Annotated in this window: 57 protein-coding genes (1 of these 57 cut by a window edge); 14 read left to right on the plus strand and 43 right to left on the minus strand. The window is 43.7% G+C overall.

The features are described 5' to 3' along the window. Window positions 1–23 precede the first annotated feature (23 nt). Window positions 24–1,280 carry a diaminopimelate decarboxylase gene (locus KP625_RS07945; RefSeq protein ID WP_370641338.1) on the plus strand — a complete coding sequence of 419 codons (1,257 nt, stop codon included), beginning with the start codon at window positions 24–26 and terminating at the stop codon, window positions 1,278–1,280. A gap of 68 nt (window positions 1,281–1,348) precedes the next feature. Here KP625_RS07945 and KP625_RS07950 read toward each other — a convergent pair whose 3' ends face one another. From KP625_RS07950 to KP625_RS08055, 22 genes are all read right to left on the minus strand, one after another. Further along, complete coding sequence (locus tag KP625_RS07950; protein WP_238297130.1) at window positions 1,349–3,895, minus strand: hypothetical protein; 2,547 nt, start codon at window positions 3,893–3,895, stop codon at window positions 1,349–1,351. Between the two features lies 1 nt (window position 3,896). Further along, window positions 3,897–4,250, minus strand: a complete 354-nt coding sequence (locus KP625_RS07955) for a hypothetical protein (RefSeq protein WP_238297131.1) — start codon at window positions 4,248–4,250, stop codon at window positions 3,897–3,899. A gap of 127 nt (window positions 4,251–4,377) precedes the next feature. Then, window positions 4,378–5,460, minus strand: a complete 1,083-nt coding sequence (locus KP625_RS07960; RefSeq protein WP_238297132.1) for a 6-phosphofructokinase — start codon at window positions 5,458–5,460, stop codon at window positions 4,378–4,380. An 89-nt stretch (window positions 5,461–5,549) separates the two neighbouring features. Beyond that, window positions 5,550–6,149 carry a recombination mediator RecR gene (recR, locus tag KP625_RS07965; protein WP_177969666.1) on the minus strand — a complete coding sequence of 200 codons (600 nt, stop codon included), beginning with the start codon at window positions 6,147–6,149 and terminating at the stop codon, window positions 5,550–5,552. After that, complete coding sequence (locus KP625_RS07970; RefSeq protein WP_021984746.1) at window positions 6,149–6,499, minus strand: YbaB/EbfC family nucleoid-associated protein; 351 nt, start codon at window positions 6,497–6,499, stop codon at window positions 6,149–6,151. The genes recR and KP625_RS07970 overlap by 1 nt, the downstream gene beginning before the upstream one ends. 14 nt (window positions 6,500–6,513) lie before the next feature. Next, a complete protein-coding gene (gene dnaX, locus KP625_RS07975; protein WP_238297133.1) occupies window positions 6,514–8,154 on the minus strand; it encodes a DNA polymerase III subunit gamma/tau in 1,641 nt (546 codons plus the stop codon). 15 nt (window positions 8,155–8,169) lie between these two features. Continuing rightward, complete coding sequence (locus KP625_RS07980) at window positions 8,170–9,174, minus strand: SCP2 sterol-binding domain-containing protein (protein ID WP_177969665.1); 1,005 nt, start codon at window positions 9,172–9,174, stop codon at window positions 8,170–8,172. Between the two features lie 178 nt (window positions 9,175–9,352). Then, window positions 9,353–9,592 carry a hypothetical protein gene (locus KP625_RS07985; protein WP_238297134.1) on the minus strand — a complete coding sequence of 80 codons (240 nt, stop codon included), beginning with the start codon at window positions 9,590–9,592 and terminating at the stop codon, window positions 9,353–9,355. Window positions 9,593–9,671: 79 nt separating this feature from the next. After that, on the minus strand, window positions 9,672–10,922 hold the full coding sequence (locus KP625_RS07990; protein WP_238297135.1) for a DUF6382 domain-containing protein: 1,251 nt from the start codon (window positions 10,920–10,922) through the stop codon (window positions 9,672–9,674). Further along, window positions 10,900–11,238, minus strand: coding sequence for a hypothetical protein (locus tag KP625_RS07995; RefSeq protein WP_238297136.1), 339 nt, complete (start codon window positions 11,236–11,238; stop codon window positions 10,900–10,902). The genes KP625_RS07990 and KP625_RS07995 overlap by 23 nt, the downstream gene beginning before the upstream one ends. Window positions 11,239–11,264: 26 nt before the next feature. Beyond that, entirely contained in the window at window positions 11,265–11,987 is a 723-nt protein-coding gene (locus tag KP625_RS08000; RefSeq protein ID WP_238297137.1) for a TadE family protein, read from the minus strand. A 149-nt stretch (window positions 11,988–12,136) separates the two neighbouring features. Beyond that, complete coding sequence (locus KP625_RS08005) at window positions 12,137–13,618, minus strand: DUF5702 domain-containing protein (RefSeq protein ID WP_238297138.1); 1,482 nt, start codon at window positions 13,616–13,618, stop codon at window positions 12,137–12,139. 22 nt (window positions 13,619–13,640) lie between these two features. Continuing rightward, a complete protein-coding gene (locus KP625_RS08010; RefSeq protein ID WP_238297139.1) occupies window positions 13,641–13,814 on the minus strand; it encodes a Flp1 family type IVb pilin in 174 nt (57 codons plus the stop codon). A gap of 28 nt (window positions 13,815–13,842) precedes the next feature. Continuing rightward, window positions 13,843–15,192, minus strand: a complete 1,350-nt coding sequence (locus KP625_RS08015; RefSeq protein WP_238297140.1) for a type II secretion system F family protein — start codon at window positions 15,190–15,192, stop codon at window positions 13,843–13,845. A gap of 2 nt (window positions 15,193–15,194) precedes the next feature. After that, window positions 15,195–15,923, minus strand: coding sequence for a type II secretion system F family protein (locus KP625_RS08020; protein WP_238297142.1), 729 nt, complete (start codon window positions 15,921–15,923; stop codon window positions 15,195–15,197). Then, window positions 15,904–17,157 carry a CpaF family protein gene (locus tag KP625_RS08025; RefSeq protein ID WP_238297144.1) on the minus strand — a complete coding sequence of 418 codons (1,254 nt, stop codon included), beginning with the start codon at window positions 17,155–17,157 and terminating at the stop codon, window positions 15,904–15,906. The genes KP625_RS08020 and KP625_RS08025 overlap by 20 nt, the downstream gene beginning before the upstream one ends. Before the next feature lie 14 nt (window positions 17,158–17,171). Next, window positions 17,172–18,035, minus strand: coding sequence for a hypothetical protein (locus tag KP625_RS08030; protein ID WP_238297145.1), 864 nt, complete (start codon window positions 18,033–18,035; stop codon window positions 17,172–17,174). Continuing rightward, entirely contained in the window at window positions 18,025–18,450 is a 426-nt protein-coding gene (locus KP625_RS08035; RefSeq protein ID WP_238297147.1) for an A24 family peptidase, read from the minus strand. Before KP625_RS08035 ends, KP625_RS08030 begins: the two co-directional genes overlap by 11 nt. 388 nt (window positions 18,451–18,838) lie before the next feature. Further along, complete coding sequence (locus KP625_RS08040) at window positions 18,839–19,999, minus strand: TIGR01212 family radical SAM protein (RefSeq protein WP_370641339.1); 1,161 nt, start codon at window positions 19,997–19,999, stop codon at window positions 18,839–18,841. Beyond that, window positions 19,993–20,484, minus strand: coding sequence for a tRNA (uridine(34)/cytosine(34)/5-carboxymethylaminomethyluridine(34)-2'-O)-methyltransferase TrmL (trmL, locus tag KP625_RS08045; RefSeq protein WP_238297149.1), 492 nt, complete (start codon window positions 20,482–20,484; stop codon window positions 19,993–19,995). The genes KP625_RS08040 and trmL overlap by 7 nt, the downstream gene beginning before the upstream one ends. Beyond that, window positions 20,478–21,656, minus strand: coding sequence for a pyridoxal phosphate-dependent aminotransferase (locus tag KP625_RS08050; RefSeq protein WP_238297151.1), 1,179 nt, complete (start codon window positions 21,654–21,656; stop codon window positions 20,478–20,480). Before KP625_RS08050 ends, trmL begins: the two co-directional genes overlap by 7 nt. Further along, window positions 21,653–22,135, minus strand: a complete 483-nt coding sequence (locus tag KP625_RS08055; RefSeq protein WP_238297152.1) for an Lrp/AsnC family transcriptional regulator — start codon at window positions 22,133–22,135, stop codon at window positions 21,653–21,655. The genes KP625_RS08050 and KP625_RS08055 overlap by 4 nt, the downstream gene beginning before the upstream one ends. 296 nt (window positions 22,136–22,431) lie before the next feature. On the opposite strand from KP625_RS08055, the gene KP625_RS08060 reads away from it, so the two are divergent. Beyond that, window positions 22,432–23,055 (plus strand): hypothetical protein, encoded by a 624-nt coding sequence (locus KP625_RS08060; RefSeq protein ID WP_177970285.1) that lies wholly within the window; start codon window positions 22,432–22,434, stop codon window positions 23,053–23,055. A 3-nt stretch (window positions 23,056–23,058) separates the two neighbouring features. On the opposite strand, the gene KP625_RS08065 is transcribed toward KP625_RS08060, so the two are convergent. From KP625_RS08065 to tmk, 8 genes are all read right to left on the minus strand, one after another. Next, window positions 23,059–24,366 (minus strand): ATP-binding protein, encoded by a 1,308-nt coding sequence (locus tag KP625_RS08065; protein ID WP_238297153.1) that lies wholly within the window; start codon window positions 24,364–24,366, stop codon window positions 23,059–23,061. Window positions 24,367–24,370: 4 nt separating this feature from the next. Beyond that, on the minus strand, window positions 24,371–25,609 hold the full coding sequence (locus tag KP625_RS08070) for an AI-2E family transporter (RefSeq protein ID WP_238297154.1): 1,239 nt from the start codon (window positions 25,607–25,609) through the stop codon (window positions 24,371–24,373). A 46-nt stretch (window positions 25,610–25,655) separates the two neighbouring features. Further along, entirely contained in the window at window positions 25,656–26,492 is an 837-nt protein-coding gene (gene rsmI, locus KP625_RS08075) for a 16S rRNA (cytidine(1402)-2'-O)-methyltransferase (protein WP_238297155.1), read from the minus strand. Window positions 26,493–26,513: 21 nt separating this feature from the next. Then, window positions 26,514–27,272, minus strand: coding sequence for a tRNA1(Val) (adenine(37)-N6)-methyltransferase (locus tag KP625_RS08080; protein WP_238297156.1), 759 nt, complete (start codon window positions 27,270–27,272; stop codon window positions 26,514–26,516). Continuing rightward, window positions 27,262–28,203, minus strand: a complete 942-nt coding sequence (locus tag KP625_RS08085; protein ID WP_238297157.1) for a PSP1 domain-containing protein — start codon at window positions 28,201–28,203, stop codon at window positions 27,262–27,264. Before KP625_RS08085 ends, KP625_RS08080 begins: the two co-directional genes overlap by 11 nt. Further along, on the minus strand, window positions 28,200–29,201 hold the full coding sequence (gene holB / locus KP625_RS08090) for a DNA polymerase III subunit delta' (protein WP_177971343.1): 1,002 nt from the start codon (window positions 29,199–29,201) through the stop codon (window positions 28,200–28,202). The genes KP625_RS08085 and holB overlap by 4 nt, the downstream gene beginning before the upstream one ends. A gap of 65 nt (window positions 29,202–29,266) precedes the next feature. Continuing rightward, window positions 29,267–29,713, minus strand: a complete 447-nt coding sequence (locus KP625_RS08095; RefSeq protein ID WP_370641340.1) for a YaaR family protein — start codon at window positions 29,711–29,713, stop codon at window positions 29,267–29,269. 85 nt (window positions 29,714–29,798) lie between these two features. Then, window positions 29,799–30,428, minus strand: a complete 630-nt coding sequence (gene tmk, locus KP625_RS08100; RefSeq protein ID WP_238297158.1) for a dTMP kinase — start codon at window positions 30,426–30,428, stop codon at window positions 29,799–29,801. Window positions 30,429–30,571: 143 nt separating this feature from the next. On the opposite strand from tmk, the gene KP625_RS08105 reads away from it, so the two are divergent. The 3 genes from KP625_RS08105 to tkt all read left to right on the plus strand — a co-directional run bounded on the left by KP625_RS08105 (window position 30,572) and on the right by tkt (window position 33,720). After that, window positions 30,572–30,790, plus strand: coding sequence for a DUF1858 domain-containing protein (locus KP625_RS08105; RefSeq protein WP_021984775.1), 219 nt, complete (start codon window positions 30,572–30,574; stop codon window positions 30,788–30,790). Window positions 30,791–30,852: 62 nt separating this feature from the next. Beyond that, window positions 30,853–31,692: a Bax inhibitor-1 family protein gene (locus KP625_RS08110; RefSeq protein WP_177971347.1), complete on the plus strand. Its 840-nt coding sequence runs from the start codon at window positions 30,853–30,855 to the stop codon at window positions 31,690–31,692. A 36-nt stretch (window positions 31,693–31,728) separates the two neighbouring features. Continuing rightward, window positions 31,729–33,720, plus strand: coding sequence for a transketolase (tkt, locus tag KP625_RS08115; RefSeq protein ID WP_238297159.1), 1,992 nt, complete (start codon window positions 31,729–31,731; stop codon window positions 33,718–33,720). A gap of 107 nt (window positions 33,721–33,827) precedes the next feature. On the opposite strand, the gene KP625_RS08120 is transcribed toward tkt, so the two are convergent. The 6 genes from KP625_RS08120 to pyk form a co-directional block, all read right to left on the minus strand. After that, window positions 33,828–34,667 (minus strand): adaptor protein MecA, encoded by an 840-nt coding sequence (locus KP625_RS08120; RefSeq protein WP_238297160.1) that lies wholly within the window; start codon window positions 34,665–34,667, stop codon window positions 33,828–33,830. A 431-nt stretch (window positions 34,668–35,098) separates the two neighbouring features. After that, window positions 35,099–35,269: a DUF362 domain-containing protein gene (locus KP625_RS08125; protein WP_177982640.1), complete on the minus strand. Its 171-nt coding sequence runs from the start codon at window positions 35,267–35,269 to the stop codon at window positions 35,099–35,101. Between the two features lie 123 nt (window positions 35,270–35,392). Beyond that, complete coding sequence (locus KP625_RS08130) at window positions 35,393–36,205, minus strand: glycosyltransferase family 2 protein (RefSeq protein WP_238297161.1); 813 nt, start codon at window positions 36,203–36,205, stop codon at window positions 35,393–35,395. Continuing rightward, window positions 36,195–36,572: a DUF2304 domain-containing protein gene (locus KP625_RS08135; RefSeq protein ID WP_238297162.1), complete on the minus strand. Its 378-nt coding sequence runs from the start codon at window positions 36,570–36,572 to the stop codon at window positions 36,195–36,197. The genes KP625_RS08130 and KP625_RS08135 overlap by 11 nt, the downstream gene beginning before the upstream one ends. Before the next feature lie 6 nt (window positions 36,573–36,578). Further along, on the minus strand, window positions 36,579–37,280 hold the full coding sequence (locus KP625_RS08140) for a glycosyltransferase family 2 protein (RefSeq protein ID WP_177969752.1): 702 nt from the start codon (window positions 37,278–37,280) through the stop codon (window positions 36,579–36,581). Between the two features lie 10 nt (window positions 37,281–37,290). Continuing rightward, a complete protein-coding gene (pyk, locus tag KP625_RS08145) occupies window positions 37,291–38,709 on the minus strand; it encodes a pyruvate kinase (protein WP_238297163.1) in 1,419 nt (472 codons plus the stop codon). Between the two features lie 212 nt (window positions 38,710–38,921). On the opposite strand from pyk, the gene KP625_RS08150 reads away from it, so the two are divergent. Both KP625_RS08150 and KP625_RS08155 read left to right on the plus strand, forming a co-directional pair. Further along, on the plus strand, window positions 38,922–39,512 hold the full coding sequence (locus KP625_RS08150; protein WP_238297164.1) for a hypothetical protein: 591 nt from the start codon (window positions 38,922–38,924) through the stop codon (window positions 39,510–39,512). A 3-nt stretch (window positions 39,513–39,515) separates the two neighbouring features. Then, window positions 39,516–40,010 carry a hypothetical protein gene (locus KP625_RS08155; protein WP_177969755.1) on the plus strand — a complete coding sequence of 165 codons (495 nt, stop codon included), beginning with the start codon at window positions 39,516–39,518 and terminating at the stop codon, window positions 40,008–40,010. Between the two features lie 34 nt (window positions 40,011–40,044). On the opposite strand, the gene KP625_RS08160 is transcribed toward KP625_RS08155, so the two are convergent. Both KP625_RS08160 and KP625_RS08165 read right to left on the minus strand, forming a co-directional pair. Continuing rightward, a complete protein-coding gene (locus KP625_RS08160; RefSeq protein ID WP_238297165.1) occupies window positions 40,045–40,302 on the minus strand; it encodes a hypothetical protein in 258 nt (85 codons plus the stop codon). Beyond that, window positions 40,295–41,119 (minus strand): hypothetical protein, encoded by an 825-nt coding sequence (locus KP625_RS08165; RefSeq protein ID WP_238297166.1) that lies wholly within the window; start codon window positions 41,117–41,119, stop codon window positions 40,295–40,297. The genes KP625_RS08160 and KP625_RS08165 overlap by 8 nt, the downstream gene beginning before the upstream one ends. A 192-nt stretch (window positions 41,120–41,311) precedes the next feature. On the opposite strand from KP625_RS08165, the gene murC reads away from it, so the two are divergent. The 4 genes from murC (at window position 41,312) to KP625_RS08185 (ending at window position 46,387) form a co-directional block, all read left to right on the plus strand. Next, on the plus strand, window positions 41,312–42,694 hold the full coding sequence (gene murC / locus KP625_RS08170) for a UDP-N-acetylmuramate--L-alanine ligase (RefSeq protein ID WP_238297167.1): 1,383 nt from the start codon (window positions 41,312–41,314) through the stop codon (window positions 42,692–42,694). A gap of 268 nt (window positions 42,695–42,962) precedes the next feature. Continuing rightward, a complete protein-coding gene (locus KP625_RS08175) occupies window positions 42,963–44,144 on the plus strand; it encodes a DnaD domain protein (RefSeq protein WP_177969759.1) in 1,182 nt (393 codons plus the stop codon). Beyond that, complete coding sequence (locus KP625_RS08180; protein WP_238297168.1) at window positions 44,141–45,139, plus strand: ATP-binding protein; 999 nt, start codon at window positions 44,141–44,143, stop codon at window positions 45,137–45,139. The genes KP625_RS08175 and KP625_RS08180 overlap by 4 nt, the downstream gene beginning before the upstream one ends. Before the next feature lie 42 nt (window positions 45,140–45,181). Beyond that, window positions 45,182–46,387 (plus strand): ribose-phosphate pyrophosphokinase, encoded by a 1,206-nt coding sequence (locus KP625_RS08185; RefSeq protein ID WP_238297170.1) that lies wholly within the window; start codon window positions 45,182–45,184, stop codon window positions 46,385–46,387. Window positions 46,388–46,491: 104 nt separating this feature from the next. Here the strand turns inward: KP625_RS08185 and KP625_RS08190 are convergent, their stop codons facing one another. The 3 genes from KP625_RS08190 to KP625_RS08200 all read right to left on the minus strand — a co-directional run bounded on the left by KP625_RS08190 (window position 46,492) and on the right by KP625_RS08200 (window position 51,822). Beyond that, window positions 46,492–47,253 carry a zinc ribbon domain-containing protein gene (locus KP625_RS08190; protein WP_238297172.1) on the minus strand — a complete coding sequence of 254 codons (762 nt, stop codon included), beginning with the start codon at window positions 47,251–47,253 and terminating at the stop codon, window positions 46,492–46,494. Window positions 47,254–47,390: 137 nt separating this feature from the next. Then, the gene (locus tag KP625_RS08195; RefSeq protein ID WP_238297174.1) at window positions 47,391–49,208 is read right to left on the minus strand and encodes a S8 family peptidase; all 1,818 of its coding nucleotides are present in this window, start codon (window positions 49,206–49,208) and stop codon (window positions 47,391–47,393) included. A 70-nt stretch (window positions 49,209–49,278) separates the two neighbouring features. Further along, window positions 49,279–51,822 (minus strand): YfhO family protein, encoded by a 2,544-nt coding sequence (locus KP625_RS08200; protein WP_238297176.1) that lies wholly within the window; start codon window positions 51,820–51,822, stop codon window positions 49,279–49,281. Window positions 51,823–52,082: 260 nt separating this feature from the next. On the opposite strand from KP625_RS08200, the gene KP625_RS08205 reads away from it, so the two are divergent. The 3 genes from KP625_RS08205 (at window position 52,083) to KP625_RS08215 (ending at window position 55,069) form a co-directional block, all read left to right on the plus strand. Further along, the gene (locus tag KP625_RS08205) at window positions 52,083–53,036 is read left to right on the plus strand and encodes a glycosyltransferase family 2 protein (protein WP_238297178.1); all 954 of its coding nucleotides are present in this window, start codon (window positions 52,083–52,085) and stop codon (window positions 53,034–53,036) included. A 127-nt stretch (window positions 53,037–53,163) separates the two neighbouring features. Then, a complete protein-coding gene (locus tag KP625_RS08210; RefSeq protein ID WP_238297180.1) occupies window positions 53,164–54,084 on the plus strand; it encodes a tyrosine-type recombinase/integrase in 921 nt (306 codons plus the stop codon). A 205-nt stretch (window positions 54,085–54,289) separates the two neighbouring features. Next, window positions 54,290–55,069 (plus strand): hypothetical protein, encoded by a 780-nt coding sequence (locus KP625_RS08215; RefSeq protein WP_238297182.1) that lies wholly within the window; start codon window positions 54,290–54,292, stop codon window positions 55,067–55,069. Window positions 55,070–55,128: 59 nt separating this feature from the next. On the opposite strand, the gene KP625_RS08220 is transcribed toward KP625_RS08215, so the two are convergent. Together KP625_RS08220 and KP625_RS08225 are read right to left on the minus strand one after the other, a co-directional pair. Next, complete coding sequence (locus KP625_RS08220) at window positions 55,129–56,208, minus strand: bifunctional glycosyltransferase family 2/GtrA family protein (protein ID WP_238297184.1); 1,080 nt, start codon at window positions 56,206–56,208, stop codon at window positions 55,129–55,131. A gap of 2 nt (window positions 56,209–56,210) precedes the next feature. Continuing rightward, window positions 56,211–57,671, minus strand: partial view of a DUF2142 domain-containing protein gene (locus KP625_RS08225; RefSeq protein WP_238297185.1) — the 3' portion only. It continues 408 nt past the right edge of the window; 1,461 of the gene's 1,869 nt are visible here — the last part of the coding sequence; the start codon falls outside the window, past its right edge; the stop codon is at window positions 56,211–56,213.

Consider the following 57,671-nt stretch of genomic DNA (forward strand, 5'->3'; position numbering starts at 1 on the left):
CTACTACATACAGGAGGAATATCATGAAGACACCATTTGTAACGAAAGCACAGATCGAAGAGATCGTAAAGACATACCCGACTCCGTTCCATATCTACGACGAGAAGGGCATCCGTGAAAATGCAAGAAAATTAAAGCAGGCATTTGCATGGAACAAAGGTTATAAAGAATATTTCGCAGTCAAGGCAACTCCAAACCCAACCATCCTGAAGATTCTAGCAGAAGAGGGCTGCGGTACCGACTGTTCTTCTTATACAGAACTTCTGATGTCAGAAAGACTTGGTATCACAGGTTCTGACATCATGTTCTCATCGAACGACACACCTGCCGAAGAGTTTGTTCTGGCTAAAAAACTCGGTGCGAACATCAACTTAGACGATTACACACATGTACAGTTCCTGAAGGATACCTGTGGTGTTCCGGAGACAGTATTCTGCCGTTACAATCCGGGCGGAACCTTCTCTATCTCCACAACGATCATGGACAACCCCGGCGATGCCAAATACGGCATGACGAAGGAACAGTTGTTCAAAGCATATACCGAGCTGCGTGACGCAGGTGCGAAGAAGTTCGGTTTGCATTCGTTCCTTGCAAGTAACACGGTCACGAACGACTACTATCCAACCCTTGCAAAGATTCTGTTCGAGGTCGCTGTTGAGCTGAAGGAAAAGACCGGCATCGAGCTTTCCTACATCAACCTGTCCGGCGGTGTCGGTATCCCTTATACACCGGATAAGGAAGGAAATGATATCTTAAAAATCGGCGAAGGCGTACACAAGGTATTCGATGAGGTGCTTGTCCCTGCAGGACTTGGCGATATCAGCCTGTTCACAGAGCTTGGCCGTTTCATGCTTGCCCCTTACGGACACCTTGTTACAAAGGCAATCCACGAGAAGCACATCTACAAGGAGTACATCGGCGTGGATGCCTGTGCAGTCAACCTGATGCGTCCGGCTATGTATGGTGCTTACCACCACATCACAGTCCTTGGCAAGGAAAATACACCTTGCGACCACACCTATGATGTGACCGGTTCCCTATGTGAGAACAACGATAAGTTCGCGATTGACCGTACGCTTCCGAAGATTGACATGGGCGATTATCTTGTTATCCACGATACCGGCGCACACGGTTTCGCAATGGGTTACAACTACAACGGCAAGCTCAAATCCGCAGAGCTTCTGCTGTGTGAGGACGGCAGCGTAAAGCAGATCCGCCGTGCCGAGACACCGGAAGATTACTTTGCAACCTTAGATGGTTTCTGGGATGTAGAAGTATAAGAATAGATATATTTCGATAATTTTCTGTATCACAAAAGGCGCTGGGTATCCAGCGCCCTTTCTATTTTTTACTGTACACTAAACGTATACATTGTATTACTCTGTAAACTCAGCGAGTTCTCAAACACTTTCCGTGTCACCTTCACTTCTTCCCCAAGCACCGGATCATAGTACCGGATATGCGTAGAATTGTAGCTGATTACAAGCACGTAACGCCCGTCATCGATACGTGCAGCAAACGGAATATCCCGGTCAAGGAAATATAACGCTGTGGATAAACTGATTCCGGAGATATTGATGCCGACACCGTTCGTATAATCCTCGAACACCTTCTCGAACGTTCCACTCGCGATTGCATCCGATACCTCCAGCGTACCTCCTGCATAGTCCGCACACATATACGCACATGTAAGCAACGACTGACTCACATCCGGATTCGGCGTCTCCTTGATGGCATCCGCAACGGTATTATAACTATCCGCCGCCAAGCAGCGATAAATCGTATTTCCATTGCTGTCCACCACAAGCCCGGCTTCATCTTCTACTACACGTGTGATTGCGCTTCCCGCCGTCTCATATTCACCCTTATATCCGGCATTATCAAAGACATAATAAGTTCCGGCACGTGTCTTGGTTGTAACCTGCATCTCCTTGAAAAACTCCGACTGGCTGTATTTTGTCTTTCGGTAGCTTGCTGAATCCGGGAGATAGATATTCGATGGAAACACAACATCCAGAATATCCCATGCATAACTGTCATACGTTGTTGTCGTTGTAATCATCTTGTTATTTTGTTCTTTTTTGTAGGAGATGTAATCCTGATCGATTTCCTCAAAGAACTGGTTCTGCTTTCTTGCACGCGTCAAATAAATCGTATCTTGCCCTACAGATGCATTCATGATATAAACGCCATCCTTCGTATAATCCTTCTTCTGTTCCCCATGGTCACTCATGATAAACAATTCATACAGCGGTAAAATTGCCTGTCCATCGGATGTTGTGATCACATCTGCCTCATGCGCGATTCCATAAATCAAATCATTTTCCACGAAGCCTAATGCCAGCAGTAAATCTCCGTTTGCACAGGTCTTCTCGTAGGACTCTCCCGTCTCAAAGTTCTGAATCGTAATCACTGTAACCTGATCTTCCGCCGCCGCATTTGGGTATGCAATCAGCTTACGATTCGCAGACACCAGATATTTTGCGGATGGAATATCTGTTACAAGTGCCGTCTGCGTCATATCCGCAAGTGAAACCTTATACAATGTCTCATCCAGCAGATAATAGAATTCATCTGCCTGTGCATTGTAATACGTAAAACGCCCGGTTTCCTTCTTCATAATGTCATAGCTCTCATCACACTCCACAAAGAACAGTTCCTTTGTTGTCATAGACTCCGTCGAATAATAATAAAGTGACATTCCGTTTTTGCCTTCATGCTCGCCTCGATTCATATACCCATACACAACAAAATAGATATTTCCATCTTCATCCATATCTGCAATATTGATATCCAGATTTGTATTCAATGTTCTCGCATCCGAGAAGCTATCCTGTGGGTAACTGAATATATTCGTAAGTTCATTCGTACTATAATTATACATCCACAACTGCCCCAGACGCACAAATGCCAGTATATTATAGTCTGCAGAAGTCACGTATTCTGCTTCCTCGTTTGTCACACCCATACTGATGCTGTTTCGGTCTTTGCTGATATATCCACTATCAAAGAAACTCTCCTGATACCTGTCAAAGGCGAGCAGATCCACCGTCTCTGCACTGCGGTCATATGTGGCATTATAATATTCATCCACCTGATAATAATGAGTCTTCGCATCATTCACAGACTCTGCCACATAAGACATGTGAATCACCGCATATTCTTTGTCGACCTCGGTGATTGTCGGGATAACACCTGTTATGACAACCGGATTGAGCCCGCCCCATGTAATCTGTTCGTATGTCGCATTCAGATCCACATGTGCCAGGCTGGATGTCGTTCCTGCCTTGTCTGTTTTCAGATGATCAAATACAATATTTCCCTCTGCTTCATTTACTTTTTTTACAAATGTCGTGTTATGAAAATCCGTAGCAAAATCTATAATTTCCCTTGCATGCTGCTCTGACAAATTCACGACTCGGTTATAATAGCGAACTTCCGTACCGTCTTTCGCAGTGATAATAAACACAAACACATACTCCCGGTTCGGCTGCATGTCCATACGGAAATTCACATCATACCGTTTACGTCCATCCACTATGTTTCCGGCTGTCGCGTCACCACGTTCTACCAGAGAATCACCGGCGATACTTCGTAATTCATATGTGAATGTCTCACCGTATTTTCCCTCATTATCAACCAGCGCGGTCACTCCATGGCTGCTGTTTAATGGTACGATTCCTTCCCGCATCAGACTCGTTGACATCGTCTGCGTATATCCACAGGTTCGATTAATCACTTTTCCGTCGAATTCCAGATACACATACGGAAGCGTCGGCTCGTCCAACTCCTTTGATACACGGTCTAACCCCGCATTATTCAATTTATTGACAAGAAAAGCTGTGCCCACTGCTACCGCAATGAACACAAGCACTCTCAATAAAAACCGTTTCATTTTAGAAATATTTTCTCCTTTTCCGATATCTGCATCGACGAATATAGAATTCGTGACAGACCATAATCTCTATCATATGCAGCAGAGTCTCATCTGCCCCCTTGTAGCTGACCTTGTCATAGATTTTCTTCGCGATTGCAAACATGGATACTTTATCAGGATACACCGCAAACATCGGACTGCCTTCATATTCCAGCCGGTCACAGGCATCTTCCACCATAACCAGAATCATCTTCGCGCGCATCGGATACATGGCTCGCAAATATGCACGGTCTTCTTCCAGCTCTTGTTCATCCACAACCATAAGCTCCGGAGACCGCAGTCTGTGTACATAGATTTCATCAATTTCTTTCATGGAAGCCTCTCACATAGAATTACATAAATAGACAATCAGTTTGCGGCTGATTGTCTATCTGTTTTTCTTATTCTATGCACAAGGCCCGAGATATGTGCTGCTTACATCAAGCTATGATTCATGCCATTTATTCGTCACCGAAAGAAATGCCAAGTCTTTTTGCGTATTTTACAATACTGTCATCTTTTGATACATATTTCAACTTTCCGGCAGACTCTTCCATCGGAATTGCTGTCACTTCATTGTTACGCATAACAACAAGCTTGCCAAAATCCTTATTCTTAATCAGTTCTACCGCTTCCGCACCGAACAGACTGGAGATTACACGGTCATAAGAATCCGGGCTTCCGCCTCGCTGTGTATGTCCGGGAACTGTCACACGGATATCCATACCAGAATATTCCTTAATCTTATCTGCCACTTCATATGCAACAGATGGATATTTCTCCGCTGCTGCTGCGACTGCCGCCTTGCGCTCCTTCTTTGGAAGTGCTGCAACTTCCTTGGAGATCGCACCTTCTGCGACTGCAAGGATAGAAAATCCTTTTCCCTGCTTGGTTCTTCTGTCAAGCGCTTCGCATACCTTCGCAATATCATATGGAATCTCCGGAATCAGGATGATGTCTGCACCGGATGCGATACCAGCATGCAGCGTAATCCAGCCTACCTTATGTCCCATAACCTCTACGATAAATACACGGTTATGTGAGCAGGCAGTTGTATGAATACAATCGATTGCCTGTGTAGCTACATCCACAGCACTCTGGAATCCAAATGTCATATCTGTACCCCAAATATCATTGTCAATCGTCTTTGGCAGTCCTATAACATTCAAGCCTTCCTGTGACAGGCGGTTTGCAGTTTTCTGAGAACCATTTCCACCGAGAACAACCAGCGCGTCAAGCTTGAGCTTGTTGTAATTTTTCTTCATTTCTTCTACTTTATTCAAGCCTTCCGGTGTTGGCTCATCAATCAGCTTGAACGGCTGACGGGAGCTGCCAAGAATTGTACCGCCCTTTGTCAGAATCCCTGAGAAATCTGACGGCTTCATCTTCACATAATTGCCATATATCAGTCCTTTGTAACCTTCTAAGAAACCATATACTTCCACATCATCAAATGTGTTATAAAGTCCCTTCGCCACGCCTCGCATTGTTGCATTCAGCGCCTGACAATCTCCGCCACTTGTCAACATACCAATTCTCTTCATACCACAACCTCCTTAATATGTATTTCCACCACCATACAATCCATGGCAGACTCCAGGATTTATCCGCATGCTATCTCAGATATATCCAATTACAATACAGTTCTTCCTTCCAGCGCCCGAAGCAGCGTCACTTCGTCGATACACTCCAGATCACCACCGACAGGAACGCCACTTGCAATCCGAGTCACTTTAATCCCAGACGGTTTAACCAGCTTTGATATATACATCGCGGTTGCCTCACCTTCCACACTGGAATTTGTTGCAATAATTAACTCTTCCACATCTTCCTGTTCCAACCGAAGAATCAGCTCTTTCAACCGGATATCGCCGGTTCCAATTCCCATTGCCGGATTAATTACACCATTCAATACATGATACACTCCCTGATACTGCCCAACGCGTTCATACGCTGCAAGATCTCTCGGAGTTTCCACTACCATAATCAGTTTGTGATTCCGTTTCGGGGATGCACACACCGGACATAACTCCTGATCTGTAATCGTATAACAGGATTTGCAATACCGGATATGCTTTTTGGCATCTGTAATTGCTGCCGACAGGCTCTCCACCTGTTCTTCCGGCATATTGATAATATGGAACGCCAGCCGCTGTGCAGTCTTTCCGCCGATTCCCGGAAGTCTTCCCAATTCACCAATCAGCCGGTTTACTTTCTCTCCATAAATATCCATTAGAACGGTAATCCTCCACCAAGTCCGCCGGTAATCTTACCCATGGAATTCTTCTGATCCTCATCCTGCATGCGGATTGCTTCATTCATCGCTGCCATAATCAGATCTTCCAGCATTTCAATATCATCCTTATCGACAACTTCTTCATCCAGATGTACTTCGGTAACTTCCTTCTTACCGTTGATTTTCACCTTGACAACTCCACCTCCGGCAGTTGCCTCATATTCCTTCTCTTCAAGCGCTTTGGTGGTTTCTTCCATCTGCTTCTGCATCTTCTGTGCCTGTTTCATCAGATTGTTCATATTTCCGGGCATCATACCCATTCCACCGTATCCACCTCTTTTTGCCATGTTCAATATCCTCCTTATTCATGCATTTCTATATCATCAAACACGATTCTGCTCAGATCCCAGTCTTTCTGCAGTTCATGTGCTTCTTCTCTGCCTTCGATCTTCCGGAATGTCACACGCACCTTACACTGTGCCATATCCGTAAGCTGCTCACCAAGTTCATCAAGCTTATCCTGATTTGCGAAATATGATATTGCCAGATCGTTGTCCGGCGTATCTGCTACCACAAGTTCCAACGTACCGGATTCCCTTCCGGCAACAAGCGACGCCTGTCTGTAATAATGCTGCACCAGTCTCGGACCGCGTTTCCCTATCGTCTTCCATGCCTTCGCAATCAGGAGCAGATCCTCGTATTCAGCCTGTGGGTATTTATCCCGCAGATTTTGTTTAATATGTTCCGAAGAATCACCCACCGGAACAGCCGGCTGCTGTACAACCACCCCATCTGCGGGCTGTGTAACCGTCATAACAACCGGATGTGCCTGCTGTTCTTTTAACAATTCCTTTGTTTCGGCAAGCTGTTTTTCCAGAAGTTCAATCCTCTGGTTCATGCCTTCCACATCGTACCGCATTTCCGGTTTGCAGAGCTTGATAATTGCCAGCTCTAACATGACACGTTTCGATGATGTGTACGTGATTTTTGCTGACGCATCCTGAAGTACATAGATCGCATGCATCAACGCATCTTCATTTGCATCCTGCGCAAGCGCAATCATCCGGTCTTTTGTCTCCTGATTGACTTCCATCGTCATGGAAGTATCAATTGATAAAACCAGGATATTTCGTATAAATCCTGTAAATTCATTTACAAGCTGTAACAGATCCTTCCCCTGCCAGATTGCCTCATCAATGATCTTTAACGCTCCGACTACATCGCGTTTTTTCAGGTTCTCGAATAATTGTATATAGACTTCAACATCCACGGCACCAATCGCATCAAGCACTTTATCGAGCGTCAGTTCTTCTCCCATATGATAGGAGATACATTGCTCCAGAATACTTAATCCGTCTCGCATGGAGCCATCTGCGGCACGTGCCACATATTCGACCGCTTCTCTTGTTGCAGGAATATTCTCCCGGCTCAACAGCTCCTGTAAGCGATCCGCGATTACTTCCAGCGAAATTCTATGGAAATCATAGCGCTGGCATCGGGACATGATTGTTGCAGGAATCTTGTGAGATTCTGTCGTTGCCAATATAAATATTACATATGATGGCGGTTCCTCCAATGTCTTCAGAAGTGCATTATATGCAGCGTCCCGAAGCATATGCACCTCATCAATGATATAGACCAGATATTTTCCGCTTGACGGAGAATAATTCACCGAATCCGTAATCTGACGGATGTTATCAACACCATTATTACTTGCCGCATCAACCTCAATCACATTCATGGATGCCCCCGCTGCAATCGCTTTGCAGCTCGCGCACTCATTACACGGACTTCCATTTACCGGATGCTCGCAATTAACTGCTTTCGCCATAAGTTTTGCGGTTGTAGTCTTTCCGGTACCTCTGGTTCCGCAGAACAGATATGCATGTCCGACACGGTCATGAACAATCTGATTTCGGATCGTCGTTACAATATGTTCCTGCCCTTTGATCTCCTCAAATGCGTCCGGTCTCCACTTCCGGTATAATGCCATGTATGACATAAACTGCCTCCAACCTTATATATGGAAAATCTGATCCAGCATCCGAAGTGTCTTAAAATTACCTTTCGCGGTAATCTCTCCTGACATAAAGCCTTTTTGGAAGCTGTTCTTTCCAGTCAGAATATTGCGTAGCATCGTACTTGACGCTTTCAACTTGACATCGGCTTCCGTATCGGCGCCATATCCGCACTGCAAGACTTTCCCTACATGTATCACTAAATTCTTTCCCATATCCGGAATTATAATTACATAACTTGCTGTAAATCCAGCTTCCGGATGGAAATTCTTATAAAATCCTTCTACGATATCATCTTCATAAATACTTGGCGGTTCCGGACTTTCCTCCTCATCTCCAAGCATCTGCTTGAACATCGCTGCGAGTTCTTCGATATCCTCTTTTTGCTTCTTCACATATCCATCATCTGCCACAAACTTAGAAAGCTGTTCACTCTCCTGTGGAGTCAGATTGATATTATTCTGCTTAATCAACGTGTTTTTTACAGCAGTGTTACTCGTCGGCAGTTTCATCGCTTTTTTATTAATCAGGCGATAGAAGTCTTCAGATTTTTTCTCGATCAGATTCAGATACCGGCTTTCCTGTTCCAGCACATCTGTGGAATCCACATAAGTCGCAATGCCGGGCTCCGAAATACCACCCAGTACATCCCATGCTTTCCGCAAAGACAGTTCCGCATCCTGCTCGCCATAGGCAGTCGCGACGACAACTGGCATCATATAAAGTGATGCAATCTTCTCCTTGTCTCCATACAGCCAGCACATATCCAGAAACTGCTGCATATATCCGCCAATTCCGAACCACTCCAGACTCGCTGCAAGAATAACTCCATCACAATCCTTTAATGTGTTGGGGAGCGTTGCAATTCCTGATTTGTCCTCGTACATATTATATCTTGTTACTTCTACCCGAAGCTCCTGAAGCACCTGAATGATCTTCTCCACTACAAAGAGTGTTGGATCCTCCAGCAGCCCCCGGCCTCCGTAATATACATTTATCTTCACCGTAACACCTCATACATCCACTGCCAATTTGTATTGCATGCTACAAAAACGCACACTCTTACTATACCAAAAACAGGGGGTAAATACAATAATTGCATAGAAAAAAGCATATAGAAAAATCCACACCGTTCTCAACCGTGAAAACGATGTGGATCTTATGTTTTAAAAATTATTGATTTTACGCCTCTGGTTTTTCATTCGTGCTGCTGCCAGATACGATATCATCAATCAGTCCATCTGAATGTTTCCGTATCTCCCGATTAAGCTCTCTGACTTCATCTATCGTCTGACATTTGTCTGTGGCAGTTGTTATCAACCATGTTATAAACTGTAATTGCTTATTTGTCATTTCTTCTACCATGCCTGTCACCTCCGACAAGTCCTTTCCCTGATTTCGTTTTTCTACTGCGTTCACCACGAGAAAGTACATCCTTGATTTTCAAGTTTCCTTAGTGAACATAGTATATCACATTCGTCTTATTTTACCTAGTTTTTTCTCACGCGATAAAAAACTCTTCATTTGCAAGCCCCACCACATCGCCTTTTTCTAACTTCTGCTGATTCATTGGCGGAATACGTTTTGTATTGATAAATGTTCCATTTGTTGAGTTCGCATCCTCAATATACAGACCATCCGACCTGTTAAAAAGCCGCGCATGCACACGGCTGATCTGTGTTGTCGTGACACGGTAATCCGAAGTCTTATCCCTTCCTATGGTGAGCGACTCTATATCCGCCGGAATACGAAATGCTTCCAGCGCACCATTCGACAGCGGTACCAGCTTCATGCCTTCTTTCTTTTTCTCTGTCTGTTGCAAAGCCGGCAGATATGTGGCCCCGCAATCCGTCCTCTCATCTGTTTCCGCCAAAAACCCAACGGCATTTTCCCTTTCATGCATTTTATATTCCTGCATTGCCACATCCGATTCATCTCTCTCATCTTTTTCCCGCGCGGTCATAATCGCAAGCACGATCAGAGCAGACAGCCACACAATTCCAAATATTGCGGTTCCTGTCGTCCCATCAAAGAACAAATATTTAATAATCAGGGCGAGTGCTGCACCACCAGCTAGCGCATACAGAAAAAAGCGCTTAGAGAAAACAGTATCGACCGATTTTTCTGCTTCACGCAAAGGTAACGCTGCACTCCCAGCATCTTGGCATGTATAGGTATATACTTCTTCATCTGCATTTTTATCCGATTCCAACAATGTGAAAAAAGCACTTATATCATTCCACTCATCTGCAAGCACCTGATGACACTCATACAGAAATCGTTCTCCCGCCCGGTCGCCATGATCAAACCGTGGCATCAGATATTCCAGAAATGCCGCAATCTGTTCTTTCAAAGGTTTCTGATATCCTGGCACACACAACAGGCGTATTTCTTCTTTTTCTGTATGGAAAAACAAATACTCCACACATACTACCAGATCTGACGCATCCAACAGATACTTTTCCAGCATCTCTGCCTGCTTTACAATCTGCACCAGAATCTGTCTGAGCCAGTCTCCTGTCATCTTTTTTTGCTGCAGCATCGACTGCAATCCATAACAGCTCTTCGTATTATGTGACATCCATACCACTCCGTCACTGCATATAAAAGATGATGGTAAAATATATGGCAGCTCGTTCTCGACAAGCATTCTCACACGATACAGATACCCTTTTTCTTCCAGTTCCTGCATCGTTCCGACCTTTGCATCTATATAATGATAAATTCCCTTATTCCCAAACAATATTTCCATACACCTGCCACCTTCTAAGTCTGTTGCTGCACACACCCACTTCTGTCACAAATACATGTCCTTCTTTTTCAAACCGACACAAACCATCTGAGATTACCGCATGCGTTGCCTCAGATTCTTCATTTTTTCGCATCTGCACTGAATTTTCCTTCCACCCTCCTTTTTCCTGATATGTATAGATTACGCTATATCCATCCTGTTGTACCAGCCCGTCCCTTATCGTATCCACGAACAGAAAAATCACCATAATCAATATACTGATTATGACCGGCATAATTATACTTAATTCCACAACCGAGCTTCCCTTGTTATCCATTTCCAAGCCTCCATATTCCACTTTACCTACTCTGTTCCCCCACATCGGGAACACGGACCAAGTCCCTGCACCTCACTTTTCTTTTTCCGGTATATGGTTCTTTTTAACCCACTGCACTTTATACTACTGTGATACCGTTCACCTTCACTTGTTATATACACATTTGTTCCCGTCTTTTCCGTTCCGCAAAATGCACACGCATCATAACCACCGTTTTTTGCCATCTCCAGAGAACATGGTTGTATCTGCAATGATAAATAGGAACATTGGCGCGTCAGATGATATACTTCCTGATTGTCCGTCACATAGACATATTTCTCTGCCGTATTCTCTTCTGCACCCTTCTTTTGCCAGTCCGCACCCGTGTACGCACGTTTTTTTATCTCAAAAGAACGTGCTCCCATATACTTCATATCGTAATCAACCCGCAATCGGACATAGCAGCTGTCTGTATTCATTGTGCTACCCCAAAATGTAATTCCATGCACACCCTGTTTTACATATTGATTTACACGGTCTGTATCATCTACATACTTCGGAAACCGCAGATACGCAATCGCTTCATTACCACCATCCATATAAGCAAGCTCCGACATATATTCTGCTGTCTCTGCTGCCGCCTCATAAATCTGTGCTTCCACAAGCACACTTTGAACGATTAAAAACAATGTCACCATCGCCAGAAGAAATATTGGTACAACAAATGCCGCTTCCAGAGATGCACTTCCTTGATCTGTCTTTTGTTGCATAGAAATCTCCTTTCCATATTGTTTTCCGGGGATTCCCCAGGTTACACGAATGAAATTGTTCGCTTTGGCCAGCACCCGGAGAGGATTTTTAATTTCTTTTTTTCCTGAGGAATCCCCGGAAACCAATACGCAAAGGTTTCTATCACAAATTAATATGCTGTACTTTGATGATAGCGGAATGTCTGTCCATTAAAGCTGCTTTCAAAATCAGCCGAAAATCCCACCGCAGCATTTTTTATTTCAAATTCCTGCTCAGACTGTCTGGTATTTATCTGGATCAGATCTAACATCCGTGCAGTGACACCCTCTGCATCCAGCGCCTGCAAAATTGTAAGATACGCCTGATAATCCAGTCCATCTTCATCATCCTCTGTCTTTTTTGACAGGCTTTCTCCTATATGTTCTATATCTGTGATCCATGTATCCGCATTTTTTGAAAACGGTGCTTTTTTACCGTCAAAAAGCACACGTACATCTGCAATTGATTCAATATATGCCCAACAGCCCGCAAGAAAATATTTCAACGTCGGTATCAGATACGGTGCTGCCCATGCGATTGCCGTTGCAAGTTCCTTCAGTTTTTCCATTTTATCCGGTTGTTTACAAAGGCTGATATAATTAACAGGAAATCGAATTCCAATCATACGATTTACCACTGATCTTAAATTCTCATAATCGGATGGTTTTCCTGCAATCAGATATTCCTGCTCATATGTAAGCACTGCCGTCTCATTTTTTTCCTCCTGATATGAGTTAAACACCTGACCGGCATATACAAGCTCTGCACCTGTATTAACCAGCGAATCCTGCCAGGATCCAAGTGCCTCCAGTCCATCTGACATCCGCTGCATGTTGTCAAAATCACGATCAATCTCCTCATAATATGTAAACACCCGGTTTAACATACGGCTCGGAGCATCTTCCAGTTCAACTGTCGTCATCGACACTGTTTTATCCTCCGGCAAAACCAGATTCAAAATCATACTGTTTGACAACTTTTTAGTATAATCTCTTGGATCTTCCGATTGTTTCCACGATTGCAGCTCATCTGATTCCATGTCTTCCCGTTCAGGCACATCCGGCTCAACATCTGTTTCCTTTTCAGTGATGTCGTCCACAACATCTTCCGGTTTCTGCGCTCCATCTTCTGCATCTTTCATATCTTCTTTTAGTTCTTCCGGCAATGTTCCATCCTGTCCACCTGTTTTTTCTCTAATTTTATCCACGCACAACTCAATTCCCTGTTCCGCCGCCGCATACACCATATAATCCTTTATCTGCTCTTTGAAAGCCGCACAGTTATTATCTGTAAGCATCTCCATATCCGTGATTGCAACCTGTGTATCCGCATATCCACTGCCAAGCTTATCCACAAATTCCTGTTGTAATTGCTCCTCCAAATACGCCTCCCCTCTTCCACCTGCTGTTTTATCAAAAAGGAGAATATGATAATGTTCAAATATATAGCTGTTATAGCAGGCTTTTATATCCGACATGGAAAGACGGCTCGCAATGACCGTTTTGGATTTCGCTGCCGATAACACAACAACCTGTATCACAAGCGTGATCAATACAAGCATAGCGGCTGTTATCATGCTGATAAAAACAACGATTCTTCCTCTGTTATTCATATTCTCCTCCATTTTTCTTTTTCTACGAATATACTTTCTTTGCATCCTTGTTAATGGATGTCCAGATGGATTGCACCAACGTGGTAATCTGTTCTTTAAAAATCAGCGCGAGTCCCACGAGCACAACCACTATAAGTAGCACTTCAACTACTCCCATTCCGTCTTCCTCTGTCCAAAAACGGTTCCATATATCCATGTGTCTCACATCCTTTCCACTCTGTTTCCTATAATCCCGCAAATGCCGGATAAATAATAATGAGTATGACAAGAACTAACAGTACAATCATTGGGAACAACAGCTTCGTTGATGCCTCCTCTCCTTTTTTCTTTGCAAGCTCTCTTCGTTTTTGAAGTGCCTGCTGCAATTGCTGTTCCATCAGATTTCTAAGGTCTTTTGTTCCCATGCGAATATGCTGGCTGATCTGTTGCAGCAACCGGGAATATTCCGGCAATTCCAACCGTCTTCCGAGCTGCTCATACACGAAACTTTCCTCACCTCCGGTATCCAACTGATGCACAGCATATTCCAACTCTCTTTTTAACAAATTATCTTCTTTCATCTCTGATATAATGTGTCGAATTCCCATCTGTACTGTCATTCCTGAACCAAGCAACAACCACAGGCTGTTCACAAAGGACGCATATTTTCCGATCAGCACACTGTTTCTTTTTTTTCGTTCCTTTCTGTATTTTTCATGCATCCATACCGGCAGCATTCCTACCAGCAAAATTCCAAAAAAGACCCATGTCATCGCCCATTTCCGTTCTTGCCTCTGCAACGAAATATCCACTCCTGCAAACTGTTCCGGCAATCGTAAGTTCTCGTCTGTTCTGGTTTCTTTTTCTATCCGCTGAAGCTCCTCTTCCGCCTGTTCTACCGCATCTTTCCTACGCATATCACGCACCACAGATACAGGAAATACATGTTCTACCATATATGTCCGATATGATATTTCTACTGTCAGCAGCACAAGCACTGTTCCTTCTATTTCCTCCAAATCAACCTTTCCATAGGGCGAGACAACTGCCGGATTGTCTGATTTCCATGTATAAGTAAATACGCCTGCCTCATCCTCTGTCGGCAAAATCAAAGGTCCAGTCACATGATCTAAATCCGGATTATCTCCCAGGATTTTCATTTCCAGACCCGTAATCTGTGTCTGTGCTTTCTGATAAAATTCGTTCTCCGTATACTCCCTTGGTGCAACCTCTATTGTATATGTATAATCTTTGTCATCGACCGATAGCCGGATATCTTCTGTTTTCACTTCACCGTCATACGATTCCCTCTTTACAATTCCTGCTTCAAAAACGGATCGGCGTTCGTTCCATATCATTCCCTCAGCAATACAGGTACTAACAAAAAGAATTATGATGGCAGCCCACACCATCTGTTTTACACATTTTCTTACAATTGCCTCTGCTTCCTGCCTTGGAATCACCCGAACCGCCTGTATCGTTTCCCGCATATGTCGAAACTGCTTTATATCACCATCTTTGTATTTACTAAAATGGATTCTTGATAGAATTGCCAGGCCGAGAAGCCCAACCTGTATTAATATGCAAACTCCCATTTTTACACCTCAATTCGAATAATTTTCTCAACCCACCATGCGCATATACCAACTGCCAGCAAAATCCCCGTCATCAAGACGCGTCCCGCAATCGTGTCATACAGTACGCACATATATTCCGGATTTGTGATTTTCATAAAAGCTAATATTCCAAACGGAACGATCAGCATAATTCTTCCTTCCAGTCTTTTTGCCGCTATAGTTGTCTGTATCTCTGTTTCCACCAGTTCCACATCCAGCATATTCGCAGTAAGCTGCCGGATCAGATACGGAATATTCCCTCCATACCGTTTTGCCGTCTCCAGCCTATTTGCAAACTCCATAATTTCTTCTATCCCGCTTCTTTCCGCCAGATCTTTTAGCATTGTCTCCACTCTTTTTTTGCATGTAATCCCGCGGATCAACACCAGCAATTCCTGATTCATAAGCGAAAATGAAGTTCCGTTCGATTTCTGCACCTGAACCAATGCATTTTCCAAAGAATACCCGGCATTCAAATTCCCTGACACCAATGTCATAACATCGCAAAATTCCTTTTTTAATTGACTTTTTCTGCGTTCAATGCAGAAATCCATCGTCATTTTAAATGTGGCCGGAGCCAGAAATACAATCATCCAGCTTCCCCACCATGCATCATAAAACAAATAACCGGCACCACTGCTTATTCCCAGACTGATCCCTGATACAAACAGCCAAAAAGAAATGCCTGTTTTATACTTCCGATAATCCACAAACCGCCTCCTCGAAGACGCCCATAAGTCCGGCATTCTGCAGTTTTTCCAAATACATCAGATCATGTATCTTATGAAGCATTCCCTGTACTTTCCCATTCCTTATACCGGATTCCCTAAATTCAAATAACGAATTTAACTTGATTTCACCTTGTTCCATACCGTTTACCTCACATATCTGTATTACTTTTCTGCTTTTATCCCGCAGCCGGCTCACATGGATTACAATATCAACCGCCGAAGCAATCTGCCTGCGTACCGCCAAGAGCGGGATTTCCATATCCAGCAGCACCATCGTTTCTAATCGCGTCAGCATATCCTCCGCAGAATTTGCATGTCCTGTAGAAAGAGAGCCGTCATGCCCCGAGTTCATCGCCTGAAGCATGTCTATCGCCGCAGCATCACGTACCTCCCCCACGATAATTCGATCCGGCCGGAGTCTTAAACTCGCCTTAATCAGATCCCGTATCGTGATTTCGTTTTCACCTTCGAGATTCGCCATCCGTGCCTCCATCCGCACAAGATTTTCCACCCCTTGTATCTGAAGTTCCGCCGAGTCCTCGATTGTTACGATTCGCGCATCCTTTGGCACAAAATCACTTAAAGCATTGAGCATAGTCGTCTTTCCGGAACCAGTTCCACCAGATATAAAAATGTTATAGCCTGCCTGCACCAAAATCTGTAACACTGCCGCAACTCCCGCATCCAGACTTCCCATCGCAATCAGTTTTTCCATAGTGATTCTCTGCTTGGGGAATCGACGGATCGTGATGATCGGCCCACCCAGTGAAATCGGTCTTGTGACCACACATACCCTTGATCCATCCACCAGCCGCGCATCCACGATTGGATTTGCAGCATTGATACGACGGTTACAATCTCCGACAATATGCTGGATCACCGCTTCCAGTCGTTCTTCCGATGAAAATCCTTTTTCAAACCGTGTCAATGTCCCACCACGTTCCACAAAAATATCCGACACACTGTTGACCATGATCTCCGTTACACTTTCGTCTTCTAAAAGCTCTGTCAGAACATCCAGCCTGCGTAAGCTGTTGAACAACTCAACCCGCAGTCCAACCTTTTCTTTGAGCGGTACATATTGCCCCTTTGTTTCCTCTGCAATACACCGGTCAATCATTCTGGCTATGTCTTCATCCGCCATTTCCTGTGCCAGATCCAATTCTGATGTTATGCGCATCTTCAGACGTTCCCGCAAAGACTGCAGTTCCATTTCCTTTACCTCTCTTACATTCCTGTCAATGCTTCTGCATTCATTTCTTCCCGGCTGATATATTGCAGACCGGGAAGCACCACCTGTTCCTGCTGCAGCATCTGTTCAAATACCTTTACCTTCTTCTCTGAAACTGTATCCTTCAAAACCGGAACAAACACCTTGTCAAATGCCTTTAACACTGCATACCCTGCCAATACCAGCCCTCCTATATCAAACACGACACGTTCATACAACCGCCGTTTTTTTATCTCCTGCTGCATCCATTGAATGTCCTGTGCTTCCATCTGCCGGATATCCTGAAAACTTTCCGGTGGTGGCAGCTTATGGCACCCCTGCTCCTGCAAATACGAAAAACACTCCTCATTTCGACTCTTCATACAGTAAAGCACCCAGCTTCCAATCCCGCCTTCCTCCATCTGTGCGGGGATTCCCTCCCAGTTTACATACAGGCTATTCGGATATCGCCTGCACAAATCCCTTGCAAATGTTGTTTTCCCACATCTGCCAAGCGGAGAATACACTGCCAGAAATACGCCATCTTCTATGCCGCATTCCCTGTCCACATCCAGTATCTTCAGCATCGCCTCTGTCACTTGTTCTGCACTTTGATATCGAAAAAGATACCGGTCTCTGCCGATATTCTCCCGTTTTGTTGTAAGGACCAGCACCGGACACGCTTCTGCATCCAGGCAATCCTCATAAGAGTCTCCGACAAGAAGCAGCGCCGGTCTTTCCCGTTCCCGAAACGCCTGATATACCACAGGATTCGAGAATACATACAACTGGATCGGAATTGTCGCCCGCAGATTCAGATACTCCATCAACGCTCTTTGATATGCCGGATCTGAATCCAGCAGACATACTTTATATGCCAATTCTCACACCTCCCATCACACTCAACATAACTCCCAGAAAAACAGGAACCGACATATGCAGCTGCCTGCCCCACACTCGGATCTTTTCGATTTCCGTAAAAGATTTATCCCTGCATAGCCACGTGATATATATCATGCGGCATACCGCAATCACACCCGTCATAAAGCAGATACAAAGCAATGCCTCCCAGATCCGGTTTCCGACAAATGTACCAACCGCACCAACCAGTTTTACATCACCGGCACCCAGGACGCGGATCGCAAATAATCCAAATAAAACCACAACTCCAACCAGCATTCCCCGTCCGCTTTCCACAAGCCCTTCCACTCCATGCGCATACCACTGTGCCAGCAGACCATTTCCTGCCATCCAAAAACATAATCGATTTGAAATTTTATATGTGCTAAGGTCCACTACGACCGCACCCAACAACCATATACCAAGTACAAGTTCCCAGATTGCGCACCTCCTTTTCCGTGTTAAACACTGTTAAAAATCATGCAGTTTTCCAACCAATTCATTCTCCCGGCTTATAAAATTCCTAAAAAAGACAGAGTTTAATACACGCATAGTTATTCACAAACTCTGCAAATTCTTTGTTGGGTATTTCCATTGAAATTCGTAAAATGAATAATTGGAAAACTTTATGATTGTTACTTAAAAGACTGTGACCGAACTACGCCAGAACAACGATTCTCGACCACGAGCTGACTATATCATGACATGATAAAATTTGTAAAGTGTAATTTTGGAACATTTGCGGGAACCCGCATAAATACTAGAAAAAATGGGCAAAACTTTTTTATTTTGCCCATGTACCCTGTTCTCTTTTTTCGTTTTTCATCTTCTGGTGAAGAGTATTTAACACCTGCCGTTTGTTTCCTGACCAAAGCGGTGCGACCAGAATATTTTTTGGTCCATCTCCGGTAACACGATGAATCACTATATCATCCGGAATAATTTCCAGACATCGGATAACAAGTTCAATATACGCATCCTGTGACAACACTTCAAACTCCCCTGCTTCATAATCTGCACACAGATCCGTACCACGCAGTACATGTAGCAGCTGCAGTTTGATACCAAACGGCTTTGCCTGCTGCCCACATGTATACCGTACCGTCGCGAGCATATCCTCTTCTGTCTCGTCCGGCAGTCCTAAGATCACATGCACAATATATGGAATATTGTTATCGGTAAGTGCCTGAACCGCAGTCTCGTAAACAGAAAGTGAATACCCCCGGCGGATGTATTGCGCAGTTGTTTCATGCATCGTCTGCAGTCCAAGTTCAATCCAGATGAATTTGCCACGTGCGGCATATTCTTTCTGTAGTCTTCCGAGCATCGAAATGATTGACTCTGCATCTTCAGACGTATTCCCTGTTACAGTCATCTCCGTCTTTTTCGCCTCAACGATTCCTCCCGGAACGCCCAGACAATCCGGTCTTGTCGCGATGCTGATTCCGACGACGGATTCCTCTTCTAACGCCTCCCGCCAGATACGTTCCAGATATGCCGGATCTCCATACGTGTTTGTGTATGCCTGAAAATAGATGATGAACTTCTCTCCAACCTTCTTGTGGAACTTCGCCATTCCACGTTCCATCTGCCGCTTGACATCAAGCGTTTTGCGCTCCACATCGACGCAGCTTCCCCGACGCTCATATTCCTTATGATAGACCTCTGTCGATGCACCGCCCCGGCCATCCCGCTTCGACCGGTGTTCGTACACGCTTCCGCCTTCAGATACACCACCCGCAATCGGCACTGCAAAATCGCCGCTTCCCCCGGCACTACAAAAAATACACCCACGTTCACCAAGTGTACCATCGCGGTTTGGGCAGGTAAGTCCTGCATCAACCGCAATTTTGTACACCTTCTGTCCATAGGTGTATTTCATATATGCATCCAATGAATAATACGGCTTATCCAGCCATTTTTCCTGTCCCATAATCTCTACCACTGAAAATGATGCAACTGTCCTTCTGTCTCTAATCCCGGGAAATCCAACTGTCTTAATGCCTCGTACAACACAATACCAACCGAATTTGATAAATTCAGGGAACGCTCGCCCGGCATCATCGGGATACGCACACAATTTTCTTTGTTCCGAAGCAGAATTTCCTCAGGAATTCCTCTACTCTCAGCACCAAACATAATAAAGCAGTCATCCTCGTATTTCACATCCGTGTATTTCTGCTTTGATTTCGTCGTTGCCATATAGATCTTCGAGTCCGGATTCTTCGCAAGAAAATCATCGTAATCATCATAGCGTGTCACATCCAGACGATCCCAGTAATCCAATCCCGCGCGCTTCACCATCTTGTCATTCAATAAAAATCCGAGTGGCTCGATCAAATGCAGACGTACCCCCGTTGCCACGCAGGTACGCCCAATATTTCCTGTATTTGCCGGCATTTCCGGCTCATGTAATACTATGTTTAACATGTCTTTTGCTCTCTTAACCGTCCAATAAATCTCTCTAATCTTCCCATTGCTTCTTTGAGCTGCTCGATTGAGTATGCGTATGAGATACGCAGGAAACCTTCGCCACAGTCACCAAACGCGGTGCCCGGCACGACTGCCAACTCCTCCTCACGGAGCAGTCTTGTTGCGAATTCGTCACTCGTGATGCCAAACTCCTTAATGCACGGGAATACATAGAATGCACCATGCGGCTCAAAGCATGGAAGTCCCATCTCCTCGAACTTTTTCAACAAAAACCGACGTCTTTGGTCATAGGACTTGCACATCCGCTCAATGTCCGCATCACCATTTTTGATTGCCTCGATGGCTGCATACTGGCTCGTCGTCGGTGCACACATAATTGCAAACTGATGGATTTTTGTCATCTGATGCGCAATCACCTCCGGTGCAAGCGCATAGCCAAGTCTCCATCCGGTCATCGCATACGCTTTGGAAAAACCGTTGATGACAATCGTCCGTTCCTTCATGCCCGGCAGGGATGAAATCGAGCAATGTTTCTCGCCACCATATGTAAGCTCTGAATAAATCTCATCGGAGATCACATAGATATCCTTCTCCTGACAAATCTTCGCGATCGGTTCAAGATCCTCCTTCGTCATTACCGCCCCTGTCGGATTGCTCGGAAATGCAAGGATTAAAATCTTCGTCTTATCTGTGATTGCTGCAAGCAGCTCCTCCGAAGTCAGACGGAACTGATTCTCATTTTTCAGTTCAATCGTAACCGGCACAGCCCCAATCAACTGTACACAAGGCACATAGGATACATAACATGGCTCCGGGATAATAACCTCATCCCCCGGATCAAGCATGGCACGAAGCGCCACATCAATACCCTCGCTACCACCGACGGTCAGCAATGCCTCGGTCTTGTAATTATACAATACGTTATATTTTCTCTGATACCATTTACAGATTTCCTGACGCAACTCAATCAGTCCGGAATTCGAGGTGTAAAATGTCCGTCCCTTTTCCAGCGAACGGATACCCTCGGACCGAACATGCCAAGGTGTATCAAAATCCGGCTCACCAACACCGAGTGAGATTGCATGTGGCATCTCGCTTACAATGTCAAAGAACTTCCGGATTCCAGATGGCTTAATCTGTTCTATCGTTTTTGACAATGGATTTCTCACGGTGCAATTACCAACCTTTCATCCTGACTTGGTGTCTGGAAAATGACACCATGGTCTTTATATTTTTTCAGTACAAAGTTCGTGGATGTAGCAATAACATCCTCGATAATTGCCAGCTTTTCGGATACAAAATGCGAAACCTCCCGCAAAGTCTTTCCCTGAATAACAACCATAAAGTCGTATGCACCTGCAATCAGGTAGACAGAGTGTACTTCATCGAAATTTCTGACACGATCCGCGATTTGGTCAAATCCCGCTTCTCTCTGCGGTGTAACCTTGACTTCGATCATGGCTGTTACCATTTCCGCTCCAACCTTATCCCAGTCAATCATAGTATGGTATCCACAGATGATGCTTTCGTCTTCCATCGCTTTGATATCCGCGGCCACCGCGGCTTCATCCGCGCCGATCATCGCGGCAATATCCTTCACTGTCAGTCTGCTGTCAGTTTCGAGCAGCTTCAAAATTTCATTTCTCATCACATCTACCTCCTGATATTATTTACAACGTATAGAAATATTATATATTTTTTCACGTTGCATATATTCTTTCCAGTACCATGCTTTGGCATTCTCCGCTTTCTAAAGGTTGAATTTCCCCAATTTCCATGATACATTGAAACCATACAGTATTACAAATTAGAATGCAGAGACAAGCAATCCAACAACCATGGCAAATACCAGTACACCACAGATGATTGCTGCAATTCTCTTTGTTTTCTTTTTGTTGCTGAAATCAAATAACATGAATTTTACCTCCCGAAAGGATTATTTTTATGCATTATATTACTATTATCATTTGTTCTTCGTTTTTGGCTTTGTGCTTCACCGTTACGCGCAACGTCTCCCGATTCAAGAAAACACACGGTCTAAGCCGTGAGAATCTTCTCGAGCGCGAATCCGAAGCAAATTCCGTGCGGAAAGCAGACATCTCCGACCTTCCTTATATCAAGATTCCACTCGATACACTTCCGCTCCCTGCTCTTTCTGCATGCAATCATGCCGAACTTGCAAATGAACTGCGCACACTGGCAGAGAAAAAAATCTTAAATCTCTCTATGTACACAAATACCGATCTGAAATTGATGTACGGTCCTGCCAATCTGGACACATTATCTGCCTGCGATGACGCCTATGCCAATCTAATCCTGCTCCTAAACCGGATTGGGCAGACGCTGATTGACGCAGATGCCACAGCCGATGCCGAGCAATTTCTCGCCTATGCGGTTGCCATCGGATCCGACATTACAACCAGCTATACCATGCTCGCAGCCATCTATGCGGATGCACACGACATAGCACATCTGAATGAACTGATTCACAAGGCAGAAGCAATTACATCTCTGTCCGGCAAGACAATTCAAATTAAGCTTCATTCTATCAAATCTGAACTGAAATAGCAATCATGCTTTTCCAGCAAGATAATTCATAAACTGCTGTGCCGTACGTCCGGATACACCTCCATGGGAAAGTTCCCATTTATTTGCTTCCGCCAGCAATTCCTGCTCTGAAAGTCCGATTTCTGGATGTTTCTTCGCCAGACCAAGTACAATATCATTAAATTCATTTCTTGACGGACGTGAATAGCTGATTGTCACACCAAAACGGTTGACTAAAGAAAGCTTCTCCTGCATCGTATCGGAACGATGCATACCGTTATCAGTCTCAACATCATCACGGTCATTCCATGTCTCCTTAATCAAATGTCTCCGGTTTGAAGTTGCATAAATCAGCACATTGTCCGGCTTTGTCTCGAGTCCACCTTCAATCACTGCTTTCAGATATTTATACTCTATCTCGAATTCTTCAAAAGAAAGATCATCCATATAGATAATGAATTTGTAATTTCGATTTTTCACGTGGGAGATCACGGCCGACAGATCTTTAAACTGGTGCTTGTAGATCTCGATCATACGCAGTCCCTGCTCATAGTACTGGTTGATAATTGCCTTGATACTCGTCGATTTTCCCGTACCGCTGTCACCAAACAGCAGACAATTGTTCGCCTTTTTTCCAAGCACAAATGCCTCTGTATTATCCACCAGCTTTTTCTTCTGGATCTCATAACCGATCAGATCATCAAGCATTACCTTATCCGTATTTGTAATCGGGATAAATTCCAGCTCCTTACCCTCATCATGGCGGATGCGGAATGCCTTGTTCAGGCCGAACATTCCAACTCCATACTGTTTATAAAAAGCGGTCATGATATCAAAGATTTCATCCACACTTTCTGCCGCACTCACGCGATCACTGATATCTCGCACCTTCTCACTGACATTCTGATTGTACATCTGTTCCTTCTTCGGCAGTGATTTATAATTCGTGATTGTTGTAAAACAATTGATACCGAGATCTTCCTCAATCGGAGTAAAATCAAAATGGAACAACCGTTTGAAGATGGCGTAGTCATTTTTTGCAAATGCATTGACTGATCCATCTCCCGCACCAACCTTCTCGCAGGTAAGTGTAAATGAATTCTCGTTTGTAATCAGCAAAAACGCCAGGTAATCCTGCCACAGGTTTCGGTTGAATCCATAGCTGGTTGCCACATCCAAAATCCGCTTGATCTGCTGGTAAATCCGTGTAACCAATTCCTCCTTGGTACTCGTTTTCTTCTCCCATGCTTCAAAAATATCCGCCATGGAATACAAGATACTGTCTTTTCCTAAATCACGATATAAAACGAGTCCCGGCACTTCTTTGTACATATTGTTACATCTCCTTGTTTTGTTTTTTACTGTCCGCTTTTTCGTCTTTTGTTTTCATTGCAAACAGCCGCCTGCCTGCCGATTCGAGTGGCACTACATCGTCCGGCACCTGTTTTTCATCGACATCAATCTCCCGTTTTTTTATTCTCCGGTACACAATCGACCGAAAATATGCATAAAGCACAGACACAAGCGGAATGAAGATAAACATTCCGACCACACCCATCAGGTCCCCACCGGCAATCACAGCCAGAAGCACCCAGATTGCGGGCAGATTAATGTCTCCGCCGACAAGCTTCGGATAGATAAAATAATTCTCTATAAACTGTAATATAAAGAACAGCAGCACAAACCACAGCACCTGCTTCGGATCGACAACCAGAAGCAGAAAGCACCCGATAAAAAGTCCTATAAATGCACCAAAGACCGGTATCAATGCCGTAAATGCAATCAAAACACCTATCGTGAGCGGATATTGTATGCCCGCGATTGCCATTGCAATCATGAACATGATGCCGAGGATGATACCCTCGCGGAACTGTCCGGTAAAAAACTTGGAGAATGTCGTACTTGCAATCTTGCCAAACACCATCAGCTCATCTGCCGCCTTTTCCTTGAACAACGCATAGATGACAAGCTTCGTCTGTCTGCCGAGTTTCTCTTTCTGTGCCAGAATATATGCAGAAAACACAATCCCAATAAATATATTTATGACGGTTCCAATGATGGAAGAGAAAATAGAAACCGTCGCTGACATGATTTCTCCACCGTTATCATTAAAAAACGAGAATATCTGGTCAAAATCCGGTTCAATCCCCGCAATTTTCTCCGATATGGCCGGAATATTCTTTGTGTATGCAAGCGCAAGGTCTTTTGCCCGGTTTACAAATCCTGGCAGAAGCTCTTTCACTTTTCCGACGGTATCCGCAACTTCCGGTACAACTACAAATAACACAAGTGCTATAAAAAGCAGCGCCGCAATATACGTAAGTACCATGCTGATTGGACGGCGGAAACGATACAGACGGTTTTTTTCATTCTTAAAAATTCCCTGTTCAATTCCGCGCATCGGAATGTTCAACACAAATGCAATCCCGCACCCGATTAAAAATGGAAGCAGTACAGAAAAAGCCATACTGAAAAATCCGCTTATAATATGCAGATGATTGACTACAAATATCAAAAGTACCGTAAATGTAATAATCGCAAGTATCAATTGTACCAAATGTTTTTTGTCTTTCATTCCTTTTCCCTTTGAACCCTGTATTTACTTTCATCCGAAATCCGGATTATAGGCATGCTGCATAGACATCCCGCTTGGAAATACCGCGATCCTTTGCAACCAGCTTCATCGCTTCTTTTTTATCGATTCCCTGCTCAAGATACATCTGCAAATGTTTTTCAATACTCATTGTTTCCCACTTTTGATGTGCTTCCGTCTCGATTGCCTCCCATGACAATCCCTCAATCACAAGAATACATTCGCCCTTTGCTTCTTCCACGGCATAAAAATCGACTGCTTCCTGCAAAGTCGTCTTCCAAAATGTCTCATGTTTCTTCGTAATCTCCCTGCAGACTGTAACCGACCGGTTTCCAAGTGTACCAAGCAGCTCCTGCAACGTCTTCTTCAGCCGGTGTGGTGCCTCATAAACTACGATCGTGCGTGTTTCTTTCGCCAGTACCGCAAGCACCGCCTGCCGTTCCTTCTTGTCCATCGGTAAAAAAGCTTCAAATGCAAATCGTCTGGTTGCCTGTCCGGATGCAATCAACGCATTGACCGCAGCGCACGCGCCCGGTACCGGAACCACCTGTATCCCAGACTCATAACACTGCCTCGTAATCTCCTCCCCGGGATCTGAAATACCCGGTGTTCCGGCATCGGTAATCACTGCGATATTCATTCCCTGGAGAAGCTTATCCACAAGTACCTGTGCCTTCTCGTATTTGTTATGTTCATGATAGCTTGTCATCGGTGTCTTGATGTCAAAATGATTGAGCAGCTTGATACTGTTTCTCGTATCCTCCGCCGCAATCAGATCCACCTCTCCAAGCAATCGCACCGCACGGTAAGTCATATCTTCCAGATTCCCGATTGGTGTTGCGATCAAATACAATATTCCTGCCATCTGACTATCTCCATCTATCCGTCAGGCATCTCCATACCGTGTCAGAAGATCCTCGGTATAAGATCCGTCTTTTTTATATACAACCAGCGCCGGTTCCACTTTTAACATCGACCGGCCACCTTTATTTCCTTCGATCAGAACCATATTGGGTTCCTTGTCCGCATATGGCTGCACCATACATAACCGTTTGGGTTCGATATGATATGCCGACATTAGCCGTATAATCTCTGCCAGCCGAAACGGTTTATGTACCATCGCAAATGTACCGCCTTCACGAAGCAGATATCCCGCCGCCTTCACTACATCCTCAAGTTCCATCAAGATCTCATGCCGGGCAATATTCTTCGGCGAATTTTCATTTTCCAGGCCATGATTTCCTTTGATATATGGCGGATTGCTCGTGACCGCCGAAAAACTCCCCGGTTTAAAGCGTTCACGCACCTGCCGCATATCCCCTTCTACAATGGAGATAGCCTCTTCGAGACCGTTCATCTGCACACTGCGTTTGGCCATATCAGCACTGTATGCCTGCACCTCTAATCCGGTAAAATGTCCGCCCTTTCCCCGCGCCTGCATCAGCATCGGAATTACGCCGGTTCCGGTTCCGAGATCGATTACATCTCCATTTGGCGCACCCGTTGCAAAATCCGCAAGCAGCACAGCATCCATACCGAAGCAAAATACATCTTTGTTCTGTATGATATCATAGCCCCGGCACTGCAGATCATCAATCCGTTCTCCCGGTTTCAGCCATTTTTCTTTCTCATCCTTAGTCTTCATCGAGCTTTGACTTTCCTTCCCTGCGTTCCAGGCTTTCCAGCTCCTTCAGTTCTTTTTCGGACGCGCCTTCATTACCGCCCTTCTTGCCATGACCGCCTTTGGATCCACCCTTTTTCTTCGGTTTAAAACGCAGTTCATCCACCTTGTACTCTTCAATTTCAAATGTGTCGTCTTCCTGTGCAACCTTCAGTTTTACTTTCTGGCGAAGTACACTGACCGCTGTTACCTCTCCGGTTTTTCCATCAAATGTTTTTACAACATCGCCAACATTCGGAAGCTTCTTGTTCAGATATTCATATGTTTCCTGCTCATGCGACAGACAGCACATCAGTCTGCCACACACACCGGAAATCTTGCCCGGATTCAAAGACAGATTCTGTTCCTTTGCCATCTTGATCGATACCGGTCCAAACTCAGACAGATGTGCATTACAGCATAACTGTCTGCCACAGATTCCGATGCCACCAAGAATCTTTGTCTCGTCCCGCACACCAACCTGTCGCAGCTCGATACGTGTCTTAAACACAGCCGCCAGATCTTTTACTAATTCACGGAAATCCACTCTGCCGTCGGCAGTAAAATAAAATAACACTTTACTGTTATCAAACGAATACTCTGCACCGATCAACTTCATTTCCAGACCGCGGTTTGCGATTTTTTCCTTGCAGATCTCCATTGCCTTTTTATTCTTTTCCAGATTTTCTGCGTGTTTCTTCTCATCCGCTTCCGTTGCAATACGAATGATCGGCTTTAACTCGCCCTGTAATTTCGTCTCATCCACTTCTCTGCGTCCAAGCACAACCTTACCGAATTCCACACCATGCTGTGTCTCCACGATTACGAATCTGCCCGGATCAATCTTATAGTTGAGCGGATTAAAAAAATATATCTTTCCATTTTCACGGAAACGAACTCCGATTACCTCTTTCATTCTTCTGGCGATGCCTCCTCTTTCAAAGTTAGAAGCAACAGTTCCATTGTCACCTCAAAATCCGCATTGGCAAGCAGTCTCTGCTCTGCCTTTGCGATTGCATCAATCTTGTCTTCGATGCTCTTAAATGTCAGATTTCCAGCCTGCTTCTTCAAGGTTGAAAACTCGTTCTTAAACAGGATCTTGTCAACATTTCCGGTCACCTTCAACATCATTGCATCCCGGTACCACATCATCATCAGATCCATATAATCATTCATCGACAGCTTAAACTGCTCAATATCTGTAACCGCTTTCCCAAGCGTCTCAACATCCATCTCGTCAATGTGTGTAAGCACATTCACCACGGAATCCACGATAGACGCATACTCATCATTTCCGGCAAGTTTAATTGCCTTGCCAAGATTTCCCTGTGCAAAATCAAGGCAGAAATACGCCTTCTCCTTCGTGAGTCCCATCACCCCGGTCAGATATGCCAGTACATCACGCTCCCGAATCGGCTTCGTCTGCAGTTTCAGACACCGGGACTTTACTGTCTCAAGTAATTTATCCAGATTCGTTGTGAGCAGCAGAATCACCGCATATGCCGGTGGTTCCTCAATTGTTTTCAGCATTGCATTCTGCGCCTGTACATTCAGTAGTTCCGCATCCGGGATAATATAAATCTTGTATTTCCCTTTATATGGTTTGATGTCAATCGTATTTATGAGCTGGTCACGAATCTCATCAACAGAGATCAGATTCGGCTTCTCATGCGTCACCTGAATAATGTCCGGATAATTTCCCGTTGACATCTGAAGGCAGGATGAACAGCTTCCACATGGCTCTGTGCCACCCTCTTCACATTCCAGCGTCTCCGCAAATGCATTCGCCAGCGCTTTCTTACCACTGCCGGCATCACCGCTTATAATATATGCATGTGCGACATTTCCAGTCTCAATACTGCTTTTAAAATGTGCAATTATCTCCTCGTGGCCCACTATTCCTTTAAATCCCATAGCGTTCCCTCACTTTCCTTTTATTTACGGGAATCGTCAGACAACGATATTCCCTCTTGTCTTACTTACGTTGTTATATCAATCAGCAATCCACGGATATCATCTATTTTTCCGAGTATTGCAAGATGATCTTTCTCTTCTTTCATCAGTTCCTGTGCCAGATCGTCCAGATTCTTATCCACCTGGCGGATGATGCCGTACACACGGTGTCTGCCCCGGCGGTCCAGGAAATTCTCTCTTGAAAACTCATGTGCATTTGCCGCAACCTCATTCATAAATTCCTTGATGGATGTGCGGTACTTTTTCATATCCTTGATATCCATGTGCTTCGCGATTTTCTCGCCCTGCTCTTCGATATCTTTCATCAGCCCGGAAAGTTTCTCTTTCAGGTCTGCTTTATCAATATTCCGGATGAGAGTAAATTTGAACTCTTCATCCAAAGCCTTCTGGCTTTTCGGTGCTTCCATCTGTGTCAGCTGCTGCAATTGCGATATCTTGACATTGTTATCCACTTACTCTCCTCCTCTCTGTATCTCTTTTTAACAGAACAATTCAAACTGCTGTTCCCGGCGGATTCCCATCGAACGGCGTTACAGCTTACCTTGCCGCAAGCAATTTTTCTACCCGCACAACAATCTCCTTATGAATCGACTCAATATCCTGCGTTGCATCGATTGTTACGATTCTCTCCGGTGCAAGCACTGCCAGATCCCGGTATCCCTGCGCTACCTTCTCATGAAACGCTGTAGACTGTGCTTCCATACGGTCCAGCTCTGCGCGCGATTTTGCCCGGGCAAGTCCGGCCTCGGCAGACAAGTCCAGATGAATCGTCAGATCCGGCCAGATATTCTGCATCGCAAATCCGTTCAGTTCATAAATCCTCTGCACACCAAGTCCCCGTGCAATCCCCTGATAGACTGCAGACGAATCCACAAAACGATCACTGATCACAGCCTTTCCTGCATCCAATGCCGGTTTAATTACCTGAGCCACCAGTTGTGCTCGTGCCGCCGCATACAAAAGTGCTTCGGTCCGGTCATCCATCTCAGCATAATCCTTATTTAAAAGTATACCTCGTATTGCTTCACTGATCACCGTCCCGCCCGGTTCCCGCGTCACAACAACTTCCGCGTAACCGTGCTGCATCAAATGTTCTTTTAACTTCAAAATCTGCGTCGTCTTTCCGGAGCCATCCGGCCCTTCCATCGTCAGAAAAATACCCTTCATTTGTTCCACCTGTTCCTTCGCATAGCTATTTATACTATACCATTATTAAACGGATTTTACCATAGATTTTTTCTTTCTTATATGTTATACTTAGTTGTGTTTTGCGAGATAAGCAAAACAGATTAATAAGGAGGTCTTATATTATGGCAAAACAGATTGATAAATCTATGTTAATTCATGAAATTATCGAGGTTGACCCTGGCAATGCCGCAATCCTTATGGCTGCCGGTATGCACTGCGTTGGATGTCCGTCCGCTGCAATGGAAAGTCTGGAAGAAGCATGCATGGTTCATGGAATGAACTGTGACGAAGTCATCGCAGACATTAACGCATATCTTGCCAAGAAAGAGGCAAATGCATAAATAACATGCGCGGCAAGTGAAATTCCACCTGCCGCAGCATATTTTTAAAAGGAGGTATTTGTATGTCCTATAACAATGATTATAACAACGGCTACAACAACGGTTATAATAACTACGATAATAACCCGTATAATAACCAGAATAATAACCAATATAACTACCAGTACAATAACCAGTATCAGTACGATTCCGGTTACAATGCAAACAACGGTTATAATGGTTATAACAACGGCTACAACGCAGGATACGGTTCATCCGCCAAGATTATTTCCAGTGAGATGTACAACCTGATTATCGGCGGCGTCCTTTTGTATGGTTTCATTGTCAATGCAATCATGACTGCCGTATTCGGTGATTCCATCCTTCGTTTTGTAATGACAAACCCGATTGTCTTTTACATCGGTTACTTCATCCTGGCGATTACAGGTACACTTATGGTCCGCAAATCCGACAATCCGGTTGTAAGCTTCATCGGCTACAATCTGATGGTTGTTCCAATCGGTATGGTCATCGCTGTATCTGTGACCTTATATGGTCTGATCGGATATAACATGGTTGTCGCTACGGCCTTTGGTATCACGGCTGCGGTAACATTGATTATGATGGTCATATCCTCGATCTTCCCGAATGTATTTCTGAAGATGGGGCAAACACTTGGTATTACATTGCTTATAACCATCGTCGTTGAAGCAATTATGCTTCTCGTAGGTGCAAGCCTTGGTATTATCGACTACATTGTTGTTGCAATCTTCTGTCTCTATGTCGGTTACGACTGGGCAAAGGCGAATGCAATCGAGAAAACAGCTGATAACGCCATCGATTCTGCTTCTGAGTTGTATTTGGATATTGTAAACCTGTTCCTGCGTATCATGAAAATCCTGGCACGTGCGAACAGAAATTAATCATACAAGAAACTTATTTAGAGGAGAGCATTGAACATGAGTAGTGCAATTGACACAAAATCCGTAAATTCCATTCGTGTGCTTGCCGCAGATGCCATCCAGAAGGCAAACTCCGGTCACCCGGGACTTCCGCTTGGTTCTGCCCCAATGGCATATGAGCTTTGGGCAAACCACATGAATCACAATCCGAAGGATCCAAAATGGGAAAACCGTGACCGTTTCATCCTGTCCGGTGGACATGGCTCCGCCCTGTTATACTCCCTGCTTCACTTCTTCGGCTATGGTATCACGATTGAAGATATGAAGAACTTCCGTCAGCTTGGTTCCAAGACACCGGGGCATCCGGAATACGGCCACACCGTTGGCGTGGAAGCAACAACCGGTCCGCTCGGTGCCGGTATGGCAATGGCGGTCGGTATGGCAATGGCAGAAAAGCATCTTGCTGCCACTTTCAACAAAGAGAACTTCCCGGTTGTTGACCACTATACTTACGTACTTGGCGGCGACGGCTGTATGATGGAAGGTATCAGCTACGAGGCATTTTCTCTCGCAGGTACACTTGGTCTGGAGAAGCTGATCGTATTATATGATTCAAACAACATTTCGATCGAAGGCGACACGAACATCGCATTCCGTGAGGATGTAAGGAAACGTTTTGAGTCTTTTGGTTTCCATACGCAGCTTGTTGAGGATGGAAATGACTTAGATGCCATCGGCAAGGCAATCGAAGCTGCCAAGGCAGAAAAAGGCAGACCTTCCATGATTGAGATCAAGACAAAGATCGGTGCCGGCTGTCCTGCAAAAGAAGGAAAAGCAAGTGCACACGGCGAGCCACTCGGTGTCGAGAATGTAGCAGCCCTTCGTGCAAACCTTGGTATCGCAGACAACGGTCCTTTCGTATTAGATCAGGATGTCTACGATCATTTTGCCAAGCTTGCAGAGGAAAAAGCAACGGTCGAAGATGCATGGAATACATTGTTTGCAGACTACTGCAAGGCATATCCGGAGATGAAGGAACTGTGGGATACCTACCACAACTCAGACAACGCCAAATGTCTGTATGACTTAGACGAATTCTGGAATTCCTTCGACAAGCCGGAAGCAACAAGAAATGTATCCGGAAAGCTTTTGAATATCATCAACAATGTTGTTCCTAATATGTTTGGTGGTGCCGCAGACCTTGCTCCATCTACCAAGACAAATATGAAAGATGCCGGGGATTTCTCCAAGGAGAATCCACTTGGCAAGAACATCCACTTCGGTATCCGTGAGATTGCTATGGCAGCAATCGGAAACGGTATCGCCCTGCACGGTGGTTTACGTCCATTCGTCTCTACATTCTTCGTATTCAGCGATTATGTAAAGCCAATGGCAAGACTTTCCGCTCTGATGGGCGTTCCACTTACTTATGTATTGACACATGACAGTATCGGTGTCGGCGAAGACGGTCCAACCCATGAGCCAATCGAGCAGCTTGCTATGCTCCGTGCTATGCCGAACTTCTATGTATATCGTCCGGCAGATGCAACAGAATGTGCAGCCGCATGGTACTTCGCTACAAACAAGAAAGATGCTCCAACCGCGCTCGTTCTTTCCAGACAGAATCTGCCGCAGTTAGATGGCAGCAGTCAGGAAGCACTGAAGGGTGGTTACATCTTAGAAGATTCTGTAAAAGATACACCGGACGCTATCATCATTGCTACCGGTTCCGAAGTTTCTCTTGCTGTCGAAGCAAAGAAAGAGCTTGCAGCCGAGGACATTGATGTGCGTGTTGTCAGCATGCCATGTATGGATCTCTTTGAGGACCAGCCGGATGAATATAAGAATGCCGTTCTTCCAAAGAACATAACAGCCAGAGTTGGTGTCGAAGCACTCTCCGAGTTCGGATGGGGCAGATACATCGGTATCAACGGTGAGTTCGTCGGAATGAAGTCATTCGGAGCTTCTGCACCGGGCAGCCAGCTCTTTGAGCACTTCGGTATCACAAAGGATGCAGTCGTAGCCGCAGTCAAGAAAACATTAAAATAGCTGTATGGTGTCCAACCATCCATTGTATATCGCATAAAAATAACCCCATGGCAATCTCAGTTTTAAGATTGCTATGGGGTTTATTATGTGCAGCTTCCCTGCTGCTTTTATAATTTTGCAAGTGTCTGCAATGCATTCGCATCTATAATCAGTTTATAGTGCTCCTGCATATGATTCGGGGTTGCATACGTTGCACGTACCCGGTTGCTATATTCACCAAGCAGATTACATGTCTTTATAAATTCATTGTCCGTGTTTTTATCCTTTGTCATGTACAGATAAAAATGACTGTCACGTGGATTCTTATACAGAGAATTCTCACTGTCATAAATATCTTTTACAAGCTTCGCAGATAAGATAACCTGATCCAGATTCTTAAATGCATAGATACGGAAGACCTCTGACTGCAGCTGTTCAGCATCCTTCTTAATCTCGGTTCTCCTGTCTGATGCATCCATCTGAGCCTGTGGTGTAGATTTCATGCCCTTTCCACTCATTAGACCACTCAGGTCTTCAGCCAATCCGCCAATTGCTTTGAGCAAGCCATTTACCGGATTGTCTTCTGACATTGCATCCGGTTCCGGCTCATCAACTAAGCCAAGACCGCCGTCTGCATCTTCATCCTCATCTTCGTCCTCGTATTCATTCTCCACATCTGTCGGACGTGTAAAACGAGAAAACCGTGTATCTAATTCCTCCGGATCCTCTACTTTTGTAATTACCAGAATCAAACACTCTGGCGATACAGGTATTGCTTCTATCATAAGCGGAACATTATCCACTTCAAATCCTAACTCACTGGATGCCTGCTGCATCAATTCACGGAACAGTTCTTTGGCTTTCTCTGTTCCATATGCCAATTCCGTTAAATGAAGTTCCTTATCTGCCAGGTCTGACTTATAAAGTGTGCAACGTATCTGATTCTCACTTAATCGTTCTAGCTTCATACTCGTCAACTCCTTCGCAAGTGTTCAAAAAATATAATTTTTTGTATTACTTAGTTTATCACAAAACTCAAACATGTAAAGCTATTTCGGAATATTTTCACAAAATGTTATTGGAAATCTATTTCCAGGGACTTGCATTTTTCCCAATAATATAGTATGGTAAGTCTTGCATAGTTATTTACATATCTCATTTCTTTGCAGGTTTTCCTGCAATTTTATTCCAATTCATTTTATTTGTATATGTGTTATATCATACGAAGGAATATAAGATTTATCACAGAAGCTTCTTTATATCTATACGGATATGATATGCACGCAAAAAAAGAAGGTGATATCGAACCCTTAAAACATATTGCATAATCAAGACACAAGAAAAGAGCCTTGACAAACAACTATCAAGGCTCTTTTTCTATATGTAATCGTTTGTTTGATTACTCCTCAGAGATAACACCTGTTGGACAAGTTCCTGCGCATGCTCCACATGAAATGCAAAGAGATGCATCGATTTCGTACTTGCCATCGCCTTCTGAGATTGCGCCTACAGGACAAGCGCCTGCACATGCTCCACACATAACGCATCCATCATTAATCTTAAATGCCATGGTAATATCCTCCTTAATCTTTTCTTCATTGATTATTGATAATATCAATCTTTATTGATAATAATTATCACGTTGACATTGTACCGCTTTTTCTGACAGATAGCAAGCTATTTTTGTAATTTCCTATAACTGGTTACTATCCTGTCCTTTCTGATAGAAACGCATCAGAAGCTTTGCCATCCATTCCGGCCAGAATTTACGATACATCGCATAATCCTCCGGACTTCTCCCATTATGCTCACCAATTACATGGGATGTCTCTGATTCCGCATGTACCCGGTGACCCATCACCGGTTTTTTCACATAGCAAAAAGCGCCCGGTAATTTGGAGTACCGTTCCCATGCCTCCCAGTCCAGATCCGCTTTGCATCCAACCGCAAAAGGCTCCTCCGGAAGACGCGCCTTAACATATGTCACAGAAGGACAGCAGATTCCACATCCAAACGAGAGGGAACGTCTACGCAGGAACACACTGTTCCATGTTCTTCTTGTAATAAACGGAAGAAGCAGAATTCGTTTCACCCGAAGCAAGCGGTTCTTATATACTTTTTTCCCATCCCGGATCTCATAATACGCCGAATGCCCCAGAATCGGATTTCTGGCATGGTTGAATGCATACAGCATTTCTTCGAGATAATCCGAATTATAGATGTCATCCTGATGCGCAATCGTCACAAGCTTAGTATCTGCCTGCCGATACGCAAAATTCCAATCCGTTGCAATCCCGGATGGAGCATCATTGACAAACAACGGAATACGATACTGTTTTGCAATCTCCCGGATATATGCATTATCCGTCGATGTTGCAATCAGGATTCTACTTTTCATCGTCTGATTCTCCAAAGACCGAATACAATTCTTGAGATATTTACTTTCCTTATATGCGCAGATCACAAAAGTATGATCACTGGTTGTATAATTATTCTTATTTTTCATTCTCCATCCGTCCTACTTTTTCTTCGAGATCCCGTACTCTTTTTTCCAAGATTGCCTGTGTCTGCACAAGCGTCCGAATCCGTTCTGACTGTCCGGATGCAATCGATGTCAGTGACAGCACAATCAATATCAGGAAACATACACCGATAAAGAACACGGCATTCGTATCCGAGTAAATTCCCATCAATCGTGTGAAGAAACGGATAACCTGCGGAAAAATCACACAGATCAGCAGAATCACACCTGACAGAAACCAGATCAATGAATATTTTAAGCTCATACGCCCTCTGCGCATCAGAGCAAGGATTACAAGCAGATAAACGAGCACGCATACCAGCAGGATAATCCGAAATACTGTTGTCATCATCTCTGCCTACCTCCGTTTCTTTCCTGCAATCCGGTAAATCACGATTGCAAGAGTTACCTTAATCATATAATATACAGATTTCCATGGGCTGATTGAAGATACACCGGCCGTTCTCTCATTCATGATTACCGGCACTTCCTTTACCTTATATCCGCCAGCATTCACTGCGATAATAGATTCCGGTTCCGGATAGTCCTGTGCATAATTATGTGCAAAAAACGCAATAACATCCTTCGATGCAGCACGAAAGCCGCTTGTCGCGTCTGTAATCTTCACATGTCCACAAATGTGTAAAACTGTGTTCAGCACACCAATCCCCGCCCGGCGCATACCAGACGTCTGAAAGCCCTCTTTGTTGATGAACCGCGAACCAATCACCAGATCTGCCTCACCCTTCTCGATCGGCGCAATCAAATCCGGTATATATTCAGCGTTATGCTGTCCATCGCCGTCCATCTGCACCGCAATGTCATAACCATGTTCTGCCGCATAACGATATCCTGTCTGCATACCTCCGCCAATTCCGAGATTGATCGGCAGATTCAGATATTTATACCCATGCTCCTCACAGATCTGCACCGTATTATCCCCGGAACAATCATTCACCACAACATAATCCACATCCGGACATGCTGCCTTCAGACTTTCTACCGTATGCTCAATATTTAAAGCCTCATTGTAGGCCGGTATTATCACCAGTGTTTTCATAAACCCTCTCTTACTCTACGACCTGTACTTTCAACATATTTGTATTACCGGAGATACCAAGCGGCACACCTGCGCCGATTACAACCTTATCCCCAGCCTGAAGCAATCCCTGCTTTTTACCGGCGGCTACCGCATGGTCAAACAATGTGAACACTTCGTTCTGCTCCTCCAGATGTACCGGAGTAACTCCCCATGACATATTAAGCTGGCGATATGCCTTGTCACTGGTTGTACCTGCAATGATGTTGCAGCTTGGTCTGTACTTCGAGATATTTCTCGCTGATACGCCGGACTTTGTCACAATGATAACTGCCGCCGCGTTCAGATCAATTGCCGTTGTACACGCCGCATGGCAGACCGCATCTGTAACATTCTGGTTTGCTGCACGCTCATAATGATAGAAGTTCTTCTTATAATCAATAGCAGCCTCTGCACGCTCAGCAATCTTCGCCATCATCTCCACTGCCTCAACCGGATATTTACCGGCAGCGCTCTCACCTGACAGCATAACCGCACTTGTTCCATCATAAATCGCATTTGCAACATCTGTGGTCTCTGCACGAGTCGGGCGAGGATTCTTAATCATGGAATCTAACATCTGTGTGGCTGTGATAACCTGCTTGCCCGCCATATATACCTTATTAATAATCATCTTCTTGATAACCGGAACTTCCTCGCAAGGAATCTCTACACCCATATCTCCACGGGCAACCATAATGCCATCCGATACATAGATGATATCATCGATATGATTCACACCTTCGGAATTCTCAATCTTAGAAATAATATTGATGCGCTGTCCCCCGTTGGCATTCAAAAGCTCGCGGATTTCCAACACATCCTTCGCAGAACGTATGAAGGAAGCTGCCACAAAATCAACATCCTGCTCGATGCCAAACAGGATATCACTTTCATCCACTTCACTTAGGTACGGCATATTCAGATGTACATCCGGCACATTGATTCCCTTATGGTTTGAGATTGGACCGCCGGTAATAACAGTGCACAGAATATCCTCTCCGCTGATAGATGTAACCTCAAGCTCGATCAATCCGTCATCGATCAGAATATGAGTTCCAACCTGTACGTCCTTGTACAAATCTTTATATGTAATAGAAGTGATGGTACTGTCACCGACAATATCCCTTGTTGTAAGTGTGAAGAAATCGCCTGCCTTCACTTCGACCTTGCCACCTTCGAAATCTCTTGTACGGATTTCAGGTCCCTTCGTATCAAGCAGGATGGCAATTGGAAGACCGAGTTCTGCCCGAAGCTTTTTGACCATGTCCATACGTTTCTTCTGTTCTTCGTGTGTGCCATGTGAAAAGTTCAATCTTGCCACATTCATTCCGGCAAGCATAAGCTTTCGCAACACATCTTCATTATCTGTTGCAGGTCCCAGTGTACAAACAATCTTTGTCTTTCTCATCACTTATTACCTCGTCTTTATTTATTTGCCAAATCATCTCCCATTTTGACATACACTCATAGTATAATCGGTTATTTTAAGTTTTACAACCATATTTATAAAGTATTTTTGTTCGTAAATAATTACGCATTTTTAACTTTTAATCCTACAGAAATCATGCTATTATAGTAATGGCTTATACATTTTTACACAAACTATTTTCGGAGGCTTATATGTACGATAACTTTATATTCCGTATCAAACGGACCGTCTATAAATGGTGGTGTGTCGTATATAAGCCTGTTTACAGACTTATTCATGACGGTAACTGGCCCGCTTCCAAAGAGCCATCGGTCAAATATCCGGATACGCAGCCATCTACACAGGAAACCGGTCTTGATGCCCAGGCACTTGCCGATGCAGTTCTTGACACGAACCGGCAAAGTCAGCACAGCATCGATGACATGATTCTGGAAGCATCCAAACACACTTCAGATGCAGCCCAGGCAGTCACACCGGTGCAGACTTCCCACACAGAAGCATCTGTACAGGAGACTTCTGCCCTCGATTCCGATGCGATTCCCGCCGACGTGGACGATGATGTTCTCGCCCGGGCAAACGAGATCATGGCGCGTTTAAACAGGGAAGCCGCTGAAGATGAAGAGAAAAAGCAGCGTGAGATTGACGCTGCAAAAAAACAGGCCGCCGAACAGGAACGTCTGGCAGAAATCCTCAAATCAAATGAACGAAACATCGATGCATTTATTCAGGAAGGACTCTCCAAACAACATCAACAGAACGACAGCAACCAGGAAAGGAGTTAAACTATGCGTTCGAAATCAAGAAAAATCACTTTAGGGTTATGTCTCATTGTGCTTACTGCCTGCATTCTATGCGGCTGCAGCGGAAATCCGAAGAATTTCACCGTTGGTACTATGACTATCACTCTCACCGATAATTTCAAACAAAGCAAGATGAACGGTTTTGATGCCTATATCGTCAGTGACGATGTTACATTCTCTGTCAAAACCGAGAATGCATCCGATCTGGAATACCAAGGATATGAAATCTCCGGACTTCGAGATTATGCCAAGGAAATCTGCAACCTGAACAGTATTTCTACCGATAAACTGGTACAGAGAAACAGCTACTATTATTTCAGCAACACACAGACGGTATCCGGTGCCAAATACACCTATCTGCACTGTATGTTCCAACAGGGAAATAACTACTGGATCTGCGAATTCGTATGCAAACACCGGGTATACGACAAGCTGGAGAAATCCATGTTGCAATGGGCAGACAGCATAACATTTGAGTAATATATATACTAAAAAAAGACCGGCATGAACTTTCTCATTCATGCCGGTCTTTTTCTTCGTCTTCTTCCTCCCACATCTCATCCGGGTTCATCTTCTCATATTTCTGCATACCAAAATTCAGAAAGCTTGCAAAAAAAAGTGTCGGAATTGCAGCAATAATCGCAATCTGTGCCACGTGTATCCAGATTCCATGTAATTTTCCTGTGAGTAATAAATAGCTGGCAGCCACAACGACTGCCAGCATACTTATATCCACACAGATTGTCAAAATCGTCTGTGTCCTTTTATTCATAGAGATACCATTTTCCTTTGTACTTAATGCATGTAACTTCATAAGTGCTTGACTGGTCATATGTCTCACCGGCCATTGCCACAGCAACATTGAATGAGAACTCCAGATCACAGGCATCCTGCAGCTTAATATTCTTATCTGCATAATCACTGACATCATCCTGAAGATCCTTTAAGTCATCACTTTCGTACATGCTCTTGTTCTCAACGCCTTCATACTTGAATGTTACATCATAGCCCTCATACGCATTGATCATATCTTCCAGCTCCTCCTTCCCAGGATCAAGGAACGGCGGGCAAAGTGCTGCAATCTTATCTACATCCTGCTCATCCATTGCTTCGATAAACTGCTGTGCAACAGCTTCCGGAGAATCTACGCCTCCTTTAGTGCCAAATCCGCCCTTAAAAATCAGGAAAAATGCAACGGCAAGTACAACAACTGCGGCTGCAATAATACCAATAATCAATCCTTTCTTTGGCTTAGGTGCCGGTGCTGTCTGTCCACCAAATCCCGGCTGTCCATATGGCTGTCCAGGCATACCCTGTCCCGGCATTCCGTTCATCGCCGGCTGTCCCATTCCAAACTGTGGTGCTACCTGCTGTGGATTCGGCTGTCCGGCATCCTGCTGACCATATGAATCGGTATCTGTTTTTAAAGATAATCCGGAATTATCACCCATGGTCTGGTTTGCATCGATCAAAACCGTTTTTTCATCATCGCCATCCTCGCTGTTCAAAGAAGGCAGATCTGCGCCACACATTGCGCATTTTGTGAAGACATCATCATTCTGCGCTCCACACATTTCACATACTTTCATGCTTTTCCTCCTAATATAAATCCTCTCTTATATCGTAATTTTGATAAAAACTACTAAAATATATAATGTCATAAATATTTCAGGAAGTCAATCGGCATCTATACAATTTTCGTAAATTTGTTGTAAAGTCACGCAATCGTGCTATAATAAAAAGCACGAAAAAATAGAGAATAAGGAAGGCAGATTATTATCATGTACAATGTAGATTTTCATAAACCGATTCATGTATATTTTATGGGCATCGGCGGTATCAGCATGAGCGGACTTGCGGAGATTTTACTTCAGGAAGGTTTTACAGTTTCCGGTTCCGATATGAAAGAATCTGAAATCACGAACATCCTGAAAAGCCTTGGTGCCCGCGTCTTAATCGGACAAAAAGCAGAGAATATCTCCGATGACATAGATCTGGTTGTGTACACTGCAGCCATCCACGAGAACAATCCGGAATTCATGGAAGTCAAACGACGTAACATCCCTATGCTGACGCGGGCACAGCTCCTCGGTCAGATTATGCTCAACTACAAATACGGCGTCGCAGTCAGCGGTACACACGGCAAAACAACAACAACCTCTATGCTCTCCTATGTACTGCTCGAAGCACAGACTGACCCTACAATCTCAATCGGCGGTATGCTTGATGCGATCGGCGGCAACATCCGTGTCGGACATTCCGATTATTTCGTAACCGAAGCCTGCGAGTACACCAACAGTTACCACGCATTCCATCCATATATCAGCATCATCCTGAATGTGGATGCAGACCACCTCGACTTCTTCAGCGGCATCGAAGAAATCGCAGATTCTTTTAAGACATTTGCAGAGATTCTGCCGGACAACGGCCTGCTCGTTGTAAACGGTGATATGAAATATTATGAACATGTAACAAAAGATCTGCATTGTAACATCATTACGTTCGGCATGAACGACGGAAACGACTACAGCGCCACCGATATCGTCTTTGACGAAGACGGACACCCGACTTATACGCTGGTTGTAAAAGGAGAAAAACAGGATCGAATTGCACTTCACGCAACTGGCATCCACAATGTCATGAACTCCCTGTCTGTCATTGCAGTTGCAGATTTTCTCGGCATCGACCGCAGCTACACGATTACCGGTCTTGCACGCTGTTCCAGTGCGCACCGGCGTTTCGAGCACAAGGGCGTAACTGAAAACGGTGTTAAAATCGTCGATGACTATGCGCATCATCCAACCGAGATTGCAGCTACCCTTGCTGCTGCCAAGAATACACCGCACAACGAACTGTGGTGCATTTTCCAGCCACATACATACTCCAGAACAAAAGCACTTCTGGACGAATTCGGACAGGCACTTTCTGTCTGTGACCATGTTATCCTTGCCGATATTTATGCCGCCAGAGAGAAAGACACCGGAATGGTTTCTTCAAAGGACGTCTGCGACAAGATCAATGCAAATGGTGGTCATGCGATCTATCTTGGAGATTTTGACAGCATCACGGACTATGTGAAAAAAAATTGCAAAAAAAATGACTTGTTGATAACTATGGGCGCCGGAAATGTTGATTCTATCGGAAATGAACTCTTAAAAAAATAGTTATCCACATTATCCACAGACCTGTTTGGGGAAAATTTCCAAACAGGTCTTTTATTTTTTAGTTTACATAAATCTGACACAATTCACTCTGAAATGGCTTGATTCCGCACCCCGTTTTTTTATGGTAACTAATTGTCCACATTATCCACATTTTCCACATTTTTCGTATTTCCTCTCACCGAAAAGATGTTCGCTTGAATTTAATTTTCTTCATGCTATAATTTGAAATGCTCCGAATCGGAGTGATGAAGGGAAGGTTCAAAAAACTATGAAAAGTATTACGATTTCAACTGAAAATAGCGAGACTTATTCCTCAATCTCGAACTTTTTTATCGACTATTATATGACAGATGCAAATGGGGAGTTTGTAAAAGTATATCTGTATCTGATCCGCCTGCTGAACAGCAGACAGCAGATTTCCATTGCGGAAATTGCAGACCACTTCAACCTTCTGGAAAAAGATATCTGCCGGGCGATTAAGTACTGGGTATCGAAGGATGTATTGCGTCTGACATTTGATGGAAAAGGACAGCCGACGGGCATCGTGGTTCTTCCACTACATGCACCGGAACTGGAATTATCCACAGAACCGGATGCGTTTTCTCTGCTCCGTTCAGATGACTCATCCGACATTACAGAAACATCCAAAGCAGGAAAAGATGTTTCCACACCGGAAATGATTGCAAACCCACGTCAGGCAGAGAAAGCCACTGCAAAGATCGTGCCGATCAATACTCCGGCCATGGAGCTTTCAGCCCCACAAAAACCGGCATTTACACAAAAAGATTTAGATAAACACTTGCATGATCAGGACTGGGAAGATATAGTATATCAGGTAGAGACATTATTTGGGAAACCGATCTCTGCGTCTGACACCCAGTCTCTGATGTACATCTACGATACTCTCGGATTCAGTGTCGATCTGTTTGAATACCTGATTGAATATTGCACAACCATGCGCAAGAAAAACTGCCGCTACTTGGAAGCAACGGCAATCGGATGGTATCAGGATGGTATCAAGACAAAAACACAGGCAAAAGAACAATACGCACTTATGAGTGGTGTCTGCCGCGTGTATTACAAGACTCTCGGTATCCGCCGCAGTGCACCGACGACTGTAGAACAGGAATTCTTCAAAACATGGACAAAAGACTATGGTTATAACGAAGCTTTTGTAGAAGAAGCCTGCAGACGTGCCTGTCTGCATTCGCAGAATCCGAACATCCAATATGTAAACGGTATCCTGACCAAATGGCATAACTCCGGGATTACGGATTTCTCCGGCATCGAGCAGGAAGATCTCTCCCATGCGGAGAATGTCAAGAATCAGAAAACCGCAACACCTGCCAAAAAAGGAAAGAATGCATTCACGAACTTTACGCAGAGCGACTTATCTTCGGAACTTGACGAGATGGAGAAGCTGTTCCACAAAGAGGTAAATGGTAAATGAATTTTGAGTTACTGAAAAAAGAGAATATCCTGCACGATTATGAACAGATCCGTCTGCGCAACAAACGGCTCTTACAGGATCGTCAGGATGAAGTCTATGAAAAGATCCCGGAGATAAAGCAGCTCCAGCGGGAAAGTAAACTTTCTTATCTTGCACTTGCGAAGAAAAAGGCGATGGGGGAACCGACTGATACCGAAGGCATATCCAGCCAGAACCGCGGGTACTCCTCCCGTATTCAGGAATTACTGCTTATGCATGGCTATCCTGCAACCTATCTCGATCCGATCTATGACTGCCCGATCTGCAAAGATCTTGCCTATGTAGATGGAAAAGCCTGTACATGTTTCGAGCAGCACATTGTCGACGCATTATACCGGCAATCTAATATGACCGGAATTTTAAACTCTGAGAATTTTGATACATTTGATCTGGATTACTACAGCCGCACAATTCCGAACAACAAAAATTATGACGTCAGTCCTTATGACAACGCAAAAAACATTCTTCAACGTGTTCAAAGTTTTGTCCGGTCTTTTGCAACGCAGCCTTCCGGGCGCGGAAATCTGCTCTTATACGGAGATGCCGGACTCGGTAAGACCTTTCTGACGAACTGCATTGCAAAGGCACTTTTAGATGAAGGCCACACTATATTGTATCTGTCTGCAAACGATTTATTCCAGCAGGTATTCGAACAATATCTGATGAATAAAAAATTTGAACTTGAAGAATTATACAATTATATTTATAATAGCGAATTGTTGATAATCGATGATCTGGGTACAGAGATGCCTAACGCGTTTTTCTACTCCGAATTATTCGATGTCATCAACAAACGTGGACTTTCCGGAAAATCGACCGCAATCTCGACAAATCTTTCCCTGAAAGAATTGCAGGAACGGTATTCCGAGCGGATTATGTCCCGTATTGTAGAAAGTTACACCGTACTTCACCTGTACGGTGAAAACATAAGGTATCAAAAAAGAAAAAATCAATGATACAGGTTTCTTAGCTGTAATCACACTATGGAGGAAAAAATCATGCCAGATTCAAGTCATCTTATCACCGTCCCAGTTGGAAAGCTTGGAATTATTCCTTTGGAGAGCTGCAAGGCACTCGGCGAAAAAGTAGATAGCTACCTTGCACGCTGGAGAGCAGAACGCCACAACGAGCACAAGGACAACATTACGTTCGCAGGCTACGAAAGAGATTCTTATATTCTGAAATCTTCCTGCCCACGTTTTGGTTCCGGCGAAGCCAAGGGTACATTACAGGATTCTGTACGTGGTACAGATGTTTACATCATGGTCGATGTTGTAAATCATAGTATCGAGTACAAGATCTGTGGCAAACCAAACATGATGTCACCAGACGATCATTATTCAGATATGAAGCGTGTAATCGCTGCTATGGCCGGTAAAGCCAACCGTATTACTGTTATCATGCCTTTCATGTATGAGAGCCGTCAGCACAAGCGCAGCAGCCGTGAATCACTGGACTGCGCAATCGCTCTGCAGGAATTAGTCGGTTTAGGTGTTGATAATATCATCACCTTTGACGCCCACGATCCTCGTGTACAGAATGCAATTCCATACAGCGGCTTCGAGAATATCATGCCAACCTACCAGTTTATCAAGACACTGCTCCGCACAACTCCGGATCTGACATTAGACAGTGATCATATGATGGTTATCAGCCCGGACGAAGGTGCCATGAATCGTGCGATCTACTTTGCAAATCATCTCGGTGTTGACGTTGGTATGTTCTACAAGCGACGCGATTATACAACAATCGTAAACGGTAAGAACCCGATTGTTGCTCATGAGTTCTTAGGCGACAGTGTTGAAGGTAAAGATGTTATCATCATCGATGATATGATTGCTTCCGGTGAAAGTATGCTGGATGTGGCCCGTCAGTTAAAGGCTCGTAAGGCAAGACGTGTTTACTGTCTCGCTACCTTCGGTCTGTTCACAGCCGGTCTGGATATCTTTGATCAGGCAAAAAAAGAAGGTACTATCGAGAAGGTTATCACTACAAACCTGACTTATCAGGATCCGGAGCTTTTCAAACATGACTGGTATGAGTCAGCAGACTTAAGCAAGTATATTGCAACTCTGATTGATCATCTGAACCACAACGCATCCATCAGCAGTCTGTTAGATCAGTCTGAGCGTATTCAGTCTCGAATTCAGGAGTACAAGGAGTTCGGAACAATCTCTGACAATTACAAAGCTCCAACAGTCTAAAGACTTAAAAATAAGATAATATAAGACAATAAAAGGCACAATCCATTCTCTTGGATTGTGCCTTATTTGTATGCATCTGCTATGTAGCTAATTACGAAAAATCATTACTGTACATACACATAAACCTGAATCTGCTCATCGTTCAGATTGTTCGTAAATGTCAAGATCGCAGTTCCTTTCTTTCCCGGAATGACACGCAGACGTGCGACCGATGGGCCAACCGGCGATGTATCCCATGCAAAGCCCGCAACATCCTCATCGGAAGATGTCACACTGACTTCAATATCTCCAGAGATACATACACGAAGCACTGCTTCCTGCGGTGTCTGTGTCTCTGCAGCGCCTTCCTCTGTGCTTTCTCCCTGCACAGACGTGAATTTCAGGAAGGTATCACTGACAAACATATCTTCATACCCCTGCGATGGAACCGCATCCGTAAAACTCGCCAGTCCATCCATAGCTTCTTCTTTATCTTCCAGATCTGCGATCTGCTTCTTATAATTCTCTTCCTTTGTCTGATAATCTGTAATAGAAGACTTCAAAAGGTCGATTTCTGACTGTAACTCCTCTATCGCATCCTCCTGTTCCCGAATCTGAGAACGGAAATAATTGGCTGCAACATCACTTTCAGAGGCAATCGTGTTTCGTTCGTCATTTGCCTTTTGCACTTTATTACTGAAATAGAAAAATCCAAATACCAGACCACTTGCCAGAAATATCATCAATGCGATTGATACACCGATATATAGCTTCGTGTTCCCACGCATCTTCTCACGTTCGTAATCTTCATCTTCAAGCGGTTTTCCACAACTGCAGCAATACAGCGCACCGTCTTCATTTTCTGCTTTACAATGCTTACAGATCATAATCTACGCAACTCCTATTTCTTATATAGAATCGTACGACATATTTCCTTTATGATACCCTTTTTTTCTCCTTTTGTCCAGATGTAATACATATCTGCCCATACCGAACGCGTCATCCCCCCACATCAATCTATCTTCTATTCACGCAGTCGTTCAAATGCACGAGCCACATCCAGCACGCCCCATCCCCATGATGGATTTGGATATGCAATATCCATAACCTTTGTTGTTCCTCGAATCAGAATCTGACGGATAACTTCTGTGTTCATGCCATAATTATTCCCCTGTACAACACCCCATTGCAATAACAATGCCGCTGCTCCAGCCGTAAGCGCTGCCGCAACACTCGTACCACTTCGCCGTACAAACAATGGTCTTTTTCCCGTGCCTCCGGCAAACGCACCGAAAACCTGCACTGCCGGTGCCGCAAAATCCGGCTGAATTCTGCCCTTCCGCGTGTACCCCCGGCTTGACTCTAAATATAGAGAATTATCCAGATGATTATAGCCTGCCACAGTAATCGTACCCCGTGCATTTGCAGGCGCACATAGAATCACTTCCGGGTCCGGACGTGAAAACCGCGTTGCTCCGGTTAAAAACTGCCGGATTGGCAGCCACGCATCATACCCCGCCGGAAAACCATTGTAATTCTCTGTCACCTCAATTCTCCAGATGCCTGCAGCGGGACGTTCAAATCGCAATAAAACAAAAGGATCTCCGGAATTATTCTCCACCACCACGCTCTCTGCATACAACACGGTTCCTTCATAGAGATATGTGATCATCCCGGAAGAATCCCGGTTTGGCTGCAGCCGGTCAAACCGCTGTCCGGTCGGGGATTGTACGACAATCTGATACAGACTTGGCGCTCTGCCCCAGATCTCCATACAAAAACCGCTATTTTTTCCCTCCACATAGACTTCCATCACGCTTTGCACAGTCTGATCTCCCATAGCAGGCCGCGGTTCCGTGTGACCGGAAAAATGTCCCCCTGCCCCCAGTTCATTTCCCGCACTCCCCACAACACAGATTCCCGGCAATGTCACGATCGTATCCAAATACAATTCCAGATTCAGATTCCCATTGTGGTCCCCCTGACTACTGCCAAGTCCCAGACAGATTACGAGCGGTCTTCCAAGTTCATATGCCTTGTTGATCAGGTACTTTACTCCTAGTATGATGTCCGCCTCCGAATAACACAAAACATCATCCGGTATCAGGAAGAATTCCCGCAGCCTCCTTTTGGCTGGTTTCAGCTTTACCATCAGGATCTCCGCCTCTGGCGCAACACCTGAAAACACTGTCTCTTCATCCGCATAGAGATTTCCCGCTGCCACAGACGCAAGAAATGTGCCATGTCCATTTTCATCCCTGCTTGGAACTATCATATACGGACTTTCTGCCAATACAGCCTGATTCAACACCTGCTGCGTATATTCCCTGCCATATCCAAATATAGGTCGTGTATCCGCCAGCAAAGCATCCGATTCAAGCTCCCACATATTCTGCGGTAACTCGTACGCTTCCTGTGTCTGATCCCAGATTGCAGCGACACGGCAAGTCCCATCGGCATGCCGAAACAGCGGATTCGCAAAATCAATTCCTGTATCGATAAACCCAATCAGCACATCTTCCCCGTACAGAGCTAACCCCGATAAGTTCCGCACAGGATTGACGCCGATTGCCTGTAATGCCGATGTATCCATAAGTCCAAAGCATTTCGGAATTCGGTCATACCCGATTCGGAACAATGTATCTGCGGCAAGTGATGTACCAGCGCCATCATATGCACTTCGATACCCAACCAGGAACTGACTGTTGATGATCGTAACACAATCCGGGTTCAGGATCTGCATCTCCCCCGCCAGATTGTTATCATATTTGACAAGGAAATCCAGCACATCTTCATCATAGACATACGCGCCACAGTCTGAATCATACAATCCTGTATCCATCCTGCCTCCTTACCACGCAAAAATCCCCTCAGCGCATTGTATGCTGAGGGGATTTGTATTATACAGATTTCTATTTATTTTTTCTTTTCTCCATCCATGTTATGAACACCAGCATTGCGATACCGAATATCGTAACAAGAATGCCTTTCATTAAAGCCGGAATGTGATACGTCATCTCGATCACATTTTCCCCTTCTACCAACGGAATTGAAGTCATCGCTGTCGCGAACGGCTGCACCGATGAGATTTCTTCCCCATTTCGTTTAATCGTCCAACCATCTGAAACCGGAACAGACAGGAATAAGTTCTCGCCCGCCTTCGCATTCACCGTACATGTGACATGCCCGTTTTCAATCGTAAGTGCCTGTACTTCGTTTGCCTGAATCTTCGCAGACGCCGCTGCCAGCGCATCCAGATTCAACGCATAAAACTGCTCATCTGCGATATTTACCAATCCCTGATTATCCTTGTAGAACACAGCCACTTCCGTCTCTTCAGGATCTACTTCAATATCAAAGGCTCCTCGTGTCAGCCATGCCGAATAATGGAAACCGTTCGTACCAACTTTGCCGACAGTTGCATCGGTATAACCATAAGTGCAAATATTTCCATACAGTGCATAATTCCCCTCAGGCACCGTCAAATGATAGGTCCGTACATTTTCCTCCGTCTCTACCACTGGAGTCAGGCGGGTATATAACGTCTCCGTCTCGCCAGTCAATGCACTGTAAATGGCATTCTGATACTCAAATACATTTGTAAATCCCAACTCTCCCTGTTCTGTGTATGTGAATGCCATCGGGAGACAGTACGGATTTTCATATACAGATTTGCCATTTGCCTCCGCAATCGTATCAATCCGTTCGAGTCCCGGATACTGCCGCTCTGCAATCACATATTTTACCCCTAGGAACGAATCCGATGGCAGGATGGAACCTGCAAGCGCATTCAATCTGGCACCATGTGATGGATATCCAAGATGATCCAACAATTCGAGCTGCCGATTGTCCGGGCAGGATGTATAGCCTGTATTACTCCAGTAATTATATCCAAATGATTCATCCAGATGGGCATTATTCCTCCGCTCACTCGTCTGCGAAATACGATATGTTCCATCATCCAGCTTCCGCAAAGCCGCCAGTTGCTCATCTAACGCCTCCACATAAGTCCGATAATGAATGCCCTCATCCAGCGAATAAATTCTTGCAAGATAGATTCCATTGATTCCAAGCTCGCTCAGCACAGACACCATCATCACAACAGCCAGAAGCTTCTTCCATTTTCCTTCCGCACGGAAATACAGATACACCACAACGCCGGTCACAAGAATAAATGTAACCGTAAATATCCGCTGCAACGGTGAATACTCCTGACGGGAAGCCAGAGACAAACCATAGATTATCACATATCCAATCGCCACAAGGAAGTATCGAAGCTTCGTATCCGCTTTTGAAAACGACAATCCCGCGACAAATACCAGATACATAATGGATACATATGAATACCGATACCAATAACTCTCTGCTGTCTTGAGCAGTGAGAAAAGAAAATGTGTCGGCGCATAAAAGTACATAAAGATTGCAAATACCAATCCAATTGCAACGATACATTTTTCCTTGCATTTATAATTCCGGTTAAAAAAGAAGGAAAGCACACCTACCAGCACAAGACTTCCTGCAAAAAATGATACCTGAGATGGTGCACTCGTTCCTCCTATCGTATAATTCCGAATCGGCGAAAACAATTGTGCATTGAATGTATCAGAAAGCATGCCCCAGTCAAATGCATTTCCGCGTCCATTTCGCAGATCAATAATCGATGGCAGGAACAGCACCGCACTAATGCATACACCAATCACCATCGCAACACCATACCGCACGACTGCAAGGATTGTTTCCTTCCATGTCACTTTCTCGTGACACATATGAATCAAATATTCTCCCAAAAAGAAAAATGCAGACCACAGACAGTTAATGCCTCCCGTATACCAGTTAAATAATATCGAAAGTGCAACCGGAATGGCAAGTGGCGCTGTCTTCTTTTCCTCCACTAACCGATATACGCCAAGCAGGATCAAAGGCAGCAGATACACGCCATCCATCCACATGATATTGGCGCCCTGTGCCAATGTATACTGCATCATACCATACGAACAGGCAAGCAGGCAGGTCATCACTGGGCGAATGCTGTCCTTGAATCGTACCTGCAGATAATAACAAGCGGTCGTTGACGCCAGTGAAAGTTTGATTGCCAGAAGAAACGAAAAAAAATACTGGAACTGCGACTGCTTAAAAAATACAACCAGTACACTAAGCGGACTTGCCAGATAATACGAATAGATACCTATCGACGTATTACCAAGTGTGTTCGACATACTGTATTTCAGGCTGTTCTTGCCAAGCAAAACGTCCCGAAAATATGAAAAGAAATCCATATACTGGATATCCGCATCCTCCCATGCAAGCGTTCTCTCACCAAAAGGTACTACATGCATAACCGCATATATAATGTACATACAAACAAACGTGATCAGAAAGGATATCATACACAGCAAAAAACGTTTCTTCCGGCTGTTTTGTCCTATCTGATTGCTCTTCTCCCGCATCTTCATCATCCTGTGAAACTCCCTCCACGATATCTATATTTATATTTTGATTGCTATCTCTTACAGTGTCAATCTGTTTTATTTTACCATTCCATCCTGCATTGTGCAAGGAACCCACTTTCTTTTCCACATTCTTTTTTCGCAAAGTCTCAACAAAATGGCAGCGGATGGTTGCATTCTTCTACGCAGAATGATAGAATTTTCTTATTATGAATATCTGGATAAATGCAGGTCCATTTGAAGCTGCAGACATAAGAAGGAGAACCAACGTGAATACAAAGAAAATATCTATTATCGTGCCTTGTTACAACGAGGAAGCAGCAATTACCATCTTCCACCGGGAAACAACGGCTGTTATGCATACCCTCGATTACGACTATGAATTGCTGTTCATCAACGATGGATCCAACGATAACACATTACCAATCTTAAAGCAGCTCTGCGCAGATGATCCGCATTCGAAATATATTTCTTTCTCCAGAAACTTCGGCAAAGAAGCTGCCATGTATGCCGGTTTCTGCAACGCCAGCGGAGATTATGTAGCGGTCATGGATGCTGATATGCAGGATCCGCCAAGCCTGCTGCCAGAAATGATAACCTATCTTGAATCCGGCGAATATGACAGCGTTGCTACCCGCCGGGTAACACGCGAAGGCGAGCCACGTATCCGTTCCTGGTTTGCCCGCCAGTTCTACAAATTAATCAATCATATCTCAGAAGCAGACATCGTTGACGGTGCCAGAGATTTCCGTCTGATGAAACGCGAGATGGTCGATGCCATCGTCGCCATGTCCGAAAACAATCGATTTTCCAAAGGAATCTTCGGCTGGATTGGTTTCCGTACCTACTGGCTCCCATACAAAAATATCGAGCGTGTCGCTGGTGAAACCAAATGGAATTTCTGGAAACTGTTCAAATATGCCATCAGCGGAATCGTGAACTTCTCCGAGGTTCCGTTAAGCATTGCATCTTACTTTGGTTTTACGATGACTTTCATCGACTTTATCTTTATCGTGTTTATCATCGTACGTAAGCTCTGCTTCGGCGATCCGGTATCCGGCTGGGCATCCACTGCCTGCATCATTATCTTCATCGGTGCCGTTCAGTTATTCTGCATGGGTGTCATGGGACAGTACATCGCAAAGACCTATACAGAATCCAAAAACCGACCACACTATATTATTTCGGATTCGAATAAAGATGATGTGAAGAAAGTGAATTAATTAAAAAACGTCTCCCTCTTTTTGATATAGATTGCAATGCAGGTGTATTTCAAAAAGAGGGAGATTTTTAATGTTTTCCTCCATGTTATAATTCTTAATACAAATTTAACACAAAGGAGAACCTACTATGAATGATTTACAAATTTGCATCAAAAACTATTTGAATTACTGCAGGTATCAAAAACGATTAGACGAAAAAACCTTAAAAGCATACCGTATAGACTTACGACAATTTTGCGAACAAAGCCACAATTCCAATCCTGTAGAACTTAACGCCACAATTATAGAAAGTTATATCACAAAACTTCATCAACAATATGCGCCTAAAACTGTAAAGCGAAAGATTGCCTCATTAAAAGCACTCTTTCATTACATGGAATATCGTGAAATCATAAACCAAAATCCCTTTAATAAATTACAATTAAAATTTCGCGAACCTCTCATACTTCCCAAAACGGTTCCACTACACACCATAGAATCATTATTAAATACAATGTATAAGCAATATTACAATGCTGTTAGTAACTGTAAAAAAAGGAGGATTCTTCGCGATATCGCCGTCATAGAACTACTTTTTGCGACAGGAATCAGAATCTCAGAACTATGCACAATACCATATATAAATATGGATCTTCAAAATAATGTCATTGTAATCAAAGGAAAAGGTGCAAAAGAACGACTAATACACATATGTGATACGCATGTCATTGCTGTAATAGACAGATACGCCGCTGAATATGCAACTGAAATCCACGCGTGTGGATACTTTTTTGTTAATAACACAGGAAACCGCTTATCCGACCAATCTGTACGTGATATGATAAATAAATATTGTCGTACCGCAAATATTCAGCAGCATATCACTCCCCATATGTTCCGGCACTCTTTTGCCACATTACTTTTAGAAGAAAATGTTGATATCCGCTATATCCAAACCATGCTCGGGCATAGTTCTATACACGTTACAGAAATATATACTCACGTCAACATGTCTACACTAATACGAACACGGACTCTATGCCATAATAACATACCAATGCAGATATAGGGCTGGAAAGAGCTTTTGTAAAAACGCCTCAAACTCGAGGTACGCTAATTCTTATTATTTTTAGAAACTGGTATCACATCATTGACTAACGCACAAAATTTTAGTAAAGTGCTGGTAATTAGATGTTTTCTAAATAACATCAATCCATTCAATAAAATATACAAACCGTCATCAAAATACACAATAAAGCGAGGATTATCATAATATGAATAAACAAAAGCGCCAGAAAATCAACAAATATACAGTCTTTTTACTCCTAATTTTGGTAATAACTTATATAATAGGAACTTTATTTTATTCAAGACTTACAAATAAAATCATAAATATTATGACCCCAAAAACGCAAAAAAATTTTTATGTTGAATTGACCATAACTAGTGACTATGGTGATTTTCCAAAGAATGCATCTGCAAATGAAGCATATATAACACCATTAGCAAAATCAATTGCCGCTTTGCTTATAATGATAACTATACTGATATTCGCTTACTACTTTATTTCTAAATTTTATAAAAAAAATAAACGATTCATGGGGATTAATAAGATTGTAAAAATAATCGAAATTATTCTTATTTTTACTGGAATATTTGTGTTTATATATAAATTTAATTCCTTAGATAAAACATACGGAATATATAAACAAGATCTTCAACAAGACTCAAATTTGGCATACTATGAAGTTAAAAAATTGCCTTTTATTGTTGACTATTTAGAAAATGCTAACATTGGTATACTGGGAAAAGTAAAAATGTTTTTTATTACAAACTCAAATAAAGTTGTGCATGTATTAGAAATTATCATAGCAATTAGCGGAGCTTTATTATTGCCTTTAAAATATAGTGTTAATTTAGAAAATAAAATAGTTGAAACGGAAAAGCAAGAAAAAGTATCAAATGATATAAGAAGCCAAGTAGGCGATATTACAAAACATGAATTAAAGAAATGGCAACCAAATGCAAAAAATAAAGATAACCCGAATGAATAAAATAGATTCTTCTATGGGATATGTCTCTCCTTCCATCACGTTCAAGATCGTTTTTCTTACTATTTCCTCTTAAATATATATTTTTGTTGTATATGATAACTGATAAAGAACAAACTGGTATCCACAATTATTTTAAATACAATCTCTGGCACTATAGAAAAGCACTTCACCAACAACGTTACCAGACCTGCGCTAAGGCTCATCTGGATAACAGCTAACATGAAATATTTTCCACCTGACTTGCCTACAGATTCGCTGCTCCTAAATACAACTTTATAGTTCATTATATAATTGTATATTGCCGATACAACTCTTGCTGATACTGTTGCAATTGCTATATAGACATCCGGAAAACCTGCTTTCAACAGATGACATAATAACGCAAACAATGCCAGATCAAGAATACATGATGATCCGGAAGATAATATATATTTAAAGAATTTACCACCTAATATCTTATATATCTTAATGGAATCCTTTATCGGATGAAAGTGCGTCTGATGGTTCTCCTCCGAATCATAAATTGTTTCGATTGGGATCTCCAAAATATCGTATCTGCCGGCAGACTCAAGAAGCATCCGCATTTCAAACTCAAAACGTTCCCCTTTGACATCTAACAATTCCCGCATAAATTGCCTTGGAATACCACGCAACCCCGTCTGCGTATCTGTAACATGTACTCCCGAAACGTATTTAAATACCTTCTCTGTCACAGAATTTCCAAATCTGCTTTTCCACGGAATCCCCTCGCCATCAAATTTACGAACGCCTAAAACTAATTTATTTTCATTCTGAATTAATGCCTGTATTACTTCGTTGATGTTCTTAGGCGTATGTTGTCCATCCGAATCCGCTGTAACAACACCAACCGCATCCGGATAATGCGATAAAACATAATCAAATGCTGTCTTTAATGCCCTTCCTTTTCCCTTGTTTACTTCATGAACAAGAAGCTCTCCACTGAATTTTTTTATCAATTCTTCTGCCTCTTCAAAAATAGGATCATATTGTTCCGAACTGCCATCATTCACAATGATTACCGGGCCAATATTCTGATCATTTAGATTTTTAAGTAACTCCGGCAATCGTTCATCCGGTTCATACGCCGGAATTATAATTGGTATATTTTTCTTCTGCATTTTTATCTCACCAAATACGTTCTAAGTAAATAATAAATCACTATCATTGATAATGCCACAAACAACAAGATACTTTTCTTTTTGACTGCAAGCTGCTTCTGCTCGTTCGCGAAACATCCATAGAATACAGATCCTTTGGTTGCCGGTAACAATAGCAAAATCAAAATTGGCAAATAATATCTTCCCTGTAACCCACCAATCGTTGTGGATCCCTTATTGGTCCAGCTCAGCAGCATCATCGGTGTAAATATCAGTGTTAAACAAACGGTTAATATACATAAGCACTTATCTCTTTTATTCAATGATATATCATCTTTTTCAACAAGTGCATAGATACATATGGCTGCAACCATCATCAAAACCAACAAACTAGGCACAACCGGCTCTAACCATCCAAGTTTCGTTCCAATCATGTTCAAGGTAAGCTCATTCAGATCATTTAAATATGTAGCTGTAAGCATTTTAAAATAGCCAAATGGATGCTTATATGCAAAGGAAGCCGTCATTTTCTCTGTGCCTTCATACCCTAACTGGAAAAATGTCTGTCCAATTTGTAATATTTTATCAAACAACAAAACAGAGACTAGTCCTGACAGACTCACGCTTAAGATCGCCTGTAATTTCTTCTTTTTCTCCGGTATGCCCAGCAATACCAAAACCATAGGCAGCATCAGTAGATATCCCCCGCCCTTCACAGCACCAACAAGGAAAATCCAGACAATCGTTTCTATTAAACGACACTTTGAATTATAATCTTTACTCAAAGCAAAAATGTTCGCAACGAAATTCAACGTTGTTATTAATACCATGGAATCATATGAAAACGAACCACTTACCATCAAGGATGTTGGTAATAAAGGTATCAAAAAGAATATACTTTTCCCGACCGGTGTAATCTTTACTGCATGATAACAAGCCCATATATAAAACGCCGTAATAAACAGTCTTGCAAGATAGATACATAAAATCGAGCTTAATCCAAACACTCTCCCGATTGTCAATCCCAGTACCTGAGGCCAATAATTAATGACCGAATAATATTTCATCCGCTCCTCATGTATCGGCATATCAACTCTGCTCGTGTCACTTGCACGCACTGCAAAATTATATACCTCATCCACATAAGACTGCATATTGGGATTTTTCTCTCCCTCCGTTATGTTCCAGATCTGGTTAAACGTATCTCTATCTTCTGCTCTCCCCAGCCATTCCTCGGTCTTGTCATATCCTAATAGTCTATTTGAGATCCTGTATGTCGCCATATAATGTGCCGTCGCATCCGGTATCGTCCAAGGCGGGAACAAAATCAGATAAATCAACGATATCGGAACAGCTATCAGTATAAATACTTTATGTAGCTCCAGATCATATTTTGAATATATCCATGCAATCAATGCATACAAAACAACACATACACCAATTACAAAAACAGCTATATATACTCCCAGATTTGAACCTTTGAC

The organism is Eubacterium sp. MSJ-33, from assembly GCF_022174665.1.
GTDB lineage: Bacteria > Bacillota > Clostridia > Lachnospirales > Lachnospiraceae > Coprococcus_C.

What these genes read in the sequence shown, in the direction of transcription:
- KP625_RS07960 (WP_238297132.1), bottom strand. Translation starts at nt 5,460, where the DNA reads ATGAAGAGAATTGGTATGTTGACAAGTGGCGGAGATTGTCAGGCGCTG.
- holB (WP_177971343.1), bottom strand. Translation starts at nt 29,201, where the DNA reads ATGGGATTTAAAGGAATAGTGGGCCACGAGGAGATAATTGCACATTTT.
- KP625_RS08175 (WP_177969759.1), top strand. Translation starts at nt 42,963, where the DNA reads ATGAAAAGTATTACGATTTCAACTGAAAATAGCGAGACTTATTCCTCA.
- KP625_RS08220 (WP_238297184.1), bottom strand. Translation starts at nt 56,208, where the DNA reads ATGCAGAAGAAAAATATACCAATTATAATTCCGGCGTATGAACCGGAT.
- KP625_RS08185 (WP_238297170.1), top strand. Translation starts at nt 45,182, where the DNA reads ATGCCAGATTCAAGTCATCTTATCACCGTCCCAGTTGGAAAGCTTGGA.
- KP625_RS07990 (WP_238297135.1), bottom strand. Translation starts at nt 10,922, where the DNA reads ATGGAAATATTGTTTGGGAATAAGGGAATTTATCATTATATAGATGCA.
- KP625_RS07970 (WP_021984746.1), bottom strand. Translation starts at nt 6,499, where the DNA reads ATGGCAAAAAGAGGTGGATACGGTGGAATGGGTATGATGCCCGGAAAT.
- KP625_RS08055 (WP_238297152.1), bottom strand. Translation starts at nt 22,135, where the DNA reads ATGAGAAATGAAATTTTGAAGCTGCTCGAAACTGACAGCAGACTGACA.
- KP625_RS08120 (WP_238297160.1), bottom strand. Translation starts at nt 34,667, where the DNA reads ATGAAGCTAGAACGATTAAGTGAGAATCAGATACGTTGCACACTTTAT.
- KP625_RS08190 (WP_238297172.1), bottom strand. Translation starts at nt 47,253, where the DNA reads ATGATCTGTAAGCATTGTAAAGCAGAAAATGAAGACGGTGCGCTGTAT.
- KP625_RS08000 (WP_238297137.1), bottom strand. Translation starts at nt 11,987, where the DNA reads ATGCAACAAAAGACAGATCAAGGAAGTGCATCTCTGGAAGCGGCATTT.
- KP625_RS08005 (WP_238297138.1), bottom strand. Translation starts at nt 13,618, where the DNA reads ATGAATAACAGAGGAAGAATCGTTGTTTTTATCAGCATGATAACAGCC.
- KP625_RS08010 (WP_238297139.1), bottom strand. Translation starts at nt 13,814, where the DNA reads ATGGATATATGGAACCGTTTTTGGACAGAGGAAGACGGAATGGGAGTA.
- KP625_RS08130 (WP_238297161.1), bottom strand. Translation starts at nt 36,205, where the DNA reads ATGAAAAATAAGAATAATTATACAACCAGTGATCATACTTTTGTGATC.
- trmL (WP_238297149.1), bottom strand. Translation starts at nt 20,484, where the DNA reads ATGTTAAACATAGTATTACATGAGCCGGAAATGCCGGCAAATACAGGA.
- KP625_RS08025 (WP_238297144.1), bottom strand. Translation starts at nt 17,157, where the DNA reads ATGGAACTGCAGTCTTTGCGGGAACGTCTGAAGATGCGCATAACATCA.
- rsmI (WP_238297155.1), bottom strand. Translation starts at nt 26,492, where the DNA reads ATGGCAGGAATATTGTATTTGATCGCAACACCAATCGGGAATCTGGAA.
- KP625_RS08110 (WP_177971347.1), top strand. Translation starts at nt 30,853, where the DNA reads ATGTCCTATAACAATGATTATAACAACGGCTACAACAACGGTTATAAT.
- KP625_RS08105 (WP_021984775.1), top strand. Translation starts at nt 30,572, where the DNA reads ATGGCAAAACAGATTGATAAATCTATGTTAATTCATGAAATTATCGAG.
- KP625_RS08165 (WP_238297166.1), bottom strand. Translation starts at nt 41,119, where the DNA reads ATGAAAGTATGTGAAATGTGTGGAGCGCAGAATGATGATGTCTTCACA.
- recR (WP_177969666.1), bottom strand. Translation starts at nt 6,149, where the DNA reads ATGGATATTTATGGAGAGAAAGTAAACCGGCTGATTGGTGAATTGGGA.
- KP625_RS07995 (WP_238297136.1), bottom strand. Translation starts at nt 11,238, where the DNA reads ATGGATAACAAGGGAAGCTCGGTTGTGGAATTAAGTATAATTATGCCG.
- KP625_RS08160 (WP_238297165.1), bottom strand. Translation starts at nt 40,302, where the DNA reads ATGAATAAAAGGACACAGACGATTTTGACAATCTGTGTGGATATAAGT.
- KP625_RS08060 (WP_177970285.1), top strand. Translation starts at nt 22,432, where the DNA reads ATGCATTATATTACTATTATCATTTGTTCTTCGTTTTTGGCTTTGTGC.
- KP625_RS08135 (WP_238297162.1), bottom strand. Translation starts at nt 36,572, where the DNA reads ATGATGACAACAGTATTTCGGATTATCCTGCTGGTATGCGTGCTCGTT.
- KP625_RS08085 (WP_238297157.1), bottom strand. Translation starts at nt 28,203, where the DNA reads ATGAAAGAGGTAATCGGAGTTCGTTTCCGTGAAAATGGAAAGATATAT.
- KP625_RS08015 (WP_238297140.1), bottom strand. Translation starts at nt 15,192, where the DNA reads ATGGGAGTTTGCATATTAATACAGGTTGGGCTTCTCGGCCTGGCAATT.
- KP625_RS08180 (WP_238297168.1), top strand. Translation starts at nt 44,141, where the DNA reads ATGAATTTTGAGTTACTGAAAAAAGAGAATATCCTGCACGATTATGAA.
- pyk (WP_238297163.1), bottom strand. Translation starts at nt 38,709, where the DNA reads ATGAGAAAGACAAAGATTGTTTGTACACTGGGACCTGCAACAGATAAT.
- tkt (WP_238297159.1), top strand. Translation starts at nt 31,729, where the DNA reads ATGAGTAGTGCAATTGACACAAAATCCGTAAATTCCATTCGTGTGCTT.
- KP625_RS08150 (WP_238297164.1), top strand. Translation starts at nt 38,922, where the DNA reads ATGTACGATAACTTTATATTCCGTATCAAACGGACCGTCTATAAATGG.
- KP625_RS08200 (WP_238297176.1), bottom strand. Translation starts at nt 51,822, where the DNA reads ATGATGAAGATGCGGGAGAAGAGCAATCAGATAGGACAAAACAGCCGG.
- KP625_RS07950 (WP_238297130.1), bottom strand. Translation starts at nt 3,895, where the DNA reads ATGAAACGGTTTTTATTGAGAGTGCTTGTGTTCATTGCGGTAGCAGTG.
- KP625_RS08070 (WP_238297154.1), bottom strand. Translation starts at nt 25,609, where the DNA reads ATGAAAGACAAAAAACATTTGGTACAATTGATACTTGCGATTATTACA.
- tmk (WP_238297158.1), bottom strand. Translation starts at nt 30,428, where the DNA reads ATGAAGGGTATTTTTCTGACGATGGAAGGGCCGGATGGCTCCGGAAAG.
- KP625_RS08210 (WP_238297180.1), top strand. Translation starts at nt 53,164, where the DNA reads ATGAATGATTTACAAATTTGCATCAAAAACTATTTGAATTACTGCAGG.
- KP625_RS08140 (WP_177969752.1), bottom strand. Translation starts at nt 37,280, where the DNA reads ATGAAAACACTGGTGATAATACCGGCCTACAATGAGGCTTTAAATATT.
- KP625_RS07955 (WP_238297131.1), bottom strand. Translation starts at nt 4,250, where the DNA reads ATGAAAGAAATTGATGAAATCTATGTACACAGACTGCGGTCTCCGGAG.
- KP625_RS08155 (WP_177969755.1), top strand. Translation starts at nt 39,516, where the DNA reads ATGCGTTCGAAATCAAGAAAAATCACTTTAGGGTTATGTCTCATTGTG.
- dnaX (WP_238297133.1), bottom strand. Translation starts at nt 8,154, where the DNA reads ATGTCATACATGGCATTATACCGGAAGTGGAGACCGGACGCATTTGAG.
- KP625_RS08195 (WP_238297174.1), bottom strand. Translation starts at nt 49,208, where the DNA reads ATGGATACAGGATTGTATGATTCAGACTGTGGCGCGTATGTCTATGAT.
- KP625_RS08080 (WP_238297156.1), bottom strand. Translation starts at nt 27,272, where the DNA reads ATGAAGACTAAGGATGAGAAAGAAAAATGGCTGAAACCGGGAGAACGG.
- KP625_RS08065 (WP_238297153.1), bottom strand. Translation starts at nt 24,366, where the DNA reads ATGTACAAAGAAGTGCCGGGACTCGTTTTATATCGTGATTTAGGAAAA.
- murC (WP_238297167.1), top strand. Translation starts at nt 41,312, where the DNA reads ATGTACAATGTAGATTTTCATAAACCGATTCATGTATATTTTATGGGC.
- KP625_RS07945 (WP_370641338.1), top strand. Translation starts at nt 24, where the DNA reads ATGAAGACACCATTTGTAACGAAAGCACAGATCGAAGAGATCGTAAAG.
- KP625_RS08125 (WP_177982640.1), bottom strand. Translation starts at nt 35,269, where the DNA reads ATGGCATTTAAGATTAATGATGGATGCGTTATGTGTGGAGCATGTGCA.
- KP625_RS08215 (WP_238297182.1), top strand. Translation starts at nt 54,290, where the DNA reads ATGAATAAACAAAAGCGCCAGAAAATCAACAAATATACAGTCTTTTTA.